The sequence below is a fragment of the Sphingopyxis sp. genome (assembly GCF_019459305.1).
Taxonomy (GTDB): domain Bacteria; phylum Pseudomonadota; class Alphaproteobacteria; order Sphingomonadales; family Sphingomonadaceae; genus Sphingopyxis.
The window spans coordinates 1-57,115 of sequence record NZ_JAIBES010000045.1; the positions used below are offsets into that span (position 1 = coordinate 1).

The window sequence follows — 57,115 nt, forward strand, 5'->3', positions numbered from 1 at the left end:
CGCCCCCCCCCCCCCGCCGCGTTGCTCCATTCTGCCTGAAAGTCTGACATGCTGACGATTGAAAACCTGCACGCCACCGTCGCCGACAAACCGATCCTGAAAGGTCTGTCACTGAGCATCAATGCGGGCGAAATCCATGCGATCATGGGACCTAACGGCGCGGGCAAATCGACCTTGTCCTATGTGCTGGGCGGGCGTCCGGGTTATGAAGTGACCGACGGGTCGGCAATCTTCGACGGCGCCGACCTGCTCGAGATGGAACCGCATGAGCGCGCCGCCGCGGGGCTATTCCTGGGCTTCCAATATCCGGTCGAAATCCCCGGCGTGTCGAATGTGCAGTTCCTGCGCGAAGCCCTGAATGCGCAGCGCCGGGCGCGCGGCGAAGAGCCGCTGTCGGGCGGTGAGTTCCTGAAGGTCGCGCGCGAAAAAGCCGCGCTGCTCAAAATGGACATGGACATGCTCAAACGCCCGGTGAACGTCGGCTTTTCGGGCGGCGAAAAGAAGCGCAACGAAATGGTGCAGATGGGGATCATCGACCCGAAACTCGCGATCCTTGACGAGACGGACTCGGGCCTCGACATCGACGCGCTGCGCACCGTTGGCGACGGGATCAATAGCATCATGCGGCGCCCCGACAAGGCGGTGCTGCTGATCACCCATTATCAGCGCCTGCTCGATTATGTGCAGCCCGATTTTGTCCATGTGTTGGCCGCGGGACGGATTGTGAGATCAGGCGGGCCGGATCTGGCGCGCGAGCTGGAAGCGCATGGTTATGCGGAGATCGCAGCTTGACCACTGCCACCCTCCCCACGCGCCGCGACGAAGCGTGGCGTTACAGCGACATCGACGGGGTCACCGCGGCTTGGCCGCTGCCCGCGCCCGAGAGCATCATCGTGCCTGCTGGCGGCGATTTCCGCCGCGCGATTGTGCAGGATGAAGGCGGTATCCGCCAGATCGATCTGGTGCTCGGCAAGGGCGCATTGGCTTCGCTGCATGTGCTCAACATCGGCGGCGCTTATGGGCGCATCGAACTCGCGGTCACGCTGCATGAAGACGCCGACTTCACCCTCGGCGCGGCGCAGATCGGTGGCGGCGACCAGAATCTCGAGATCATCACCACGGTGACCCACGCCGAGCCGGGCGCGACGTCGCGGCAGGTCGTACGCTCGGTCCTGGGCGGCACCGCGATCGGCACCTATCTCGGCAAGGTCGCGGTCGCACGCGATGCGCAGCAAACCGACAGCGCGCAGGATGTGAAGGCGATGCTGCTCAATCGCAGCGCGACCGCCAATACCAAGCCCGAGCTGGAGATTTACGCCGACGATGTGAAATGCGCGCATGGCTGCGCGATCGGCGAACTGGACGCAATGGCGCTCTATTATCTGCAATCGCGCGGGATTCCGCCGGGCGAGGCGAAAAAGTTGATGTTGCAGGCATTTGTCGCGAGCGTGTTCGATGGCGCCGAGGATGAAGCGCGGTTGCAGGAACTGGCGCTGGCGAAGCTGGGAGAGCTGGTGTGAACACCGTGACCGCCCTCCGTACTTTCCCCGACGTACGGGCTGACTTCCCCGGCCTCAAGCCGGGCTGGCACTATCTCGACACGGCCGCCACCGCGCAAAAGCCACAGGCAGTTATCGACGCCATCGTCAACGCGATGGGCCGCGACTATGCGACCGTCCACCGCGGCGTTTACGCCCGCTCGGCCGATATGACGCTTGCCTATGAAGCGGCCCGGCGGCGGATCGCGGGCTTTATCGGCGCGAGGGAAGATCAGGTCGTATTTGTGCGCGGCGCGACCGAGGCGATCAACCTGGTCGCCTATTCTCACCCCCGGAAGGGCCGCGTGCTGCTCTCGATGCTCGAACATCACAGCAATATCGTGCCGTGGCAGCTGGCCGGCTGGCAGGTCGATGTGTGCCCGCTGACCGCCGATGGCTGTATCGACCTCGATGCCGCCGAGAAGCTGCTGACCCCCGAACACAGGTTGGTCGCCTTCGCGCATGTGTCGAACGTGCTCGGCAGCCCGCTCGACGTCGCACGCGCCGCCGAACTGGCGCACCGCGTTGGCGCCGAATTGCTGATCGACGGCTGTCAGGCGGTGCCGCGGCTGCCCGTCGATGTCGCCGCGCTCGGCTGCGACTATTTTGTTTTTTCGGGCCACAAGCTCTACGGCCCCACTGGCATCGGCGCGCTGTGGAGCGACAAGCTCGATACGATGCCGCCGTGGCAGGGCGGCGGGTCGATGATCGACCGGGTGACCTTCGAACGCACCACCTATGCACCCGCGCCGATGCGATTCGAGGCGGGCACGCCCGCGATTATCGAGGCAATCGGGCTCGCGGCGGCGGTCGATTATGTCGACGCCATCGGCGTCGATGCGATCCACGCGCATGAATGCAAGCTGGTCGGCACGTTGCGCGAAGCACTGGCACGGCGGAACAGCATCACCTTGTTCGGCCCGGAAAACAGCGCCGGTATCGTCAGCTTTTCGATGGCGGGGGTGCATCCGCACGACATCGGCACTATCTTGGATGAAAGCGGGGTCGCGATCCGCGCCGGGCACCATTGCGCCCAGCCGCTGATGGAGCACCTCGGGGTAGCCGCGACCGCGCGCGCGAGTTTTGGTGTGTACAGCAATGATGACGATGTGGCGGCGCTGATCGATGGCCTGTTGCGCGTCGAGAGGATTTTCGGATGAGTGAGGACCGCATGAGTGAGACCGGGATTCGGGTCGAGGAAGTGACGAGCGTCGAGGCACCGCCGAAGGCGCGCGTTGCCGATGTCGAAACCGCGCCCGAAAAGCTGGAGCGCAAGCGGGACTATCTTGAGGGGTTCCTTGCGGCCAAGCCCGCGGCGGTCGATCCGCACGCTGTCGGCGGCGATCTGTATGAGGCCGTCGTCAATGCGCTCAAGGATATTTACGACCCTGAAATCCCGGTGAACATCTATGATCTTGGCCTGATCTACAATGTCGAGATCGACGAGGGCCATGCCGTTGTCACGATGACGCTGACCACCCCGCACTGCCCGGTCGCCGAATCCATGCCCGCCGAGGTCGAGCTGCGTGTTGGTGCAGTGCCCGGCGTCGGCGATGCCGAAGTGAACCTCGTCTGGGATCCGCCATGGTCCCCCGCGAACATGACCGACGAAGCACGGTTAGAGCTGGGAATGTTGTGATGACCGAAACCAAAACCCGCACCCGCCCCGCCGCGGTTACGCTGACCCCCAACGCCGAGGCGCGCGTCGCTGCACTAATGGCGGCAGCACCCGAAGGCGCGGTGGGGGTCAAGCTGTCGACCCCGCGCCGCGGCTGTTCGGGGCTCGCTTACTCGGTCGATTATGTCACCGAAGAGCAGAAGTTCGATGAAAAGATCGAAACGCCCGGCGGCGTCTTGTACATCGATGGTGCCTCGGTCCTCTATTTGATCGGCAGCGTCATGGACTGGGTCGAGGATGACTTCGCCGCCGGCTTCGTGTTTGAAAATCCGAACGCCAAGGGCGCCTGCGGCTGCGGCGAGAGCTTCACTGTTTAATCAGCGGCAGACGGTCCATCCCGCCGTCCGCTCCGCCATGTCGAAATGGAAATGGTCGGCATGGGCCGCGTTGTAGTCGGGTGACAGGACCGTGCTGAACAGGTCGCATGATCCGTCGCGGACTTCGTGCAAGAATTCGCGGCGCACGTCGGCGTCATCCCAGTCGTTAATCAGCGAAATACGCGTCCCATCGGCGAGGACGAACGCCGAAATATCGATCGCATTGGCGGTGGAATGCTGGCTCCGCGTCTGTCCACCGCGGATGCTCCGACAGTTGTAGCTGCCCAGATTTTCGAGCGTGACGACCTTCTGCCCGAAATGTTTCTGCGCCAGCGGTTGAATGACGTCCCGATTCCATAGCGCCATGGCAACGGTGACCGCGCAGCCGGGTGCGGCATTGGCTGGGCGCATCGTCGGCACGAAGCGGTTGCCGGTCAGCACCATACGCTGGCTCGCGCGGCAGGCGCCGGAGCCGACCACGGGACGCCGTTCATACCCGGCGTCCGCACGATCAAGCGCGGCGAAGCATGCGGTGTCGTCGCCGACGAACCCGACCAGCTTGCGCTGCGTCGCCCACCCTTGCGGATGCGCGAGTTCAAAGCGCGCATTCGGCATATGTTCGGGATGGTCACGCACCCATTGCACGCCACGGATAGCGCCGAGCGCGAGCAACACGGCGAGGATAAACCAGATCAGATAGGGACGAGCGCTTTTCACCCCATTCCAATGGGGTGCAGCGCCGCCCTGTGCAAGCTCAGAGCGGCGCGAATGTCACCATCAGGCCGTCCTTCGGACGCGGGATCGGCAGCACCTGCCATTTCGGTTCATAGCCCGGCGCGACCACGATCCGGTGCGTGGTGATGACGTGATGGAAAAAGATCTTCGCCTGCATGTAAGCGAAATGCAGCCCAAGACACATATGCGCGCCGCCGCCGAACGGCACCCACGCATATTTATGCCGCTCGCGCGCGACTTCGGGCGAAAAGCGCATCGGGTCGAACTTTTCGGGCTCGGGCCAATGCTCTTCCATCATGTGGGTGTAGGCGGGGCTGACGCCGACCGACGTCCCGGCGGGAATGCGATAACCGCCATATTCGAAATCCTTGAGCGCGCGGCGCGGGAAGCTCGGCACCGGGGGGACCAGCCGTAGCGCTTCCTTAAATGCCCATTCGGTCATTTCCAGCTCGCCCAGGCTGTTGTGGCCGACGCCCTCGCCCGCCGGCGACACCGCGAGCATTTCTTCGCGCAGCTTGTCCTGCCATTCGGGATGCTTGGCGAGCATCCACACCATCGAGGTGATCGAGCTGGTGATCGTGTCGTGCGCCGCCATCATCAGGAAGTTCATATGATCGACGATCGCCTCGGCGCTCATATAGTCGCCGTTATCGTCGCGAGCACGGCAGATCTGGCTGAAAATATCCTCGCCCGTCCCCTCGCGACGCTCGGGGACCATGCGCCCGAAATATTCGACCAGATAGGCGCGGCCTTTGGCGCCGCGACCCATTGCGGTGAAAGGCATCGGCACGCGGACGACGCCGATCGATGCTTGCACCATGTCGACAAAGGCCTTGTTCACCTTGTCCGCTTCGGGACCAAAGGGAATGCCGAGGAAGCTGGTCGCGGCCAGGTCGAGCGTCAGTTTCTTGATCGCTGCGTAAAATTGGAAGGTCTTGCCGCTCCACGACGCAACGCGATCCTTGACCCCTTCGTTCAGCGATTCGGCATAATGGCGCATCGGTTCGGGCTTGAACGCCACTGACAAAGTCTTGCGATCGGCACGATGCTTCTCAAAATCCATCAGCATCAGCCCGCGCGGGAACAGCAGGTTGAGCACCGGCCCCCAGCCCTGTTCGGACGAGAATATCTTCTCGCGGTCGAACATGACGAGCTCGTTCGCCTCGGGACCATGGAGCGCAACGCTGCGCCCGCCAAAGCTGTTGTTGCGATAGACCCGGCCATATTTGGCGACCATACGCGTGGTGAAGCCGCGATAATCGCTCAGCTGTTCGAGCGTGTTGCCGATGACCGGATAGCCATCCTCGCCGGGAATATGGTCGAGCGCCTGGTCGGGGTTGCGCGGCAGCCAATGCTGCGTTTCGGGGCCAAAACGGGCTTCGGGCCATTTGATCTTGGTCGGCGCGTTCATCGGATCCATCCTCTGCGGTGCTGCTTAGTCGCTATGCGTAACGGACTACTGACACTGATGCAAGTAACGCCTGAGGCCTGCTGGAGCACTATTCACCGCAAATTCAACTCGACTCGCGCAGTTTGGCCGCCAAGATGACTGGTCCGCCCGGACCCGACGAAGGAATGGCTCATGCCGATCAACTACACGCGCCCCCTCTCGCTCGCGCTGGGGGCGATCGCGACAACGACGCTCGGCGGCTGTTACAGCGGCGGCGTCTATGGCGCGAGCTATGCGTCGGGCGGCGACTGCGCCGCACGCTATGGCAACGCTTACTACGATTATGACGGCTACGCCTATGACGATGGCTACGGCTATGATTGTTACGACGCGTCGGATTATGGCGGCGGTTTCGTCAACATCGGGTTCGGCGGAGGCTGGTACGACGATTATTATTATCCCGGCTATGGCACGTGGATGTTCGACCGCTATCGCAACCGCTACCCGCTGCGCGACCAGTATCTGAATTATTGGGGCGGCCGCCGCGCCTGGTGGAAATACCATGGCAGCCGCGGCCATGGTCAGCCGGGGCGGCCCGGTGGCTGGAACCGCGCCGATGGCGACGAGCGTCCGGGCGATGGGCGTCCCGGCAGGCCCGGCGGGTGGAGCCGCGGGGATCGCGACAACGACGGCCCGCGCGGCACGCGGCCGGGTCGCGGGCGCGGCGACGGCGCGACCGGCAAACCGCCCGTCACGACCAATCCCGCACGCCCCGGTCGTCCCGATTGGGGGACCGCTCGCCCTCGCCCGGTTCCGCAAGCCGACGGAAGCGCAGGACGTCCGCGTCCGATCCGCAACATGCCAGCGACCGAACCCGGCGAGGTGTTTTCAACGCCGCGCACCGGCGCCGAAATTAGGCGCACGCCAAGAAGTGAACGGCCCGCCAGGTCGGCCATGCCGGGCCGCGTCCCGCGCGCCGAGCGCCCGGCACCGACCGTCCGTCAGGCACCCACAGTGCAATCAGCGCCTGCTGTGCGTAGCGCGCCAGCACCTGCGCTTCGCCAGGAAAGGGCGGAACGACCGAGCCGCGGCAATCGTGAGAGAAACATTCGCCCGGATTAATAATCGATCGGGAACGAACCTGGTCAGGCGGCGGGACCCTAATCCGCTCCCGCCGGTTCGTCCTTCACGCCTGCCGACACGACCGTCGCGGCGACCAGATCGCCGATGACATTGAGCGTCGTGCGGCACATGTCGAGGAAGCGGTCGACGCCAAGCACCAGCCCGATCCCGGCCGGCGGCACGCCCACCATCGCCAGGATCAACGCGATCACGGGCAGCGATCCCGCTGGGACGCCCGCAGTGCCGATCCCGCCCAGAATACACACCGCCATCACCATGATCTGTTGCTGCAGCGTCAGGTCGATCCCGAAGAATTGCGCGAGGAAGATTACCGTTACGCCCTCGAACATCGCGGTGCCATTCTGGTTCGCCGTTGCGCCGATGGTCAGCACGAAGCGCGCGACGCGGTCTGGCAGGTGCAACCTGTCGCGCGCTACGCGCAGCGCGGTGGGAAGCGTCGCGTTCGACGATGCGGTCGAGAAGGCCATGACAAAGGCCTCCTGCGTTTGCTTGAAAAATTCGATGGGCGACTTCTTGGCCAGCGTCTTGAGCAATATCGGGAACACGACGAACATCTGAATGCCAAGCGCGAGCAGCACGACACCGACGAACGCCGATAGGCGGACGAGCAGATCGACCCCGAATTGCGCCCCCAGGTTGAACATGAAACAGAAGATCGCGATCGGCGCGAGCCGGATGACGAGACCGATCAGCTTCATCGCCACTTCGAACACGCCTTCGATCGCGGCTTTCAGAGCCTGCGTCTGCGGCGTCTGCACCATCATCAGGCCGATGCCGAAGAACAGCGCGAAGAACATGACGGCGATCACGTCATTCTCGGTCATCGCCAGGAAGAAATTATTGGGGACGATCGCCACGATAGCATCTGCGCCTGCCTTGGCCTCGCGGCTAGACTGGATGATACTGCCGGCGCGTTCTGCGCCATCGGCGATCAGCGATTGCGCCAGCGCAGGATCGACGCCCGCGCCCGGTTGCAACAGATTGACAACCAACAGGCTGATCGCAACCGAGATGGATGAGACAATGATGGTGTAAACCAGCGTGCGCAAGCCCACCGTCTTGAGCGCACGCATCTCGCCCATTTCCGCCACCCCGACAATCAGTGCGGAGACCAGGAGCGGGATGACGAGCATGAACAGCAAGCGCAGGAAAATATCCCCGACCTTGCCCAGATAGAAGATGACCTCTACCACCCAAGGCTGCCCGGCAGCGCCATAATGCGCCGCAAGCCCGGCGAGCAGGCCCCCGACAAAGCCGAAGAGCATCCGCCATTGCAGGCGCTTGGCGCGCGCATCCTCGCGCTCCGCAAGGGTGATCGCCGCCGTTTCGGTCATCGCCGGTTTTCGCCTGCTGTCAGTGCATCGATCATTTGGCCGCTAACGCCGGTCACACATCGTCCGCCGAAACCAGTTCCTCGACGTTAAGCTCGCCCGTCATCGACGCCACCGTAACCGCCACCGCCGCATCGCCGGTGACGTTGGTGGTTGTGCGCATCATGTCCATGATCCGGTCGACGCCCGCGACGAAAGCGATCGTTTCGAGCGGAACGCCGACGCTGCCGAACACCAGCGCCATCATGATCAGTCCCGCGCCGGGGATCCCAGCGGCGCCAATCGCGCCCAGCGTCGCGGTAACTGAAATCATGATATAGTCGGCCCAGCTGAGATCGACCCCGAATATCTGCGCGCCGAACAGAGTGGCAAGCCCAAGGTACATGGCGGTGCCGTTCATATTGATTGTCGCGCCCAGCGACACGACAAAGCTCGACACGCTGGGCGACACGCCCAGGTTGCGCTGGGTACAGCGCAGCGTCACCGGCAAGGTCGCGTTCGACGATGCGGTCGAATAGCTGACCGCCATCGCGTCGATCATCCCGCGGTAGAAGCCGACCACCGGCACTTTGGCCAGAAACCGGATCATCGCCGAATACATGACGAGAATGATCAGCAGGCAACCGACGTAATTGAGCGCGACCAGCTTCGCGAGCGATTGCAGCGCGTCGAGCCCGAGCACCCCAGCGACCCACGCCATCAGGGCAAAAACGCCAAATGGCGTCAGCTCCATGACGATCATCGTCACCTTCTGCATGATCACCGCGCCGCTATCGAATATCTTGGCGACCGGCGTTCCCTCTTCCTTGGCCATCAGGATACCGATGCCGATCAGCAAGGCAAACACGATGAGCGGCAGCACCTGCACATCGGCCATCACCTGAACCGGACTTTCGGGAACGATCGACAGGACCATGTCGGTCCAGCTGGTTGCACTGGGTTCGGGAATTGCGCCGCGCTGAATCGCGCTGGTGTCGACCCCGATGCCGGGCTGGACGAAGCTTCCGAGCATCAGCCCCAGCCACACCGCGATCTGTCCGGTAACGACGAACAACAGCATCGCGCGTCCGCCGACCTTACCGAGTTTGCGCAGGTCGCCGATCGCAGCGACCCCCGAAACGAGCGAGAAAAAGATCAGCGGAACCACCAGCATCTTCACCGCCCGGATGAAGAAATCGCCGATCCATTTGATGCTGGCAGCTTCCGGCCCCCACGCAAATCCCGTTATGATTCCAAGGATCAAAGCAGCGATCACGCGCTGCCACAAAGGAATCCGGAACCACCAACCCATAGTCTGCCCTTTCGCGCCCCGCGGTGATCCCGCCGCCGTTGTCTGCGCGCACCCTTCACGATATCGGCGCCGACGTCCAGCCCGCCAACGATGCATTACATCAGGAAGGAAATCGCAACCACTGTCGCGGCGCCGACGCACAAGGTCATCGGAATGCCCGCCTTGAAAAAATCGACGAAACGGTAATTGCCCGCGGCATAGACGAGGGTGTTCGTCTGATATCCGATCGGGGTCGCGAAGCTGGCCGACGCCGCGAACATCACCGCGACCACAAGGGGGTAGGGATCAACACCCAGGTCGCGAGCGACCGCGATCGCCAGCGGCGTGACGAGGATCGCGACCGCGTTGTTGGTGACAATCTCGGTCAGCAGGACCGACACGATATAGGTCGCAAGCACCAGACCCCATGGCGGCACATCGCGCAGGAAGGGGGTCATTTCCGCGACCACCAGCGCGACGCTGCCTGAATTTTCAAGCGCCAGCCCAACTGCCAACATGGCAAAGATCAGCACCAATACATTGCCGTCGATCGAATCCCATGCCTCATCGGCATCGATGCACCGCGTCACAAGGATCAGCCCAACGCCGATGATCGCGGCGACGCCGATATCCATGATGTTAAAGGTCGCCAGCATCACCACACCGATCAGCGCGCCAATCGCGATCGGCGCCTTGCTGCGCCGAAACTCGCGTTCGGTGGTCGAACCCACGCCGTACAGGTGGGGATTGCCATACATCTGCTCGATCTGGTCGGCGGGGCCGGTGACCAGCACGCGGTCGATGGCCTGAACCCGCGCATTGGGCAGATCGGGGCCGGGCGTCTTGCGAAAGCGCGCGATGCCAAGGATGCGGACGCGCAGCGCCGACAGGAAGGGTATCTCGATCAGCCGCCGCCCGATCGCCGGATGGCTGGGAGCAATCATCGCTTCGACGATCGTCTCGTCTTCCTGATCGACATTGTCATGCCCCGCGGTCAAACCGATCGAGACATTTCTATTAGCACGCAGCGACAGCAGCTCGGCGAGTTCGAGCCGCAGCACCAGCCGGTCATCCGCCTCCAGCACTTCGTCGACCAGCCCCGTGCGTCGCAGCGCGGCGCCGCGCTTGAGGCCGACGAGCTTGACGTTGGCTCGTTTGGCGAGCGGAATGTCGCCGACCCGCCGCCCGACCAGATTGCCGTCCTTCAATACCCGAACTTCCGACAGGAAAGCGCGATGATCCTGGCTGAGCGCGATCTGGCTTGGCGATTCATCGGGCAGGAAACGGCGCGCGATAAACAGCATCGCAAACGCCCCCACCACACCCGCCACAAGACCGATGGGGGTGATCGTGAAAATGCCGAAGCGATTGAGCCCGGCGTCCTCGGCAACCGATGCCACCAGCAAGTTGGTCGACGTGCCGATCAGCGTGGTCGTACCGCCAAGGATCGCGACATAGGACAGCGGGATCAGCAGCCGTTTTGCACTCAGTCCGAGCGCCTGCGCCAGTTTGAGCATGATCGGAATCATCACGACGACGACGGGCGTGTTGTTCAGGAACGCCGAGGCGACATAAACGCCCAGAAACATCTCGGCGAGTGCCAGTTTCGGATGCAACTGGGCCCGCGCGATGATGCGGCTGGCGATGGCGTCGAGCGTGCCTGTGCGCAGCAGCGCGCCCGACAGGATGAACATCGCCCCGATTGTCACGGGCGCCGAATTGGAAAAGACCGAGAAGAGATCCTTGCCCGACAAAATGCCGAGGAATAGGAAAGTACAGGTGCCAAGGATCGCGACGACGGTCGCAGGAAACCGCTCCATGACGAAGCCGACGAACATCACGCTCAACACGGCGAGACCGATGACATCCTGATATTCGGCAATGAAGGCCTGAGCGGCCGCAATCATGTGTCAGTCACCCGCATTGCGCGCGGTGAAGCAATTTGTGATCGGCCAGCACAAGCGCCATCATCGCCTCGACGACCGGGGCGCCGCGGATGCCGACGCACGGATCGTGGCGGCCCTTGGTGACGATGTCGGCGGCCTCGCCTGCCTTGTTGATTGTCGGCACCGGCGTCAGGATCGAGCTGGTCGGCTTGAACGCGACGCGGACGACGACCGGCTGGCCGGTCGAAATGCCGCCTGCGATGCCGCCGGCGTTGTTCGACAGGAAATCGGGGCGGTTGCTGCCGTCGGTCGCAGGGCGCATCGGGTCGGCATTTTCCTCGCCGCGCAGCCGCGCCGCTTGAAAACCCGCACCAATTTCGACGCCCTTGACCGCGTTGATGCCCATCATAGCGGCAGCAAGGTCGCTGTCGAGCTTGGCATAGATCGGCGCGCCCCAACCGGCGGGAACGCCGCTGGCGGCGCATTCGATCACCGCGCCGAGCGAGCTGCCCGATTTGCGCGCGGTGTCCATCAGCCCTTCCCAGCGCTGTGCCGCCGCGGGATCGGGACAGAAAAAGGGATTGCGATCAATTTCTTCGAGGTCGAAATTGGCAGGGTCGATAGCATCGCCGCCGATTTCGGCGACCCATGCGTGGATCTGCACCTCGGGGATCACCAGCCGCGCGACGCCGCCCGCGGCCACCCGCGCCGCGGTCTCGCGCGCGCTCGACCGGCCGCCGCCACGATAATCGCGGATGCCATATTTGGCATCATAGCTGTAATCGGCGTGACCAGGGCGATAGGCCTGCGCGATGTCGCCATAATCTTTCGATCGCTGGTCGACATTGTCGATCATCAGGCTGATCGGCGTGCCCGTCGTCTTGCCTTCGAACACCCCCGACAGGACACGGACCTGGTCGGGTTCCTGCCGCTGCGTCGTGTGGCGCGACTGGCCGGGGCGGCGCTTGTCGAGGAAAGGCTGGATATCGGCTTCGGACAGCGACAGCCGCGGCGGGCAGCCATCGACCACGGCGCCGAGCGCGGGGCCATGACTTTCCCCCCAGGTGGTAAAGCGAAGAACGCGTCCGAAGCTGTTGAAACTCATCGCCTATCCCATCCGGCCGAATGCAGGTGCATAGTCTGCCCGCCCGCCTAGCGGCCAAGCCGCGTTCGAGTCCAGCATCATCGCCATGAAATGCGGGTCGGCGAAAGGAGAGGTAAAACGCGCGGCAAGTTCGGGCGAGTAGCCGAAGCGCGGGTAGTAGTTTTCGTGGCCAAGGACAAAACTCATCGCACATCCCTGTTCGCGCAGCGCCGCGAGTCCAGCGCAGATTAGCGCGTAGCCAATACCATAGCCATGCAACGCCGGTGTGACGGCGACGGGCGCGAGCCCTGCCGCCGACAAAGTCTGGCCGTCGGCTTCGACCGCCATCCGACTGAACATCGCATGCCCCGCAACGGAGCCGCCCTGTTCCGCGACTAGCGAAACCAATGTGTCGCCGTCCGCGTCCAACGCCCGCACCAAATCAGCCTCGCCCTGATGACCGAGCTCGGTCGTCGCAAACGCGGCGCGGTGAAGTGCGTCGATAGTGCCGCCATCCGCCGCCGCCGCGGCGCGGATGACGAGCCCCTCAGACAAGCGCGATGTCCGGGGCGTCTTCCTGTTTCATGCCGACGGTGTGGTAGCCTGCATCGACATGGTGCGTCTCGCCGGTCACGCCGCTCGCCAGATCGCTGAGCAGATACAGCGCCGAACCACCAACATCGTCGATGGTGACGTTGCGGCGCAGCGGGGCATTATGCTCGTTCCATTTGAGGATCAGGCGGAAGTCGCCGATGCCCGATGCGGCGAGCGTCTTGATCGGCCCCGCCGAGATCGCGTTCACGCGCACCCCCTGCGGACCGTAATCATTGGCGAGATATTTCACGCTGGTTTCCAGCGCCGACTTGGCGACGCCCATGACGTTATAGTGCGGGATCACCTTTTCGGCACCATAATAGCTCAAGGTAAGCATCGCGCCGCCGCCCTTGCCGGTTTCGGGATCGAGCGGCGGCATCATCGCGACCGCGCGTTTGGCGACCGCGGTAAAGCTGTAGACGCTGATGTTCATCGTCATCAGGAAGTCGTCGAGCGTCACATCGGCGTAATGGCCGCGCAGCGCCTCCTTGTTGGTATAACCGATGGCGTGGACGACAAAGTCGATCGTCGGCCAGCGCGCCGCGAGCGTCGCGAAGGTCGCATCGAGATTGTCCATGTCCGACACGTCGCAATCGATCAGCAGATCGCAGCCGAGTTCGTCGGCCAGCGGCTTCACCCGCTTGAGCATCACATCGCCCTGATAAGAAATCGCCAGTTCGGCGCCATGCGCGCTGAGCGCCTTGGCAATGCCCCAGGCGAGCGACTTGTCGTTGGCGAGCCCCATGATCAGCCCGCGCTTGCCCTGCATCAAACCCGTCATTCTGCGTCTCCGGCCTTTTCCATTATGATATCGTCGACGGGTCCAATAGCGTCGCGGCCCAAATCCTCAACCTCGACGAGCGCGGCGTTGAGTTCGGCGCCCATCACCATACCCAATCCGACGAGATAGAAAAAGAACAGCGCGACCATCACACCCGCGAGGCTGCCGTAGGTTGCGTCATAGCTGAGCAGGCTGGCGAGCAGCGGCGGCAGCGCGAGGGTGACGCCAATCCACCACAGCGTCGTGAACAGCGCGCCCGGCCATTTGGGGAACTTCCGCGTCCGGTACTTGGACGGGGTGAGCGAGTAAAACAGCATGTAGATCGCGACGAACAGGCCCAGGCCCGAGACCCCGCGCGAGATTGCGACGACCCCCCATGACTGATATTGTTCGGGCAGGACGCGCGTCACAAATTGTTCGATGCCGACGATCAGCACCTGCATGCTGAATGACAGCAGCATCAACACGACCGCGCCGGTGATGATGCCGATCGACAGCAGCCGGTAATGAAAGAAACCCTTGCTGAAATGCGTGCCATAGGCGCGGCGCAAAATGTCGCGCACCGTCTCGATCAAACTGCCCACCGTCCACAGCGCAACGAGCGCGCCAAGCCATAGGAAAATGCCTGTTCGCGCGCTCATCACTTCGCGGATCGGCCCCGACAATGCGTTGGCGACGGTCGGCGGCATGGTCGAAAACACCGCCTCGATCGCCGCTTCGCCGCCGACGCTGCCGCCGAGCAGCGAGAAGGCGGCTGCGAGCAGGATGAAGAAGGGGAAAAGCGCGATCAGCGCCAGGTAGGCAAGATTACCGGCGTGGATGAAGCCGTCGGTATAGGTGCCGACGACGACGCGGCGGACAATTTTGAAAGCACGCGTCCCCGGACCCAGCGTTTCGCGCCCGCGATGGATCAGCCCTTGGGCGCGGGCGCGCAGATGGAACCGCTTGGCGCGCTCGGCACGCGCTTCGGGCGAATGCGGCGAATGGCCGCCCGCCAGAAATTCCTGATCGACCTCATTGGCAACCCGCCGTGCCAGTTCGTCGATGGCGGCGGCCTCGGCGGCCGTGCGGCCTTTGGGGGTGGCATCAGCCACGCATCAGACGCCGAGGTCCGCCCGCACCGCGCGCGGATCTGTCCAATCGCCGAGCAAGGCCGACAGCGCAGTATTGTCGGCGGGCAGATCGACCATCAAGCGGACGAGTTGGTCACCGCGATCACCGCTCTTCTGGCTGAAACCCTTTCCTTTCAGCCGCATGACTTTGCCCGACGTCGATCCGGCGGGGATCGACAGCATCACCGGACCATCGACGGTCGGCACCTTGACCTTGGCGCCCTTGACCGCCTCGTCGAGCGTCACCGGCAGGTCGAGCCGGATGTTGGCGCCGTCTCTCTCGAAAAACGGATGGTCCTTCACGGTGATCGTAACGATCCCGTCGCCAGTCCCGCCCGGTCCCGGCTGACCCTTGCCGGCGAGGCGCATCTGGGTGCCGCTTTCAACCCCGGCGGGCAGTTTCAGGTCGATCGTGCCGCCATTGGCGAGCGTGATCCGCTGCGGCGCCCGCGTCGCGGCATCGACGAACGACACCGCCAAGCGATAGGCGACGTTGGCGCCCTTTGGCGGCGGCGCGCTGCGGCCGCCAAAACCGCCAAATCCGCCGCCCGCCGCGGCGCCACCGCCGCGCCCGAACAGGCCTTCGAAAATATCGCCGAAATCGGCGCCTTCGTTGCCGAAGCCGCTGAAGCCGCCCGGCCCGCTACGCTGATCGCCGCGAAATCCGCCCCCGCCGCCATAGCCGAACGGCATCGCCGGATTGCCGTCGCCATCGATCTCGCCGCGGTCGAACTGCGCGCGCTTCGTTTTATCCGAAAGAATGTCGTACGCCCGCGTGACCTCGGAGAATTTCTCCGACGCCTTCGGGTTGTCCTTGTTCTTGTCGGGGTGCAATTCCTTGGCGAGCTTGCGATAGGCGGATTTGATCTCCGCTTCGCTCGCGCCTTTTGCGACGCCAAGGATGGAATAGGGATCTGCCATATTGTTCCTGTAGCCCGATAAGTGATTGGCCGGGAAGGCCCGATTGCGCGTCGATGTGGGAATGTGCCTCTAAGCGGTCAAGTTCCGCCTTTCGTGTGGCCTCGCACCGCAGTATGACCGCGCGCATGACAGATGATCCCTTTACCCTGTTCGACGACTGGTTTGTCGAGGCGCGGGCCAGCGAGCCCAACGATGCCAATGCGATGGCCCTCGCCACAACAACGCCGGACGGGCATCCGTCGCTGCGCATGGTGCTGCTCAAGGGGCATGGTCCTGACGGGTTTGTGTTTTACACCAATCTCGACAGCCGCAAGGGCGGCGAACTGGCGGCCAATCCGTACGTCGCTTTGCTCTTTCACTGGAAATCACTGCGGCGGCAGATCCGCATCGAAGGATCAGTGGCGCCGGTCGACGACGCAACCGCCGACGCCTATTTCGCCACGCGCAGCCGCGACAGCCAGCTCGGTGCATGGGCGAGCGACCAGTCGCGTCCACTCGCCGACCGTGCGACCTTTGAGGCTCGCTTCGCCGACATGCAGGCGCGGTTCGATGGACTGGTTGTCCCGCGGCCGCCGCGCTGGTCGGGTTGGCGGGTGACGCCATCGGCGATCGAATTCTGGCAGGATCGCGCCCACCGGCTGCACGAGCGCACGGTTTATACACGCACTGGCGATGCCTGGTCGAGCGGGATGCTGTACCCATGAGCGCGGCGCGGCGGCTGCCGATCAGCCAGGTCGATGCCTTTGCCGACCGCCCGTTTACCGGCAACCCAGCGGCGGTGATGCCGCTCGAGGAATGGCTGGGCGATGGCGTGCTGCAGGCAATCGCCGCGGAAAACAACCTGGCCGAAACCGCCTTCCTGATCCCCGACGAGAGCGGTGAGGCCGATTATGAGCTGCGCTGGTTCACCCCGACCGTCGAGGTCGCGCTGTGCGGCCATGCTACGCTAGCTTGCGGCCATGTGCTGTTGTCGGCGGCACCATGGCGTCAGGAAATGCGCTTTCGCACGCGCAAGGCGGGCATTTTGCAGGTGGCGCGCATCCATGGAGATGAAGGCGACGAAGAAGGCTATCGCATGGCGTTGCCGTCCTATCCGCCCGCACCCAAAGCGATGCCCGATATCGTCCGCGCGCTTGGCGGCGATCCGGTCGAGACGCAGTGGCACCCCGGCGGTTATGCGATCATCGCCTATCGCGATGCGGCGAGCGTCCGTGCGCTGGCGCCCGATTTCCGCGCACTCAAGGAAGGCGGCGACGTGCTCTATATTGCGACTGCGCCCGGCGACGGCGACCCGTCGGGGGCCGATGTGATCAGCCGCGCCTTTGCTCCCGGCGCCGGGATAGACGAAGATCCGGTCACCGGTTCGGCACACAGCGTGCTGACCCCCTATTGGGCGGCGCGGCTTGGGCGCGATCGGTTTGCGGCCTATCAGGCGAGCGCGCGCGGTGGCCATGTCGGCTGCCGCCTTGACGGCGACATGGTCGAACTGACCGGCCGCTGCGTTACGACGCTGGTTGGGGATTTCCTGCTATAACGCCGCGGTCAGATCGGCGAGATGGCGGCGCAGCGCCGGAAACTGGTCGCCCTTGGTGACCCCCAACCGGACTATCGTCACCCGCTGCGACGGTGACACGATGATATATTGCCCCTGATGGCCGATGCAGGCGAACAGGTCGTTGGGACCGCGGTCGGGCCATAGGGCAGGCTGCGCCCCTGCGGGACGCTTGCGGTTGAGCCAGATATGCCCGCCATAGCCGCCGTCCTTCGCCGACGGGCTGAGCATGAAGTCCATCCAGCTTTCGGGCAGCAGCCGCTGGCCATTCACCACGCCATGGTTGCGCAAAAACTCGCCAAAGCGGGCATAGTCGCGCGCGGTCGCGTGCATGATCGAGCCGCCGATCATCGTGCCGCTGGCGTCGAACTCGGGAGTCAGGCTGCTCATGCCCAGCGGCTCGACGAGTCGGCCCGCGATGAACTCGCGCATCGCGTCGCGCCGCGCGGCCGGGTTTTGCGAAGGGGTCAGCGTGTCGGCGATGATGTCGGACAGGATAACGCTGGTCGCCGAGCTGTAGTTGAAAATTTCGCCGGGCTGCGCTGCCGCGGGCTTGGTCTCGGCAAACCCGGCCATGTCCGCGGCGCCGGGGCCGAATAGCATATCAACGGTATCGCCCCGCCACACAGGATCGCCATTCTCGACATGCTCAAGCCCCGCCGACATATGCAGCAAATTTTTGAGCGTGATCGCGCCGCGCGGATCGCCGCTGCGCTGCCAGGCAGCGACCGGTGCCGGTCCATCGAGCGCCAATTGCCCGTCGGCGACGAGGAAGCCGGTGAGCACCGCGGTGATGCTTTTCGCCATCGACCAGCTGATTAGCTTGGTTTCGGGACCGAAGCCGGCGGCATAGCGTTCATAGATCGGATCACCATCACGCAGGATAAACAGCGCCCGGGTCTGTCCGACATCCTGGGCATTGACGAACAAGGCATCGGCGCGCGCCTTGATAGCGGCGGGCAGCGCGGGCAGCGGTTGCGGGGTGTCGGTCGCGGCCACGCCATCGAGCGACGCGCCGAATTTGGGCGCGGGCGACGCGGGCGCCATATTGCCCTGCCCCGCCGCCTGTACCAGCGACAAGGCGCCGAGCATCGCGAGAGCGGCACTTGCCAGCAGCCGTTTTTTGGTGATCATGGATTGAGTGACTAGCACCAACCCGACCGGTCCTTCAACGGGCGAGACGCCGACCTCGGCAGCTCTGCCCGAAACCCACGCCCCGCCCCAACCGCGCCCGCGCAAAACGCCGAGCAGCTGGGGCGGCTGCCTGCCGTGGCTGGTCGTGCTCGCGGTGCTGCTGACCGGCTTCGCGATCTGGAAATTCCCGTCGTTCAAGGCCCAGGCCGAACTCGGATCGGCCTATGCGGCGCGCGTCGGCTGTTCGTGCCGCTATGTCCAGGCACGCAGCCTGGAGAGCTGCCAAAGCGATTTCGAGCCGGGGATGGAGATGGTGTCGCTGAGCGAAGACCCGGCGACCAAAACCGTGACCGGCAGCGTCCCGCTGCTCGCCTCGCGCAGCGCGCGCTATGCGGGCGCCAGCGGCTGCTTGCTGCGGCCCGAAGACTAAGGCGCGATCCGCCGCGCCGCGAGCGCGACCGCCGCCGGGGCGCCGAACCCCAGCAACTCCCGCTTCCTCGGCCCGGCCGTAGCCGGCGACACGCGCATGACCAGCCCCCCAGGCGGGCGGCGAATACACCGCCCGTCACTTTTTTGGTCAAAGGGAAATTGCAATAATTCAGTCGGTCTCGAGGAAATCGTCCATCGCGGCATTAACCGCGTCCGGCGCCTCCCACGGCACGAAATGGCCGCAATCGGGAACATGCTTGATCCGCACATTGGGGACAAGGTCGGCGATCCCGTCAAGGTTGCACGGCGGCAGCGCGACATCGTCGAGCGCCCAGATGACAAGCGTCGGAATGGTGAGCTTGGGAAACGGCATCGCGGGCGGTTCGGCATAGGGCGCATCCATCGCCGGGACCACCGCGGGCGATCCGCGATACCAGTTGATCATCGCGTGGCACGCATCACGGTCCTCCCAATCTTTCAGCAACCGCGCGATTTCGTCGGGCGGCTGGATGCCTCCGCTGGGAACGCGTCCCGCGAAGGCATGCGCAAGGATGCCGGCGATGCCATGTTCATCGATGATCGCGTCGCTCGCGGGATCGCGAAAGATGCTGATGTACTGGCTCGCTGCGCGCTGCTGTTCATTGGTGAGAAGCAGGCGCTGAAAGATCGCTGGGTGCGGCGCATTGGCGATGACCGCACGTGACACGCGCCCCGACCACGCCGGATGCAGCCCGTTCGGCTGGCCGCCCAACGCCACCCCCCAGGCAATCGCCCCGCCCCAGTCGTGGCCGATAATGGTGAACTCCTCGATACCCAGCGCATCGGCGAGCGCGAAAATATCGGCGATCAACTTGTCGGGGGTGTAGGACGCCGCGTCCTGCGGCTTCGACGACCCGCGATACCCGCGCTGGTCGGGCGCGATGCAGCGAAAGCGTTTCGAAAAATGCGGTAGCTGATAGCGCCAGGTACGATGCGATTCGGGGAAGCCGTGAAGGAAAATCAGCGCGGGCGCATCGCGCGGACCCATGTCGACGACGTCGAGTTCGACGCCGGTCGAAAGCTTCACGCGCTGTTGTTCGAAATCGCCGATCATCGACATCGCTCCCCCGGACCTCTTTGGTTTCTTTTCAAAACCAATCTGGCGGGGATCGGTACGGCTGGCAAGTGGCCTGCATCCCGAGGATGGCTTTCGCTGACCTCAAGAAGGCGCGCATCGCCCGCTTTTGGTTGGCTTTGAGACATTCCCTCCCTCTTAGGGAGGGGTTAGGGGTGGGTGCGAGCGCTAGCGAGGCGAGCAAGAGCGCCGCCTTTAGCGGCTTCTCACCCCGCCCCCTCCCTAAAAGGGAGGGGAGAAGAAATGTCGACTTCCGGTCGTTGGCCGACCTTCACGGATAGCTCACCGTCTTCGGCACCTCGGGAATCGGAATAAACTCCTCGCTATCCCCCGGAACGAGCGAAAATTTGCCATCCTTCCAGTCGTGCTTCGCCTGATTGATGCGATCACGCGACGAGCTCACGAAATTCCACCACACGTGGCGCGGCGTCGCGAAGGCTTCGCCGCCGAGAAGCATTACGCGTGCATCGCTGTCGGCGCGGAGCGTCATCGCCTGCCCGGGTTTCAAAACATAGAGGCTGTAGCGGTCGAGCTTTTCGCCATCGAGGCTCGCGTCACCCAGCGCGACGAGCACTGCGCGCTCGTCGGCCTCGGCCTCGACCGGAATGCTCGACCCGGCGTTCATCAAAATATCAGCGTAGATCGTCGCGGCATGCTGGGTGATCGGCGAGGTCGCGCCCCACAGACTGCCCATGATGATCCGAGCCGACACGCCGCCGTCCTCAATCAGCGGCAAATTGTCCTTCCCGACATGCTCGAATGCCGGATCGATCTCTTCCTTGCCATCGGGCAGCGCAAGCCAGGTTTGCATTCCCGAAATGCCAGAGCCTGTAGCGCGCTCGGCGGCCGGGGTGCGTTCCGAATGGACGATGCCGCTACCCGCGGTCATCAGGTTGCAAGCGCCGGGTCGGATAGTTGCCAGCGTACCCAGGCTATCGCGATGATCGATCGCGCCCTCGAACAAATAGGTGACGGTCGCCAAGTTGATGTGCGGATGCGGGCGCACGTCCATGCCGGTACCGAGGTCGAAATGCGCCGGACCAAACTGGTCGACGAAAATGAAGGGGCCGACCATCGTGCGCGCCTTGTTGGGCAGCGTCCGCCGCACTTCCAAGGCGCCCAGATCGTGGGTCGAGGGGGTGATGATATCCATCGTCAGTCCAGCCTTTCCAGCGTTCGCCGCGTCTTCTCGGTCTCGACATTGCCGGTGTTCAGGGTTGATCCGGGTTCGAGCAACACGACATGGCAATCGCCGCCCAGCGCCTCGGGACAATGTTCGACACCGCACGGCACGATGATGAACTCGCCCGGCTCCACGATCACGTCGCCGGTTCGCAGCCCCATTTTCATCCTTCCGGCGACGACGAGAAATAATTCGTCCTCGATATCATGATGATGCCAGTCAAACTTACCGTCGAGCTTGACTAGCTTTACCTGAAAATTGTTGATGTCGCCCGCGACATGCGGGCTCCAGGCTTCGGGGATTTTTGCAAAGGCTTCGGCGAGATTGACCTTGGCGACCATCATCATTCTCCCGGCGCTGTTGCCTTGATCGCGAGCGCGTGAACGCGCTGCCCCGGTAAATCGCCGAGCGCCTTGTTCACCGTGCGTTGGCGGGCGACGCGATCCATCCCGGAAAAGCCCGCCCATTCGATGGTCAGGCTGAAATGCGATTCGCCCGATCCATCGTCGCCCGCGTGGCCGTGATGGCTGGCACTATCGTTGCTCAGGTTGAAAGTGGCGTCGGGAAAAGCTGCACGAAGCATGCTTTCCATCTCTTGCTGCACGGGGCCATTGCTGCTCATGGGGTTGACCATAACCGCTCCGTCGCCAATTTATAAGACCTCCCCCATCTCTCGAAAGCGGATTTTGCCGACGCCCCCCCGCCCTAACCGTTTCCATGGTCGCGTCCCGCGCGACGAACCCTGCGCCGCGCCCGGATGCCGTGAAGCGGGCGAGTTTCGCGCCCCGATGTCTTGGACACGCTCTCCGGACGGGCCGCCGCAATATCGCTGGCTGTGCCTCGACCATGTCCGCGAATTCAACGCGGGATATAATTTCTTCGAGGGCATGAACCCCGACCAGATCATGGCGGCGCAGTCGCCGACCGCGGGATGGGAGACCGAAAGTCGCAGCTTTCGCCCCGCGGGCAGCGCCGACCTGCCGCCGCGCTGGGCCGATTTCAAGGATCCGATCGATGCGCTGGGCGCGCGTTTTCGCCAGCGGATGGACGAGGCGCGGCGCGGGGCGGCCAATCCGGGGCTGACGCGCGAGGAGCATAGCGCAATGCAATTGCTCGGCCTCGCCGCCGACGCCGACCGCGCCGCGCTGCGGCGACGTTACAGCGAACTCGTCCGCCGCTATCATCCCGACCGTAACGGCGGCGACCGCAGTTTCGAGTCGCGGCTGGGTGAGGTCGTCGCGGCGTATCAATTGCTCCGCAAGACCAAGGCCTTTGCTTGAGGGATAGGTGCGATGAGCAAATTGGATGAGTCCCGCATCGAGGTGGTTCGCCGCCATATGGCACTTGAGATCACCCATGATTGGGACGGCGTGATCGCGACGTTCGATCATCCGCGCTACGAATTGCTCGGCCCCGGTACGGTGTTTGACGGCGAAGCCGCGGTGCGATCCTATTTCGCGGCGTCGCGCGAGCCGTTTCCCGATCAGGCTAACGAGGTGATCGCGATCGCCACCGATCCTGCGACCGACACGGTGCTCGTCGAATTCTGGCTGACCGGTACGCATCTTGGCCAGCTGAAGCTGGGGCTGCGCACGATCGAACCGACCGGCAAGGCGTTTCGCATCCGCATGGCCGCGAGTTTCGAATTTGCTCCCGGAGGCGACAAGATCGTCTGTGAACGCCCCTATTACGACCAGTCGGCGGTGATGAAGGCGCTCGGGCTGCTCTGAAAAGGCGTTGCAAGCTGAAACCGACGCCTATACCGCGCTAGCCGAAGCGCCGGGCACCGGCGACTCTCTCCCGACCGCCTTCGCTGGACCTTTGACATGACCGATATTCCAAACAGCCTTCCCGACCATCACGGTTCGACGCTCCTCGCGGCGCCCGATATCGAGGTCGATGCGCGCGAGCTGTTCGGCATCGACATCGACATGAAGGTTCCGGCGTTCAGCGAGGCCGACGAACGCGTTCCCGACCTTGACCCCGCCTATGTGTTCGACGGCGACACGACGCTCGCGATCCTCGCCGGCTTCAAGTTCAACCGCCGCGTGATGGTCCAGGGCTATCATGGCACCGGCAAGTCGACGCATATCGAACAGGTCGCGGCGCGGCTGAAATGGCCTTGTATCCGTGTCAACCTCGACGCGCATATCAGCCGTATCGACCTCGTCGGCCGCGATGCAATCGTGCTGCGCGACGGTCAGCAGGTTACCGAATTTCGCGAAGGCCTGCTCCCTTGGGCGCTCCAGACGCCGACCGCGCTCGTCTTTGACGAATATGATGCGGGTCGTCCCGACGTGATGTTCGTGATCCAGCGCGTGCTGGAAGCCGAGGGCAAGTTGACCCTGCTCGACCAGAATCGCGTGATCCGCCCAAACCCCTATTTCCGTCTGTTCTCGACCGCCAACACCGTCGGGCTCGGCGATACGAGCGGGCTGTATCATGGCACGCAGCAGATCAATCAGGGCCAGATGGACCGCTGGAACATCGTCGTCACCTTGAACTATCTGCCCGCCGCGACCGAAAGCGCGATCATTCTGGCCAAAGTGCCGAACACCGACAACGCCACGGTTGCCAATATGGTCAAGGTTGCCGATTTGACCCGCCAAGGCTTCATCAACGGCGACATCTCGACGGTCATGAGCCCGCGCACCGTGATCAGCTGGGCGCAGAACGCCGCGATCTTCAACAACCTCGGCTTCGCCTTCCGCCTCAGCTTCCTCAACAAATGCGACGAGGCCGAGCGGATGATTGTCGCCGAATATTATCAGCGCGTGTTCGGCGAGGATTTGCCCGAAGGCGTCATCGGCAAGTGACGATGATGCGCCGCCTGATGGTGGCCGCAACCGCGTTGGCGCTGTCGGGTTGCAGCATCGCTGCCGTCGATTATGGCCCGGTTCGCCACGCCGAATATGTCGCCGATCCGCGCTGTACGGCGCAGCCGGGTGCGGTGGTCGATGGCGACGCCTTGGCGTTGTTCTTTGCCACCACCCGCCTGCCCGACTGCCGCACTGGCGATATCAGCATGCTCCGCCACCGCGGTGACAAGATCCGCTATGGCCGTTTTGCCGTGCCGCGCGAGGTTGAGGTAGGAGGCAAGAAAGAGCTCCGCACGCCGATGGCGTTTCAGGCGTCGGCCGATTGGTGGACGGCATTGCAGGCCGAGACCGATCGGCGGCAGGGCCGCGTCCTGCTTTATGTCCATGGCTATCGCGAGACGTTCGAGACGACATCGAAGGATGCCGCACAGATCGCGCGGATGACCGGCTTTGACGGGCCGGTGATCGAATATAGCTGGCCGTCGCAGGGCGAAGTGCTGAGCTACGCGGTCGATGAGACCAATATGTATCATGACGTCCGCAATTTCCGTGATTTCCTGAAGACGCTCGCCGAGCGGCCGTGGGTCAAGGAAATCGTCGTCGTTTCGCACTCGCTGGGAGCGCGGCTGGTCATTCCGGCCATCGCCTATGTTGATCGCACGTCGAGCAATGCCGACAGCAGCAATATTTCGAACGTCATCCTCGCGTCACCCGACATCGACCGCGAGACATTCGAACGCGACATCGAGGAAGAGGTGCTGTCGGCGCGGCGCGTCGCCAACAACCGGCGGATCACCGTCTATGTCTCGCACGCCGACAAGGCGCTCGCCGCGTCGCGCGCCCTGCACGGCTATCCGCGGCTCGGTTCGCCTTATTGTTTCGATCCGTTCGAGGCGGCCGACCTGAAAGCCAAGGGGCTGCCGGTGCGCTGTTATCCGGTGTCAGTTGCCGGATTGACCGTTGTCGACACCACCGATGTGTCGCGCAGCGCGACCGGGCACAGCAATTTCCTGCGCAGCGCGGTCGCGTGCCGCGATTTCGTCGATGTCGTCGCGGACAAACGGGCGCGACCCGACCGGATCGCGACGCATCTGGCGCATGTGTTCCGGCTGCTCCCCGATCCGGCTGAACCCAAGCCCGACGACGAAGCGATATGCAACCGCGTGCCGGTGGTTGCTGCGCCCTAAAAGCCGCACATGACGGCGAAGTCGGCCAGCCAGATCGCTGGCCCCTCGCCCGTCCACAGCCATAGTCCGCCCGCTGCGACAACCGCGAACAGCCCAAGTGCCACCGCGTCCTGCCGCCGCACCCTCACGCCGGTTGCAGCCGCCTGACCGGCGCGTCGGCGATCGGCAGGTGGACGAGGCCCGCAAACAGCCCAAGCGCGATCGAAATGCCCCACGCAATATTATAGCTGCCGGTGGCGTCAAAGATCAGTCCCGCCATCCACGCGCCGAAAAAGCTGCCGACCTGGTGGCTCAAAAACACGATGCCATAGAGCATCGAGAGGTGGCGGATGCCAAAGATGCGCCCGACGATGCCGCTGGTCAGCGGCACGGTGCCGAGCCACAGAAAGCCCATCGCGCCCGCGAACACCAGCGCGCTGGCATGGGTAAGCGGCAGGAACAGGAACAGCGCGATGACCGCAGCGCGCGCGACATAGAGCCCCGACAGGACATATTTCTGGCGCAGCACATCGCCCGCGCGGCCAAAGATATAGGAGCCAAGGATATTGAAAAGCCCGACCAGCGCCAGCACCTGCGCGCCGATCCCGATCCCCAGCCCCTTGTCGTCGAGATAGGCGGGCAGATGCGTCGCGATGAAAGCGATGTGGAAACCGCACACAAAGAAACCGGCGTTGAGAAGCCAGAAACCATGGTGGGCCCCGGCTTCGCGGAGCGCCTCGCGCGCCGTCTGTTCGGCTTCGGCAGCGACGCCCGGCCCGCCATCGGTGCGACCGGCGACCCCGATCGCCAGCAATCCACATAGCGCGACCAGTCCCGCCATGATCCATAGCGTCTGGTGATAGCCGACTTCGCCGAGCAGCATCGATGCGAGCGGCACGACAAGGAACTGCCCGAGCGACCCGCCCGCGGTAACGATGCCGAACGCGCTGCTGCGCTTTTCGGGGCTGACGACGCGCCCGACCGCGCCGAGCACAACGACAAAAGTCGTCGCCGACTGCGCCATACCGATAAAAATGCCGAAGCTGATATGCAGCCCGATCGCATCGGTCGCAAACGCCGCGCCGATCAAGCCGAGCGCGTAAAGGAGCGCGCCCCCTAGCACGACGCGGCCCGCGCCATGCTTGTCGGCCAGCGCGCCGACGAACGGCTGAACCAGTCCGAAGAGCAGGTTCTGGAGCGCCATCGCGAGGCCGAAGTCGGATCGGCTGATCCCGATATCGACGCTCATCTGCGGCAGGAACAGCCCGAACGACTGGCGGACGCCCATCGCCAGCGTGACGATGAACGCCGCGCAGGCGATGACGATCCAAGGCTTTTTCATTAGGGACAGGGCGGGAGAGCTCATCCCAGCCGGATGCGCCCGCGCCTGAACGGCGTCAAGCGAGCTTAGCTATCTGGTTATCTACTCCCTATTCGTCACCCCGGATCATGTCCGGGGTGACGATCGCAACGAGAAATTTCTGGCTCTCTTCCTTCCTTCGTAAAAGCTAGTTAGAGCCGACTCGAAATGACCACCTCCTCGCCCCTCGACGATTTCAAGGCTGCGCTCTCCAGCGTCGCCCGCGCCGTCACCCGCGATGCCGAGGTTGAGGTAGGCTTTACCGCCGACGCCCCGGCGCAGATCGGCAAGGCGATCAAGGTGCCGACCCCTTCGCGCACCCTGCCCGCCGATCAGGTCGCCGAAGCGCGCGGTTTTGCCGATTCCTATGCGCTGCGCATGAAGCACCACAGCGAGAAGCTGCACGCTGCGGCGCGTCCAGCCGAACCGCTCGCCGCCGCCGCCTTCGACGCGATGGAACGCGCCCGGATCGAGGCTTTGGGCGCGCGCCATATGGACGGCATGCGCGCCAACTTATCGGCTAGTCTGGCGATGCGGATGCGCAGCGATCCGATTTCGCGCGCGCAGGGCCGCGATGACGTCCCGATGTCGAGCGCGCTCGAGCTTATGCTGCGCGAGGCACTGACCGGCGAGGCCGCGCCGCAGGGGACTGAAACCGGCCTGTCATTGGTCCGCGAATGGATCGCCAAGGAAGCCGGCGGCGACCTGACCGCGCTGTCGATGCTGCTCGACGATCAGGCGGCCTTTGCCGAAACCGCCAAGCTCGCACTGCGCCATCTCGACCTGATCCAGAGCGACGAACCACTGGAACAGGGCGGCGAGGATGGCGGCGAGGAGGATGAGAGCGAAGCCGACGAAAGCCAGGAAGAGCAGGACAGCGAAGACGGTGGCGCCGGTGAAAGCCAGGTCGATGCGCGCGCCGAAATGGCCGGCGATCAGGCAGACGACGGCGAAAGCGACCCCGACGCGCAGGAAATGGAAGCCGACGGTGAACCCGAAATGGGCGGCGAAGGCGATGAGGGCATGTTGCCCGTGCGCCCCAACCGCCTGCCCGGCGACATCCCCGATTTCAATTACCTGCGCTTCACCGAAAAGCATGATGAAATCATTCTCGCGACCGAGCTGTGCGATGCCGACGAACTGACCCGGCTGCGCGCCTATCTCGACCAGCAGATGCAGCATCTGCAGGGCGCGGTGACGAAGCTCGCTAACCGTTTGCAGCGCCGGTTGATGGCGCAGCAGAACCGCGCGTGGGATTTCGATCAGGAGGAAGGCCAGCTCGACGCGGCACGGCTCGCGCGCGTGATCGTCTCGCCCGGCCAGTCACTGAGCTACAAGATCGAACGCGATACCGATTTTCGCGACACCGTCGTCACCCTGTTGATCGACAATTCGGGATCGATGCGCGGGCGGCCGATCAGCATCGCCGCAATCAGCGCCGACATCCTCGCGCGCACGCTGGAACGATGCGGCGTGAAGACCGAAATTTTGGGGTTCACCACCCGGACCTGGAAGGGCGGCCAGAGCCGCGAGGACTGGCTCGCCGCCGGACGTCCCGCGCACCCCGGGCGCCTCAACGACCTGCGCCACATCATCTACAAGCCCGCCGACGAACCCTATCGCCGTGCGCGCAAGTCGCTGGGACTGATGATGCGCGAAGGGCTGCTCAAGGAAAATATCGACGGCGAAGCGCTCACATGGGCGCACAGCCGCATCATCGGCCGCCCCGAAGAACGCAAGATTTTGATGGTGATCAGCGACGGTGCGCCGGTCGACGACAGCACCTTGTCGGTGAACCATGGCGCCTATCTCGACCAACATCTGCGCCAGGTGATCGACTGGATCGAGAATCGCTCGCCGGTCGAGCTGTGTGCGATCGGCATCGGCCACGACGTCACGCGCTATTACAGCCGCGCGGTGACGATCATGGATGCCGAACAGCTTGGCGGTACAATGGTCGAACAGCTCGCGGGATTGTTCGATATCGATTGATCTGAAAGCAAAAGGGGGAGCAGCAACGCCGCTCCCCTTGTTTGTTTCTTTAACACCCGGCCTCCACCGGAGGCGTCTATTTCGTCTTCCCGGACCAAGCTGCGGGGTCGAAACCCTCCAGCGTGTCACCCTTGGCACCCGCAGCGATTTCCTCAGCGGTCAGGAACTTGATCGCGACGCCGCCGGCCTTCGTATTGCCCCAGCTGAGTGCGGTGATGTGGCTGTCGCCATATTTGGCGCCGATCACGGCGTCGGCGCCAAGCTTTTCTCCGCGTTCCCATATCTCGTCATAGATCTTCTGCTGCGACGGCTCTTTGCTGAAAATCGTCGCCTTGCGGACGCCCGCGGTCACGACGCCGACGATCTTATAGGGTTGGTCGGTGATGTCGTGCGGAAAGACCGGCACGCCCATCTCTTCGTTGACCACGACGTAGGTCACATCCTTTTTCTTCGCGACCGCCGGTGTCGCCACGGCCATTGCCGTCACGGCGACCGCCGCAAGAAGGTTGATTCGCTTCATGATAGTGCTCCCCCAATGGAGCGGCTTTCATCCGACGCACGGCGGGCCAAGGTCAACCAGATTTTGTCTTGGCAAAGCGCCCCGATCATGGCCTAAAAGTCGCCGGGGTTTCAGGGGGATATCATGACTGCACTTCAGGCGGCGCTTGCCGCGGCTTGGTCCATGGCGGCGTTGCAGGGCGCGCCGGCCGCCCCCCCCGTTCCGGTCGCCGCCGCGGCCGAACCGATGACGGTCGAGCCCGCCGCAGTACGGACCGCGCCGGTCGTTCTGCCGCTGCTTTTGCGGCGCGACACGCCGATCCATTTCATGGTGATCAACGAAGTGACGACCAAGACGCATCGGGCAGGCCATCGTTTCAAATTGCGCGTCGACAAGCCCGTGATCGTCGATGGTGACGTCGTCATCGCGGTGGGTGCCACAGGGTGGGGCGAAGTCACCGCCGCGACGGGCAGCGGCAATATTGGGAAATCGGGCAAGTTGCAGGCGAAGCTTCTCTATGTCGAAAGCCGCGGCCTTCAGATTCCGATTAATGGCACCAACGCCGCCAAGGGGGCCGGCGGTGGCGGCGAGACCGCGCTCGGGATCCTCGCGCTCGGTCCGCTCGGTCTGTTTGCCAAGGGCAACAACGCCAAGATCAAGGCGGGCGAACTGATGACCGGCTTCGTTGAGCAGGACATCGAAATCCCGCGCGCGGTGCCGCCCGGGCTATGACATGGCGTCTCGCCGTCACTATCGGCCTTGCGCTCGCCAACCCGGCGTCGAGCCGGGATGCAAACAACGGCTTGCCGATTTCCGGCGCTTCCGAGTCAAGCATTCTGATCCCGGCGGGCACCATCATCGACCTCGTCACCACCAACACCGTTTCCAGCAAGAAAAGCGTCAAAGGCGATCTTCTCTATTTGAAAGTTGCGTCACCGCTGATCGTCGACGGCATCGTGGCGATACCCGCCGATACCATTGTCGTTGGCCAGTTGAGCCAGGCCGACCAGCGCGGCGCATTCGGTAAGAAGGGCAGGTTAGAAGTCCAGTTTCTCTACGCCGAGCTTCCCGGCGGTACTGTGCGGATCAGCGGCGCACTCGAAGCCAGAGGCAAAGGGGGCGCCGACGATGCAGCAGCCACTGCGGCGGCCTTTCTTCTGCTACCATTTGTTGCCACCGGGCGCAGCGCGGAAATTCCCGCCGGATCGCAAGTATCGGGCCGCCTCGATCGCGACCTTTTCATCGACCGCCACTGACCGTCCGACTCTTCGCCACCCCGCAGGGTGACAACCCCCTCCCCCCTCGTTACAAACCCCATCGGAGCAGCAGGGACTCGCGGCCTGACGACGGGAGCCGCTGCGCCGAAATTCATGCTGTGGGTCGCCAGCATGGCTTGGGGCCGCACCGGGGTGGTGCGTGGCTGAGGGGGCGACTGTACATGAAAAAAGCATCCGATTTGTTCATCGAATGTCTGGAAGAAGAAGGCGTCGAGTATATTTTCGGCGTCCCGGGCGAAGAAAATCTGGACTTTCTCGACAGCTTGTCGCGATCGACGCAGATCAAGCTGATCCTGACACGGCACGAGCAGGGCGCGGGGTTCATGGCCGCGACCTATGGCCGCCATACCGGCAAGACCGGGGTTTGCCTCGCGACGCTCGGCCCCGGCGCTACCAACTTCGTCACCGCGGCCGCCTATGCCCAGCTCGGCGGCATGCCAATGATGATGATCACCGGGCAAAAGCCGATCAAGAAATCGAAACAAGGCCGCTTCCAGATTCTCGACGTCGTCGCGATGATGGGACCGATCACCAAATATACCCACCAGATGGCGGCATCGGACAATATCCCGAGCCGGGTCCGCGAAGCGTTCCGCCTCGCCGAAGAGGAAAAGCCCGGCGCGGTGCATATCGAGCTGCCCGAGGATATCGCCGACGAACATACCGACGCGACGCCGCTGAAACGCAGCCACTCGCGTCGTCCGACCGCGGACGTCAAATCGATCCGCGAGGCGGTGAAGGCGCTCGAAGCCGCGAAGTCACCCGTGCTTGTGATCGGCGCCGGTGCCAACCGCACGATGACCAGCCGCATGCTGCTGCAATTCATCGAAAAGACCGGCATCCCGTTCCTGACGACCCAATTGGGCAAGGGTGTGATCGACGAGCGGCATCCGAAATTTCTGGGCTGCGCCGCGCTCAGTTCGGGCGATTTCGTCCACCGCGCGGTCGAGGCGTCCGACTGCATCGTCAACCTGGGTCATGACGTTATCGAAAAACCGCCCTTTTTCATGCAGCGCGGCGGGCCGACCGTCATCCACGTGTCGTCGAAGACCGCCGAAGTCGATCCGGTCTATTTCCCGAATATCGAGGTCATCGGCGATATCGCGAATGCAGTGTGGCAGATGAAGGAAGACATCGTCCCCAGCGGCAGCTGGAAATTCGACCACATGCTGAAGTTCCGCCAGGGCGAGATCGAACATACCAAGCCGCTGGCCGAAGACGCGCGTTTCCCGATCTTTCCGCCGCATCTGGTCCAGTCGATCCGCGACGCGATGCCCGACGATGGCATCATCTGCCTCGACAATGGCGTGTACAAAATCTGGTTCGCGCGCGGATACACCGCTTATCGCCCGAACACTGTTCTGCTCGACAATGCGCTGGCGACGATGGGCGCCGGCCTGCCCAGCGCGATGATGTCGGCGATGATCTATCCCGATCGGAAGGTCATGGCAGTGTGCGGCGACGGCGGGTTCATGATGAACAGCCAGGAGATGGAAACCGCTGTGCGGTTAGGGCTCAACATGACGGTGCTGATCCTCAACGACAACAGCTATGGCATGATCCGCTGGAAACAGGCGAATATGGGCTTCAAGGATTGGGGCCTGACCTATGGTAACCCCGATTTCGTCAAATATGCCGAAGCCTATGGCGCCCACGGCCACCGCGTGACCAGCGCCGCGCATCTACAGGAACTGCTGGCGCATACTCGCGATACACCAGGGGTGCATCTGATTGACTGTCCGGTCGATTACAGCGAGAACGATCAGATTTTGAACACCGATATCAAGAAGATATCGAAAGAGATGTAATAAAAGGGTCCCTCCCCCCAAGGGGAGGGGGAGAATCCGCATGAAACTCAAAGACGTCTATCCGCTCTATCTCAACAACAAGGCGGTGCAGCCGAACGCCGACCTGGAGGTGACCGACAAATACACTGGCAAGGTCGCGTTCCGCACTGCGTTGGCGACCCCCGATGTGATCGACGAAGCGATCGCGGGTGCGGTGCGCGCCGCCGAGCCGATGGCGCGGCTCGCAAGTTTCGAGAAGCGCGACGTGCTGCTGCACTGCGTGACGCGGTTTCAGGAGCGGTTCGACGAACTCGCCTACGCACTGTGCGTCGAGGCTGGCAAACCGATCGCCGACAGCGAGGGCGAAGTCACCCGCCTGATCGACACCTTCCGCATCGCCGCTGAGGAAGCGACGCGCAATTATGGCGAAGTCCAGCCGCTTGACATTTCGGCGCGCGCGAAGGGCTATATGGGGATGTGGAAGCGCGTGCCGATCGGGCCGTGCAGCTTCATCTCGCCGTTCAACTTCCCGCTGAACCTCGCCGCGCACAAGATCGCCCCCGCGATCGCGATCGGCTGTCCGTTCGTGATGAAGCCCGCCAGCATGACGCCGCTGGGCGCGATCATCATGGGCGAAGTGCTCGCCGAATGCGACATCCTGCCCGAAGGCGCGTTCAGTATCCTGCCCGCGAGTCGCGCGGGAGCCGACCTGTTTACCACCGACGAGCGGTTGAAGTTGCTGTCGTTCACCGGCTCCCCCGGCGTCGGTTGGGATCTCAAGGCGAAGGCAGGAAAGAAAAAGGTCGTGCTTGAGCTGGGCGGCAACGCAGCGGTGGTCGTCGACAAGGATGCCGATCTCGACCATGCGCTCGCGCGGATCATCTTCGGCGGCTATTACCAGTCGGGGCAAAGCTGCATCCATGTACAGCGCGTGATCATCCATGCGGACATATACGACAAGTTCCGCGACATGCTCACCGTGAAGGTCAAAGCCTTGAAATCGGGTGATCCCAAGCACCGCAGCACCTTCATCGGGCCGATGATTTCGGTCAAGGAAGCGCAGCGCCTGAAAGGCTGGATCGACGATGCAGTTGCCGCGGGCGCGACCTTGCTGGCGGGTGGCGGCTGCGACGGCAACATGCTTGAGGCAGCCTTGCTGGAGAATGTCCCGGCGGGTAGCGATGTCGTCGTCGAGGAAGCGTTCGGCCCCGTCGTTGTCCTGTCGAAGTTCGCCAAATGGGAGGACGCGCTGGCCGAGGTCAACGACAGTAAGTTCGGGTTGCAGGCGGGGCTGTTCACCAGCGACCTGCAAAAGGTGCTCGACGCATGGGACCATCTCGATGTCGGCGGCATAGTCGTCAACGACGTGTCGAGCTACCGCGTCGACAATATGCCTTATGGCGGGGTGAAGGACAGCGGACTCGGCCGCGAAGGCGTGCGTTTCGCCATGGAAGATATGAGCGAAATCCGCAATTTGGTGATTCGGCGGACCTGAAAAGCCCTCCCCCTTGATGGGCGAAGTTGAATGGGGGTGGCTGCGCATCCTCGCGCTGTCGCTTCAGAGCGATAGCACACTCCCACCGCTGCGACTAAGCCAGCAAGCTGGCAAGTCTCGCGGCCTCCCCCATCAAGGGGGAGGAAAGGCGGGCTGTCACAAAACCGCCCCCAAATCGTCGCCGAACCGACGCCGCTTTGAATCGCACAGTGTCACAAAACTCCTGTCTAGGCCGTGGGCAGCCAAAAGCTGTTTACGGAGTGTGACATGGCATCGATTTCGACCCTGCCCATCCCCGCGCGTTTTCCCGACCCCTTCGCCACCGACCCGCACGTCCCCGAACGCCTGATCGGCGAGCGGCGGAGCTATCGTGCGGTGTGGGTCAGCGACATCCACCTCGGCACCCGCGGTTGCAACGCCGCGATGCTGATCGACTTTTTCGACCATGTCGATTGCGAGACGCTCTACCTGGTCGGCGACATCATCGACGGCTGGCGCCTCAAGAAACGCCATTTCTGGCCGCCCGAACATAATGACGTCGTCTGGCGGGTGCTCAAGCGCGCCAAGCGCGGCACGCGCGTTGTCTATGTCCCCGGCAACCATGACGAGATGGTCAAGCCGTTCGATGGCTTCGATTTTGGCGAGGTTGAGATCCGGCGCGAGGCGATCCATGAAACCGCTGACGGCCGCAAATTGCTGGTCGTCCACGGCGACGAGTTCGACGCCGTGATGCTTGCGCACCGCTGGCTCGCCTTCGTCGGCGACGCCGCCTACACCGCGCTGATGAAGTGCAATGTGGTCGTGAACCGCATCCGCAGCGCCTTTGGCCTGCCCTATTGGTCGCTGTCGATGGTCGCCAAGCACAAGGTCAAGAACGCGGTCCAGTTTATCGGGCGCTACGAGGAAGTCGTCGCCCACGCCGCGCGCTCGCGCGGGGTGGATGGCGTGGTGTGCGGCCATATCCACAGCGCCGAGATGCGCGAGATCGAGGGCACCGAATATTATAACGACGGCGACTGGGTAGAGGGTTGCACCGCGCTGGTCGAGCATCATGACGGCACGATGGAGATATTGCACTGGGCCGAGGAAGTCGCGGCACGCGCCGTGCCGACGGTCCTCGAACTCCCCGCCCCAGCGCGCGCCGCATGAGGATATTGATCGTCAGCGACGCGTGGGAGCCGCAGGTCAACGGCGTCGTCCGTACCTTGCAGGCAACAATCGCCGAGTTGCGCGCCGCGGGGCATGAGGTCAGCGTCGTCTCGCCCGACCTGTTTCGCTCAATCCCCTGCCCGTCCTACCCCGAAATCCGCCTCGCGTTTGCGGGTTGGCGCAAGGTCGGGCGGCATATCCGCGCCTTTGCGCCGCAGGCAATTCATATCTCAACCGAAGGGCCGCTCGGGCTGGCGGCGCGACGCTGGTGCCTGAAACACGGCTTTCCGTTCACCACCGCCTATCACACTCGCTTTCCCGAATATGTCGCGGCGCGGTTGCCGCTGTCACCCGCGTTCATATGGCGCTTCATCCGCTGGTTCCACCGCCCGGCGCGGCACATCATGGTCGCGACGCGCAGCCTGGCGCGCGAACTCGCCGGTCAGGGGCTCGGCCAGACGATGATGTGGGAGCGCGGGGTCGATCATCAGCAGTTCCACGCCGACCGCGCACCGCATCCCGCCTATTCCGACTTGCCACGCCCGATCCAGCTCTATGTCGGGCGCGTAGCGGTCGAAAAGAATATCGGTGCGTTTCTGGATGTCGACCGCTCCGGCACCAAAGTCGTTGTCGGCGATGGCCCCGCGCTTGCAGCACTCAAGGCGCAGCACCCCGGCGCGCTGTTTCTCGGCAAGCTTGGCGGCGAAACGCTCGCGGCAGCCTATGCGGGCGCCGATGTGTTCGTCTTCCCCAGCCGCACCGACACCTTCGGTCTTGTCGTCATCGAGGCGTTAAGCTGCGGCACCCCGGTCGCCGCCTTTCCCGTTCCCGGTCCCGGCGACATCATCCGCGATGGAGCAGGCGCGCTCGACGAAGATCTGGGCCGCGCGATCGACACCGCACTGGCGTGCGACCGCGGCGATGCCGCGTCGCTGGGCGCGCGCTACAGCTGGGCGAGCTGTACAGCGCAGTTTGTGAGCGCGCTCACCTTCGTTCCCGCTGATCGGACGCCCGCGGGCAAGGTCAAAAATGTCGGTCTTGCGGCCTGATCCCTTCCCCTTGATGGGGGAAGGATATGAAGCCTTGCGCCACAGGCGCTAGGCTGAGTTGGATGCGGGTGACGGTGCGACCTTGCACCGTAGGTTCTGGCCGAGACTGCACCTCCACCGCTGCGACTAAGCCAGCAAGCTGGCAAGTCTCGCTGCCTCCCCCATCGAGGGGGAGGTAGATTTTTCGTCAGAACGTCTTGCGCCACTCCAGTTCGATATAGCGGCCCAGCGGGTCGATGTAGCCGGGCTGATAGTTCAGCGGTACCACACCGTTCGCATCGGTGATCTTGCGTTGCGCGTCGAACAGATTGTCGATCGACAGACGCAGACGCGACCCCTTCAGGAACGGCAAGGTCTCGATCAGTTTCGGCTTCTGGTTCAGATCGACAAAGAAGCGCAGATCAAAAGTTGCCAGATCGCCGAAGTTCAGGTCGCCCGCGGTGCCGCCAGTGACGGTGCTGCCGCTGTCATATTTGGCGCTGAGCCGCACGCCCATGCCCTTGTAGAACACACCACCGTCGAGCTCGAGCAGGTGGCGGTTGCTACCGCCGCCGCTGCCGGTCGCCGAACCGTCGAGCAAATCGAGTTCGGCTACGCCCGGACGGATCAGGATTGTGTCGGTCAGCTTGTAGGTGTGGTACAGCGACACCGACCAGCGCCCGCCCTGCGGACCGCGGCCAAACATCGCGCCGGGGCCGCCGCCGCCGCGACCGCCAGCTCGCGGACCACCGCCGCCGCGCGACCGGTCGGCGCCAGCACCTGGTCCACTACCGGGGCGCGCCGCCTGCTCGGGCTGGCCAAAGCTCTTGCCGAAGTTCAGACCCCAACGGATTTGCGAATTCTCCGTCTCGTCAAAATTAACCGGCCGCTGATCGAGCGCGATCAGGGCGCCATTGGCGTCACGCGTGACGCGATCAGGGAACGCCGCTTCAATCTCGGGCGTCAGCAGCGGCAAGCTGTTCGACGTGTCACTGCTTTTGTTGCGGTTGTAATTGACCGATAGGCGCAGGCCTTCGAGCATCGGCACTTCCCAATTCAGTCCGAGCTTGAGGTCACGGCGCTGTTCGGCAAGCAGGAAAGGATTGCCTCCAGTTGTCGTCGTGATCTCGACCGTTTGACCGGTCGCAAAATCATAATAGGTGACCGCGGGCGTGACCAACGGCGCCGCACCCAGCTGCTGGATACCCGGGGCGGCTTCATCATTGTTGAAGCTCGCGATCAGCGACAGATTGTCGGTGACGCCCCAGTTGAGGTTTGCGCCCCAGTTCTTGAGCGCCTCGAAATCGCTAGGATTGGCGACCTGCCCGCTCAGCGTCAGGGAAACGCGGCCGATGTTGCCGATTTCATATTCGGGATCGAGCAGCGGCACCGTCAGCGACCCGAACACGCTCGGCGTGTCGCGACTCAGCTCGGTGGTGGTGATTGCGCCCGAGCGTTCGGACTGGCTTTCGAAACGCAGCCCCGAATAGCTGCCCGTCATCGACAGGCGGATCGGCCCGGCCCAGCCTTCGGTCATGGTGCCGGACAGGTTCGCGCTGCCGCCAAAGCTTTGTTGGCTGCTGTCGAACCGGTCGCGCGCACCGGTCACCCGATCGGTGAAGGTGCGCTGATCAGCATCACCATAATTGCCCGATAGCGACCAGCGCCAGTCGCCGAGCATACCGTTGACGCTGGCGGTCGTCGCCAGGTTACGGCTGCGGCTGTCGCGTTCGAGTGGGACGTCGCCGCCGGCTACGACGGGGCCGAGGAACGACGAGCTGTCGGTCTGGTCCAGCCGCAGGTTGATGGACGCGTCGGTCACCTTGTTCAGGCTGCGCTGGATCGTCGCATCGATCAGATAGGTGTCGCTTTCGGGCAGCAGGCTGCGCGTCGCGGGGCCGAGGCCGCGCTCACTCTCAGTCAGCATCGTCGACTGTTCCCAGCCCGCATTCACGTTGACCCGGCCATTTTCGCCGATCGCCAGAAAGCTGCCCTCGACCTCGCTCTGGAAGCGCCCGCCCTGGGTCGGAATGCCGCCTTCGGCCTCAACCGCGATCTGGCGGAAATTGGGCTTGAGTACCATGTTGACGACGCGTTCGTCGGCCGAATAACCATATTGCAGCGCGACCTCTTCAGGGAAAATCTCGACCTTGGCGATTGCTTCGGGGGGCAGGTTGCGCACCTCGCCAAAGCCGCCGATACGGCGTCCGTTGATCAGGATGATCGGCCGCCCGCCGCCGCGCCCGCGGCCCGACCGCGTCTGCGGCGCGAGCGCCTCGAGCAGCTCGGACACATTCGAGACGCCGTAGCTAGCGACCGCAGCCTCATCGAGTTCAGCTTCGGCCTTGATGTCGGTTTCGAGCTGCCCGGCGAGGCGCGGCGCGGTGACGACAATTTCGTCGCCGTCGATATCGTCATACTCGTCCTCGGGATCGCTCGACGCACTGGCAGCTGGCGCGGACGGCTGGTCGGCAACCGCGGTCACGGCGGCGCTGACGCGCATCGCGTCGGTTTCGGCCATTGCAGGCCAGGCGAGCGCGGCGCTGGCGGTGAGCAACAGGGCGCGCGCGGAAAGGGAGCGGTCGGCATAGGTCATTGGGGGAGAGCCTTTTGTTTTTCTTGCTTCTTATTGGCGCTGCAGGACTGAACCTTTGCTGACGCGCGTCTTTGTCGGCGGTTCATTTATGTCGCAATTGTCGCAACAATGTGTCGAGGCCATCCGAGTTCCACCATGGGTCATATCCACCGCTGGACAGCATGGCGCGCTGCCCTTATCGGCCAGCCATGCCGACTCCAGACACATCCGCCGCGCCAAAGCTCGATATTGGGGAATCGATCCTCATCATCGATTTCGGCAGCCAGGTAACCCAGCTCATCGCCCGCCGCGTCCGTGAAGCGGGTGTCTATAGCGAGATTGTCCCCTTCACGCAGGCCGCAGCCGCGCTCGAGCGCATGCAGCCCATGGGGATCATCCTTTCCGGTTCGCCCGCCTCGGTCCCCGCCGACGGCAGTCCGCGCGCGCCGCAATCGGTGTTCGACAGCGGACTGCCGGTCCTGGGCATCTGTTATGGGCAGCAGGTGATGAGCCAGCAGCTTGGCGGCCGCGTCGAACCCGGCGGCGCCGATGGCGAGCGCGACGGCGAATTCGGCCGCGCCTTCCTGACCGTCACCGAACCCTGCGTGTTGTTCGACGGGTTGTGGGACGTGGGCGAGCGCCATCAGGTTTGGATGAGCCACGGCGACAAGGTCACCGAATTTGCCCCCGGTTTCCGCATCGTCGCGGTCAGCGACGGCGCACCCTTTGCACTGATCGCCGACGACGAACGCCGCTATTACGGCACGCAATTCCACCCTGAAGTAGTGCATACCCCCGACGGCGCCAAGCTGATCGCCAACTTTGTTCGCCATGTCTGCGGGTGCAGTGGCGACTGGACGATGGCCGAATTTCGCGCAACCAAGATCGCCGAGATCCGCGCGCAGGTCGGCGACAAGCGCGTGCTGTGCGGGCTATCGGGCGGGGTCGACAGCGCGGTCGCCGCGGTGCTGATCCACGAGGCGATCGGCGAACAGCTGACCTGCGTCTTCGTCGATCACGGCCTGCTCCGCATGAACGAGCGCGAACAGGTCGAACGTCTGTTCCGCGACCATTACAACATTCCGCTGGTGGTCGTGGATGCGGAGGAACGCTTTATGGCGGGCCTCGCGGGGGTCACCGACCCCGAGGCGAAGCGCAAGTTCATCGGCGGCGAATTCATCAACGTGTTCGACGAGGAAGCCCAGAAGCTGGGCGGCGCCGACTTCCTCGCCCAAGGCACGCTCTATCCCGATGTCATCGAATCGGTGTCGTTCACCGGTGGGCCGAGCGTCACGATCAAAAGCCACCACAATGTCGGCGGCCTGCCCGCGCGCATGAAAATGGCGCTGGTCGAACCCTTGCGCGAATTGTTCAAGGACGAGGTCCGCCTGCTCGGCAAGGAACTCGGCCTCCCCGACATCTTCGTCGGCCGCCACCCCTTCCCCGGCCCCGGCCTCGCGATCCGTATCCCCGGCGAAGTGTCGAAAGACCGCTGCGATATCCTGCGCAAGGCCGACGCGGTGTATCTCGACGAGATCCGCAACGCGGGACTGTACGACGCGATCTGGCAGGCGTTCGCGGTGCTGCTCCCCGTCAAGACCGTCGGCGTGATGGGCGATGGCCGCACCTATGATTTCGTCTGTGCGCTGCGCGCCGTCACCTCGACCGACGGCATGACCGCCGACATTTATCCCTTCGACGCCGCTTTCCTCAGCCGCTGCGCGACGCGCATCATCAACGAGGTGCAGGGCATCAACCGTGTGGTGTATGACTATACCTCGAAACCGCCTGGGACGATCGAGTGGGAATGAAAAAGACGTGGGCATTTAATGAATTATCTTTGATTTACAGATATTTATTTACCCTAGCGTGTACCATATATTCTCCGTTGTCAACGAACCGTATTTCGCTGAATTCAGACGCCTTCGCAGCAAATGGTTGGTGCATAGCGATACAATTTGGCGGTATTTCTGACGGTATTTTTGGGGCCGATTTTTCATCAAAATGTCGGATCGGGCAGAGCGGTCTCCCCCCGTTTGTCGGTCTCCCCCCGGTTTTATTGACCCCAAGCGTCTGATAAAATGATTTCTTTCGGCAATCGCTGCCGGGAAGTTCCGGTTTCGTGGCATGTTGAATATTGACGGCCATTAGTCGACTTCAGTCAAGCCGCCTTCCGACCCGGATAGGCAGTAGCTGTCGTTCTATTCATTAGAACGATCTGGGCTCAGCCGATCTGGCTTGTCGCACCCAGCATCTGCCATTTAGTAAAATGTTCGACACAAGCACCCGCTCAAGGTCGAACTCGGCGCGGTCATTGACATTTTTCGAGATCGGATAGGTCGTATAGTCGAGTTCCATTGCAAGAAAGGGTTCCATGATCTCGTGGTAGTGCCGCACGTTCCGCGCCAATATCCGCATCACATAATCGACCGCTCCGGACACTGCGTCACACGCGACAATGTTCATGCTCCTGCTCACAATAGCTTCAAACTGCCCGGACTTATGCGGCGTAATATCCTTGATGCTGACCATGACGACGAACTGGCTGAGATTGCCTAGCCGCTCCAGGTCCAGATCGGCGTGATAACCGCGGATGAACCCGGCGGCCTCCAGTCTCTCGATTCGCATGGCGCATGGGGTCGGCGACAATCCGACCGCATCTGCAAGATTGATCTTGCTGGTCCGCCCGTCCGCTCTCAGCGTGGCGAGAATTTCGAGGTCGATCCGGTCGAGCGATGGCGGGCCGCTGTTTCCCATCATCCTTCGCACCCATGGCGCAGCACCATTCCCGAGCGCGCGCCGGTGTGCCGCCCCTTTTCCAGTGTCAGCACGCCGTTCACGATCACCTCGTCGACGCCTGACGCGGGCCGTGTCGGCACCGTCCAGTTCGCATGATCCTGAACCTCCTTTGCGTCGAAGACGATCACGTCGGCGCGCAGCCCCTCGCGTAAGACACCCCGATCCGTAAGCCCCAAGCGCTGTGCGGGCCAGGACGTCATCTTGCGGACAGCATCCTCCAACGACAATATTTTGCGGCTGCGGACATATTCGGCGAGCACGCGCGCGAAGGTACCGTAGGACCGGGGATGCGGCAGCCCCATGCCATCGAGCTCACCCAATGCCTCGGTCGCCGCCGCGTCGCTGCCGATGCTGACCCAAGGCTGCCGGATAACGGCTTCAATATCGCGTTCATCCATAACGAAATAGAGGGCGAAGGCGCGGTTGGGGAACGCGTCGAGCATGATATCCCACGCCGCATCCGCCGGATGCTTGTGCAGCGCGGCGCCGATCTCGACGAAATTCTGGCCATGAAACCGCACGTTGTCGTCATGGTATGAATTAGCCAGGACGATGTTCTGCCAGCCGCCCGCGGCCTCGACCATGCTCGACCATCCCGGTACCGATCCGGCAGCGGCGTCGAGCTTTAGCTGCACCCGCAGCGCGGGGTCGCGAAGCTTCGCGACGCCGGCATCGAACCCTTGGGCAAAGACGTGCCCCGGCACGGTGCCCTCTAACCCCGTGCCCGCGGCGGTGTAGGGGTAGAGATCGGCCGCAATATCAATCCCACGTTCGCGCGCTGCCGCGATGCGCGCGATCGCCTCAGGCATCAACTTGCCCCAGCCGGGGGCATAGGCGGCCTTGAGGTGAAAAATCTCGACCTTTACGCCGCTTTCCTCGCCGATGCGGATGGCCTCGTCGATGCCGTCCAACAGACGCGCGCTTTCGTCGCGCATATGCGTTGCATAAAAGCCGCCGCAACGCGCCGCGACCTTCGCCAGCGCAATCAGGTCTTCGGTTGATTGAAAGGAATCGGGCGGGTACATCAACGCGGTGCTGACCCCGAACACCCCCGCCTTCATTGCCGTATCGACCAGCAGGCGCATCTGCTCGAGTTGGGCGGGCGTTGGCGCGCCCGCAGCGTCGCCGATCACCTGAACGCGCGCCTGCGTCGCGCTGTAATAAGTGCCAAAATTGACTGCGATGCCGCGCGCCGCGAGGTCGTCGAAATATTGCGGTATCTCGCGCGCCGAAACGGGCGTCCCGCCTTCGCCGCCGATGATTGTCGTCACGCCCATGCGCAGCTTATTTTCGGCCGCGCCCTGTTTCAAAAGCACGCTGCCTGACTGATCCATCATGTCGATGAAGCCAGGGGATACATATTTTCCGGTTGCGTCGATGTCCTTTGCGCCCGTCGCAGCAATAGGTCCGATCTTGGCGATCCGGCCATCCTTGATTCCGATATCTGCGTAAACCCACGGGTTGCCGGCACCATCGAGAACGCGGCCACCCTTAATGACTATGTCGAAATCGGGCGCCGGCGCGGCGGCGAACAGCAGGGGGGCGCTGAGCGCGCCGAATAGCGCCTTTGCCCTGCGCGTGCATCGGGCAGTCGAAGGAAGCGCCCTGGACGTCAAGCGGGCCAACCCCAAAGGTCGGGCGGACATGTCGCCTGGCCGCGCGAATAAACGACTGACGGTGTGCGATCACGCGCTAGGAAAATCGGTCCGTCGAGATCGACGATATCGCAAAGCTGCCCGAGCACGAACGCCGGCGCCATGGCCAGGCTCGATCCGACCATATTGCCGACCATCACGCCAAGACCATGCAAACGCGCCGCCTTGGCCATCAAGAGCGCTTCGGTCAGACCTCCGCATTTGTCGAGCTTTATATTGACGACACCAAACCGTCCAACCAAACTGGGGATCTCGTCGAGGGTCAGCACGCTCTCGTCGGCCGCGATTGGCATCGAGCATTTGAGCCCGTCAAGATCGGCCTCGCGGCCCCGGCGCGAGGGTTGTTCGAGCAGCGACACCCTTTCCTCGACCAGCACCTTGATCAACGGAATGAGGTCTCTTCTGGCGAATCCCTGATTGCCGTCGACGCCCAGCCATGCGTCAGGCCGAGCCGCGCGGATCGCGCGAACCCGCTTAACGTCGAGCGGCAGTTCTCCAGTCAGTTTGATCTTTATGTGCGGAACGTCGGCAAAGTCGGTCGCTCTGCGCGCCATGGCTGCCGGATCGTCGGCGCTCAGGGTAAAGGTGGTCGCGAGCGGTTTCGGCGGGGCGAGACCCGCAAGTTGCCAGACCGCCTGCCCCGTCCGCTTGGCCTCCAGATCCCACATCGCGGCATCGACCGCGTTGCGCGCGCCACCCGCTGGCATCGCGCCGCGCAGCATCTCGCGGCTCACCCCACTCCCGATCAGCGCGCGCTGCGCTTCGATCTGTGCCATCATGCGGGCCGGATCTTCGCCCAGATAATAGACGCCCGAAGCTTCGCCGCGGCCGATGTACTCGCCGTCAGTCAAGGTCACCACGACGACGTCCTGATGGTCGAAAACATAGCCCGAAATACGAAAGGGAGCCGCGAAGGGAAAAGTCTCGACGGCAATGTCGAGGGAAATGCCGGACATCAATATGGTCCTTCAAAATTGGTCAGGTTGAATGGGCCAGTTGCCTGCGAGCGGCGTGCGGGCAAACGCATCGGTACGGAGCCCCCCGTACGGAAAAAGTGGTCATCCACGGGGAGAACCCAATATCGACGCGACCGCACTCTCCATCGACGTCCGCATCGGGTCGAAGGCGGGTACGCCAAGCGCTTCGCTGGCGCGGTCGAGCGCCTGCGCACATGCCGCGTCGTCCAGCCGCAACGTATTCAGGCTTACTGCACCCAGCCGCGCCGAGGGATTGGTCACGCGCGCGGCGTCGAGACACGCACCGGCGACTTCGCCGATCGAACGCGTAGGAAAATCGGGGAAGGAGTGGAAATGGTCGCGGCCGGGCTCGTGGCACAGGACCAGGACATCTGGTTGCGAGCCGTGGATCAGGCCGAGAGTGACCCCGGCAAAGGCGGGATGATAGATCGCCCCCTGCCCCTCGATCACGTCCCAATGATTTTCCGGCGCATCGGGCGAAAGCATTTCAGCAGCGCCCGCGATGAAGTCGGAAACGACTGCATCCATCGGAATGCCCGAACCCGCGATGATAATGCCCGTTTGCCCCGTTGGCCGGAAATCGACGTCAGCACCGGCGCTTCGCAGCGCCGCCGTCAGCGCGAGCGCCGTGTATTTTTTGCCGAGCGCGCAATCGGTACCAACGGTGAGCAAGCGCCTGCCCGTCCGCTTTCGGCCCGTGGCGACGGGAATATCCCGCAGCGGCACGCGAACATCGACAAGGCGCGCGCCCGATGTTCGCGCGGTTTCGGCAAGGTGCGGAACCTCGGCGAGCAATGTGTGCATGCCGCTCACAATGTCGAGCCCTGCCTGCGCGGCGGCAAGCAACGCCGAATGCCAAGTTGCAGGAATCTGGCCGCCGATCGGTGCGACGCCGATCACGAGCGACCCAGCCCCCTGCATCGCAGCCGCTTCGGGCGCAAGATCGGGCAGACCCAGATCAACTGCATTCTCGCTGAGGCGAAACTGACCGATACAGGCGTCGCGCGACCAGTCGCGAATACCGAAGGCGGTTTTGGCTTGGAGATTTTTGGTAATGTCCCCGACGAACAGGAGATAGGGTTTGCGCAGCTCGATCATATCGCCCTCAACAAGAAAGTTTGGAATTGAGCGTCCACGAAGCCCGGCTTGGCACACGCTCTTGCCGCACCGCAGCTAGAATAAACCGCACAGGAATTGCGGCTGAATTGGACGGTCACAACAGCAGCTTCCTCTTGTCGCCCGCCTTTCGTGCGATACTGAAAGGTCCACCGAGGCAGGCTGGCGGTGGAGCGCGACGACGCGTCATATTTTTTTGGCGACGAGCGCTGTTATCGAAACATCGTAGAGCGCCCGTACCGTCCGCGAGACCGGAAATACGATGGTGTCGAGCCCGATCGAGAGCAGCGGCTCCATAACTTCGCGGCAATGATCGGCATCGGTCGCATAGACGCGCATCACAAAATCGACCGAGCCGAATACGGCGTCGCACTCGATTATCTGGGCAATCCCCGCGACAAGCTCCTCGAACTGCCGTGCGCGTTCGGGCGTCCATTGCTGGATGCTCACGACGACGGTGAATTGGGAGAGATTGCCGATCCGCTCGAGGTCGATATCCGCGTGATAGCCTTTGATGAACCCAGCCGCCTCCAGCTTCGCGATGCGCGTGGAGCAGGGCGTCACCGACAGGCCGACGACGTCCGATAACTCAGCCTTTGTCATCCGCCCGTTGCGTTCGAGCGCTGCCATGATCTTGAGGTCGAGCCTGTCGACCGCGCGCGTCCGTGACATGATCGTGTCAGGTGAACCGGTCATGCGCGGGCCGCACGGCGCTAGCCGCCAAAGCTTGCCGCATAAACGCGCATCCAATTCTCGCCCATCACCTTGTCGATCTCGTCCTTGCGCCAGCCACGGCGTACCATCTCGGCGCGAACGGCAGGAAGCTTCGAAATATCTTCAAAGCCGTTCGCATATTGGATCGGATCCTGAACATAGGTCATTTCGGCCGGAAAGGCGAAGGACTCGTCGGGGTAGATCGATGAGGTCGAACCGACCGTAAAGTCGCCGCCGATGCCGATATGATCGACGCCGACAAGCCTTTTCAGATAGTCGAGTTCGTCGACATAGCGCTGGACATTGGCGCGCTTCAGCGGTTGCTGGCGCTTCCCGACATCCTTGCCGCTCCAGCTCATGAACGGGTCGATCGCGCTGACGCCGAACAGGCCGCCAGTCTTGGCGATCCCCTCGATGACCCGGTCGGAGGTGTTGCGCGGATTGGGGTTGAGCGCCGCGACGTTTGAATGGGTACAGACAATCGGGCGCTCAGCCATCGCGATCACGTCGAGGCTCGATTGTTCGCCCATATGCCCGCCAACATCGACCAAAATGCCAAGGTTCTGCATCTCGCCAACGACCGCGCGGCCAGCCTTCGTCAAACCAACCTTCGGGTCAAGGCAGCCGCCGGCAAAGGCATTGGTGAGGTTATAGACAAGGCCGACCACCCGCAGTCCGGTTTCGTAGAACAGCCGCATCGTGGTCCTGGGCGGTTTCGACCACCAATCGCTTTCGCCCTTCATCGCGAACAGGTCGGCTTCCTGCCAGCCGATGGTGAGCGAAATCTTGCCTTCCTGCTTCAGGCGCCGAATATCGGCGGCGCTTTTCGCAATGCCCACATCGTTCGAATGATCATCGACGAACTCGAGCAGCGCCGACATCTGAAGCAGTGTCGGCAACATGCTGACGCTCCAGCTGTCGACCCCGCCCTTGCGCAGCAGCGCCAGATATTCGGCGGTCGGTGCCGACGGGCTGCACCCGTCCACAACGACCGGCGTGGTGACGGGAGGTGTCGTAGCGGGCGGCGCGCCCGTTGCGGCAGACGATGTCGCCCCCGGGCCCGCTGCAGCCGCAAATACGCTGCCGCCAGCAAGTTTCATCAGGCCGCGACGGTTCATGTCAGTCGTCATCAATCAATCTCCACCAAGCCCAAGACTATTTCAGCGTCTGCGCGAACGGTACAGGCGGCTCCTGCCCTTTCAAATGACGCAGAAAATATCCCGCCAGCCGCTGCGCGACATAAGGATGATAGCCGACATCGTGCGCGGCGTTGGGAACCAGCACCAGATCGAATTCCTTGCCCGCCTTGATCAGCGCGTCCGAAAGCGCGACGGTCTGGTTGAACGGCACATTCTGATCGATGTCGCCCGCTACGAGCATCAGCTTGCCCTTCAGACGGTCCGCGAGATGCAGATTGTCGACCCGCGCATAAGCGTCGCCATCGGCGCCCTTCTCTCCCGGCACACCGAAGAAGCGTTCCACCGAAATCGATGAAATCATCGTGCGATAATCGTGCGGCCCGGCAATCGAGACCGCGGCCTTGTAGAATTCCGGGAAGAGAAACATCGCCCGCGCCGACGCATAACCGCCAAACGAAATGCCGGTAATCCCCACCCGATCAAGATCCATATAGGGACGGCTGCTTGCGGCGGCGCGGATCCCTGCGACATGATCGCCAAGCGCGATCGAGTCCTCGTCCTGCATCGGTGCCATGTGGAAATCGCGCGACCGCCGGGGCGTCCCGCGCCCGTCCTGAACGACGATGACAAAACCCAGTTCGGCCAGCGCCTGCATATAGGCCGCCCGCGCGCCCAGCGCGTCGGTAAACCCTTGCGGCGCGAACGACACCTGCGGCCCGGCATAGATTTGCTCGATCACCGGATAGCGCTTGGCCGCGACGAAATTCGTCGGTTTTATGAGGACGCCGTAGATGTCGTGCTTGCCGTCCGCGCTTTTCGCCACGATCCGTTCGGGCGGTGTCCAGCCGGTCGCCAGCAATGCGCTCACATCGGCATCAACGATCTTGGCGATCAACGTCCCGTCGGCTCCACGAACAACCGTTGTTGGCGGTCTCGCAATCGTCGAATGCGTATCGACGAAATAGCGGCCGCTGGGCGAGAACCGTTCGACCGGTGTATCCCAATGCCCGTTAAGACCGCGCGCCGGGAAGTTCGTATAGGAATGATCGGCGTCTTCGGGCGTCAGTAGCGTCGGATTGCCGCCGTCGAGGGCGACGCGGTAGAGATGCCGGTAATAGGGATTGCGCCCCGCCTCTTTCCCGCCTGCCGTGAAATAGACGAATCCCGCCGCTTCATCGACGCGGACGATGTCGAACACCGCCCACTCGCCTGTCGTCACGGCATTCTTCAACGCCCCTGTTGGGGCGTCGTAACGATATAGATGGCCCCAGCCGCTGCGCTGCGACCACCACAGGATTTCGTCGCGCGCCGCCAGCAGGCGCACGTTGGGGACGTGATAGTCGAAGGGGTTGAGATTGAGAAACTGATCGGCGCGCTCTTCGAGCACCGTGCGGCTGGTCCCGTTGTCCAAATCGATCGCGACAAGCCCGAGCGCGCGCGAATCGCGGGTCGAGGTCGCAAGGTACAGCTCGCTATCCGCAATGTCCCAGCCGGGTTCGCCGACGATCGCCCAATAGGGCGCATAATCGTTGAAACCGAGCGCACCGCCATCAACCGGCACAACACCGCCGTCCTCCAGGTCGATCAGCACCAGAGCATAAGGGATTTCCGGCGCGTCGGCGGGGGTCGGCATCGCGATCTGGTGCGCGATCGGGCGCGGTGAGTCGGGTGCGAGATATTCGACCACATATGGCGCAGTCTTCACGCCGCGACGGTCGGTACGGATGGCCAGCACATACCGCCCGTCAGGCGACCAGGTCGCACCGGCATAGGTCGGCTTGGCCTGACCGCGCCGTTCCTCGACATAGGTCGTCTTGAATGCGGTATATTGATAGGGGAATTGTGCGGTGCCATCGGTGGTTAGCGGACGCTCGGCCCCTGTCGCCATATCGCGAAGCCACAAATTGCTGTCGCGCGTGAGCAGGGCGCTCTTTCCGTCCGGCGAAACGACAATGGCGGGATCGGAGGCAGGATCGGATCGCCCCTTACAGCTCGTGCCTGCACGGTTGCATTCGAACAATCTGCCCCCGCTGGTGAAGGAAACGCCCCGCATGTCCTGCGAATAGGTGATCGACGCGAACGGCAGCTGCTTGGGTGAGACCTCTTGGTCCAATTCCCGCGAAAGCGTCGCCGCCATCGCCTGATGATCGAACGACGGCTCGGCATCGCCCGTCGCCGCGTCCACGGTCACAAAGCGGAAACCGCCATCGAATTCGTGCCTATACCAGAAACGATCGCCGCCCGCGATCCAGTTGGGAACCGGGGCGGCGTTGCGCACGAGTTTGCGCACGTTGGCCGGATAGAAGAGTGAGGCTCGTTCGACGTCGGCGCGCGTCAGCGCTGCATCCTGTTCGGTTGCGCCGACCGGCACCACGGTCGCCCATGTTGTACCCAGAACCAACAATATTGTGACCAATGCTCGCCGAATATAGGTCTCGATCATCGAAATTCCTGGGCTTGGAGGTGGTGGCGGCGATCCGTTTGAAGAACGAACCGCCGCCACTTGGGACATCATTAATAACGAACCGTCAATGTGAGGCCGGTTGTCCGCGGGCGGTTGATGAACGCCGAGGAGAGCGGTCCGTCGAGCACACCGTTGACCAACCGTGCCGAACTGGTCGGAATGGTCGTTGCCTGCAATTCCAGATCGTTCAGGACATTGGTCATGTAGGCGGTAAGCGACCACCACTCCCGTTCCAACCCAACGCGCAGATTGAGCATTTCCATGCTGCCCAATTTGCCGGTCGCGAAGTTCTGCGGAAAGGTTTCGCGCTCACCGATATACTGAAACGCAATCTGCCCGGTGAGTTCGAGGTCGTCGCTGTCCAGCGGGTAGCGAAGGTCCGCACCGGTGGAGAAGGACAGGCTCGGGACGTTGGGCGGACGGTTGCCCTTGGCGAGATCCTGATAGTCGGCAGGCGCGCCAGCAACGGCAAACACCGACATCCCCTTGGTATATTCGGCCTCGGTCAGATTCCCGCTGAAGAACAGCGACACATTGCTGCTGGCCTTGTAAACGCTTTCGACTTCCAACCCATAGATGCGCAGCTGCGGCCCATTGGCGGTCAGTGCGCCGGGATTGCTGATCCCGATCTGCGGATTGTCGAAATCCGAATAGAAGCCCGCAATATTGAATGTCAGGTCGCCGTCCATCCAGCGCGACTTGACCCCGATTTCACCCGTGACGATGTCATCCGACCCATAGGTTAGCGCGTCCTCAAACTCGGGCGAGCCGACAGGGCCGAAGCCGAGCGCCGAGAACGGGCTGTTCAGCCCGCCGTTGCGCACGCCGCGCGCCAGCGTGCCGTACAGCATCACGTCGCGAGTGATGTCATATTCGAACGCCACGCGCGGCAGAAAAGTGTTGAGCTTGAAATCGAAACTCGTCCCCGGACCGCCCGGGGCGGTCAGCGCCTCGACGTCGTTCGGCACCGGGAAATAGATCGGCGCAAAAATGTCGCTGGGGTCGGTGAAGATCGGTGAGAAGATGCCGATGACAAAGGATTCGACCAGCGTCGATTTCACCTTTTCGTTGACGTAGCGGGCGCCGGCAAAAAGCCGCAGCCGGTCCGAAACATCGTAGCTCAGCTCCACGAAACCAGAGAACTGGCGCGTATCGACGCGCGTCGTGCTGCGCTCGATCTCGGTCGATCCCGTATCGGTGATATTGGCATAGCCATCACCGGTGACCAGCGCGGTCGAGGTCGCCTTCGTGTCCTGGAAAAACGCCCCCGCGACAACATTCAGCGGCGAATCATAGTCCGATACAAAGCGGAACTCCTGCGACACGCTTCGCTCGTTACCACGGGTTTGCGCGATTGCGGTCAGGTCCGACGACAAAAGGTTGCTTGCGGTGTTGAACGGCGGGAATGCGTTAAAGAAGCCCTCGAACCCGTAGGTGTAGGCCGAGCTGAACGTCTCCGCTTCGCGCCGACGCTTATAAAGGCCGGTGATTGACTCGATCGTGATCGGCCCCGAATTGTACGAAATCTTGCCGCTGTAGAGTTCGAAGTCATCCTGGTTCAGACCGTCGATCAGGCTCAACGAAGGCGCGATGAGGTCTTCGGTGCCGACGCTGGCGCCGATTGTTGTCGGTTCGATAAAATTTAGCTCGCCGATATCGTCGCGTCCCACATGCGCCGCGAGACGCAGGGTCAGATTTTCCGTCGGGCGCGCCACGATGATCGCGCGGCCACCGAACGATTCAAAATCGTTCATATTGTTTTTGTTGAGGCCGAGGTTGTCGATGTAGCCATCGTCCTTGCGATAGAACCCAACGATCCGAATGCCCAGTTTTTCAGGTACAAGGATCAGGCTCGTGGCATTTTCAACGCGATAATTGACGCCGCCGTTGTTGGTCGAGCTGACGCCGCCACTCGACGTTCCGTCAAAGGTTTTGCCGCTGTCGAGATCGGGGTCGGCGGAGAAATAGCGGATCACGCCGCCCATCGCGCCTTCGCCGAAATAGGTGGGCTGCGGGCCGCGCAGGACTTCCACTCGGTCGAAGTCGAAAAAGTTGAAGTCGCGCTGCGACGCCGATGACGACGCCACCGAAATATCATCGACAAGGATCGAGACGAGCGGCTGCAGCGCGTTTCCCGAAACCTGCGTGCTATTGGTCACGCCACGAATGTTAATTTCATTCGTGTTGGGGCCGCGATCGAGCAATTCGACGCCCGCCACGCGGTTCGCCAGATCTTCGAAATCGACAATGCCCGAGCGCTGAAGCTCGGCGCCATCGAGCGCGGCAATGCTGCCGCCGATATCCTGGATCGACTCCTCGCGAAAGCGCGCCGTGACGACGATTTCATCCGCATTGCTCGCCTCGACGCCCGGTTCTTGTGCCGAAGCGCCTGCGCTGAACATGAGCGTCGACGCGCTCGCAACCAATGTTGCCGTTATCCCCCTCAGTGACACATAACCCTCCTCTAACTGGACTGGATCAAATATTATTCTTTTGTAACAATGCGATGGTTCCAAATGCAGCGGCTAGCGCTGTGCGGAACAAGGCGATGCGAATGACGACGACCGGGGCGCGAATACCTGCAAGACAATCGGCAAAGCATGCCCCGAAAACTTCCTCCTGAACCCGTGCGTATCCGAGCGAATTGTCGAGGAGATCAAAGTGCGGGCGGACAGCCCGCCTCTTTCGAATCCCCTCAAACCCGAACCCATACCGTTGTACAATACATCGATGTATTGTCAATAAACTGTCACGGTCTTTTTCGCATTTTTGGTGGTTTTTCGCGCGCGTTTCCATCGGACGCTGCCCGCATCCGCGGCCAAAGACCGCGCCGGATTGCGCGCAGCGAATCCGGACGGCGAAAGGGCAGACAAGAAAATCAGGCCGACTGATGAGCGAGAAGCTGTCGGCTCAAAGCCGGTGCAACAAACAGCATGATAACAAAAGCGGCAAAGGCGAACGCCGCGTGCAGCGCGAAGAAGCCGACATGACTGATCGACTCCCACAATGTGGCAAAGCTGCCAACCAGAAGATTGCCCAGAAACACGGACAGGAAGACCGCACCCATCATCGTCGAATTGACCTGCGTCGGGGCGGCGCGCGAGAATAGGGCGAGCAGCGTCGGCCAATAGAAGGTGAAGCCCAACGCATTAAAGGCGTAGAGCAGGACCGGCCAGATCGCTCCCACAACCTCGCCGCGGTCGGCCCAGCCGGCGGGCAGGATCATCATCAAATTTGCTCCGGCAATGATCAGGTAGCCAATCGTGATTTTGGTCATTTCACCCGTTGCGCCGCCACTCCGTGCCTGCCAGCGCCACAGCGCGATCAAGGTCGGCACCGCGAGAATGCAGAACAGGCCGTCGAGCGCGTTGAATGACGCCGTGGGAACCGTCCACCCAAACAGCTGGCGATCGACCGAAGCGTCGATAAACAACAAGCCAGCGTTCATTTCCTGGAAATAGGCGGCGCAAGGCAGGATGCTGATCGCGGCGAGGAACAACAGCGCCGCGATATTCCGCCAATCGCTGGCGGACAGCGCTCGCGCTTCAGATGAACCGCGCTGCCGCTTGCGATCGGGCGGCAGATGTTTCCAGCCGCCGAGATAGGTAGCCAGCGCGATGAGCATCAGCGCGCCCGCCGTTCCGAAGCCAACATGCCAGCCGTGAACCTGCGCTAGAATGCCGCACAGCAGCGGGCCAAGCAGCGCACCCACATTGATCGCAGCGGAGAAGATCGCAAAGGCGCGCGTCCGCCGTTCGCCGTCCTCGGGCCGATAGAGCTGGCCGACCTGCACGGAGATATTGCCCTTCAGGCACCCCGTTCCCGCGATGAGCAGCGACAGCGCGATCAGAAAGCTCGCTTCATACGCCATCAGAACATGGCCGGCCGTCATCAGCAATGCGCCGAGCACCACCGTGCGGCGCTGTCCGAGCAGACGGTCCGCCAGCAACCCTCCGAAAATCGGCGTGAAATAGACCAGCCCGGTATAGAGACTGAACATCTGGCTGGCGAAAGCCTGGTTCGATAGCGGTCCGGTCAGTGTCTCAATCGCCGATCGGACGCCAGCAAAACCAAGGACACTGTCCGCCACGCCCGGGGCCAACAAATGCTGGATCATATAGAGCAGCAGCAGTGCCGACATGCCGTAGAAGGAAAAGCGCTCCCAAGCCTCGGTGAAAGCCAGATAGGCCAGTCCCTTGGGATGACCCCAAAAGCCTTGGTCGACGGGGTCGCCCGCCGCGAGCGGGAGAACTGACGCGACGGCCACCCTTTTAGACATCCATCCGAACGGGCGGCGCCTGTTCAGCGAAGCGGTCGGTCGCCCGGATCAGCTGATCGAGAATGCCGGGTTCCGAATAGGCGTGACCGGCGCCGTCGATGAGATGAAAGTCGGCCTCGGGCCAGGCCTTGTGCAGCGCAAAAGCGTATTTGGCCGGACATGGCAGGTCGTAGCGTCCGTGGACGATCACGCCCGGAATTCCGCGCAGCTGATGCGCGTCGCGCAACAATTGCCCGTCTTCCAGCCAAGCTTCATGCGTGAAAAAGTGATTCTCCAGCCGCGCAAACGCCAGCGCATAGCGGTCATCACGCCACAGCTCCGCGAGCGCGGCATCGGGGAGTAATGTCGATGTCTCGCACTCCCATCGCGTCCAGGCCTTCGCCGCTTCGACCTGCACAATCGGGTCGGTGCCGGTCAGCCGACGACGATAGGCTGCGACAATATCGCCGCGCTCCGCTTCCGGAATCGGAGCCTGAAGCATCGCCCATTTGTCCGGAAAAACCTCTGAAACGCCGAGCCGGTAGAACCAGTCGATCTCCGCTCGCGTCACGGTGAAAATGCCGCGCAGGATCAGTTCGCTGACGCGCTGCGGATACATTTCGGCATAGGCGAGGCCGAGCGTCGATCCCCACGATCCGCCAAATACCAGCCATTTTTCGACGCCGAAGAGTTGGCGTAATCGCTCGATGTCGGCGACGAGATGCCAGGTCGTATTGGCGTCGATGCTGGCGTGTGGGGTCGACTGGCCGCAACCACGCTGATCGAACAGCAGGACGTCATAGCGGCGCGGGTCGAACAGACGGCGATGCGATGGCGCGATACCGCCGCCCGGGCCGCCATGCAGGAACACCGCTGGCTTGCCGCCGGGGGTGCCCACGCGCTCATAATAGACATGGTGACCATCGCCGACGTCGAGCAGGCCGGTCTCATAAGGCTCGACCGGCGGGTATAAAGTGCGCAACTCGGTCATATCCACCAGCCCTCAACACGAAACTCGGAACCAATATGCGAGCAGGCCACGGTCGGCGCCTCCCCGCTGTCCTATCTGAATCTTACAATACAGATGTGTATTTTGTATCGATGTTATGTTTGGGACTGTCAAGGCCAAGATGTTGATGCGCAGCGCCGATCGGCCCCCACGCACGCATCGCCGGTGATTGGGAACGATAGATCGCCTCGGACGAAGAAATCCAGCGAATGGAAAGGGCCGGTGCCGAACTTCGACTCAATCGCGCCCGGTCAGAACCCTTACATAGCTGCGGACGAGCGCCTGCCGCTGCTCGTGCGATTCCTGGAGCCCGGTCGCATAATATCCGACTTGGTGGAAATAGACGATGCGGGCCCGGATCATCGAATCATCTTCGTCATACCCACCTTCGACAAACACCTTACGAATGGCCTCGATGCGGATCGCGTCGACCTCCTGCACTACGGCTTCGACGTCCGCGGCCAAATTGGCCCATGCGCGCACCGCCCGGTCATAGGCCGGACTGAAGCCCTGCTCTGAAATATAAAGATTGGCCAGTCGCGACAGCCGTTCGTTCACGGTCCCCGGCGTAGCGAGCACGTCGAGCATGGGCTGCGTGTTGGACGAGCGCCAGTCTTCGAGCAGCTTGTCGAGAAGTTCGGTGTGGTTCTTGAACCGCCAGTAGAATCCACCCCGCGTGACCCCGGCGATTTTGGCGAGCCGGTCGATCTTGACACCGACGATACCCTCATCGATGAGCGTCTGCCGCGCCGTATCGACCCATTCCTGCGTCGAGGGCGTATGCTCGGGCGGCGGCGTTCGACGCCAGGTGCGCCCTGTCTTCCCCGTCCCCGCGCCGGTTTTTGCCGGTGTCGATTTTTTCTCGGTCATAGTGCCTCATTGCCGGATAAATATGGGTGCGGTCAATCATTTGCCCGCCTACCGAAATTGCCGTCGATGGCTTGTTGCGAGGGGCTGGACATGTCAATACATAGATGTATTCCTAGCGCAGCCAGCGCAAGGCACGGCTACGCCAGCGCGCGGTCTGAAGGGAAAAGATGATGGCACGCAGGTCGGATAGCCTTGCATTGATCGCAGCAGTCGTGATCGGCAATGGCATCGCGCACATCGGCACTTCGACGATGCCGTTCCAGGTCGGCGCGCTTATGGACATGGGCCTGAATGGGCGTGAAGCCGGGCTTTTCGGATTCTTCCAGATCGGCGCCCTCGCCCTGTCGATGATCCTGCTCGCCCCGTTCATTCATCGCGCCCGGTCAGTGACCGTTGCGATGGCAGGCGCGGTTTTGACGATCGGCGCGCATGTGCTGATGTACATGGTACCGGGATCCTTCACGCTGCTGCTGCTGTTCGCTGCGCTGGCCGGAACCGGCTATGGCCTGGTCTTCGCAGCGACGATTACCGGCGGTTCGACCGCGGCCAATCCCGACCGCGTCTATGCCATCGGCAATGGCGGCGCGGTCGCCTATGTCGTTGCCCTGATGTTCATCATGCCGATGGCAAGCATTTATCTCGGTACAATGGGCGCCTTTCTTGCCGTTGCGATCGCGATCCTTGTCACCATGCCGGTGATGCTCGCATTCAAGGCGCGCGCCAGCCTGCCCACGATGGATGCTGGAAGCCTGCTTCGTCAGCCGGCGGTCCTGGCGCTCATGCTGATGTGGGCAGGATATTCGCTGGGGACAGGCGCGCTGTGGAGTTTTGCCGAACGGATCGCCAAGGGGTTGGCGATTGCGCCCGAAACGACCGCGACGATCCTGTCGCTGAGCGCGCTTTGCGGCATATTGGGAACTGGCGTTGCAGCATGGTTTGGCGGCCGGTCGCCGCGCATCCTGTCGATGGTGATCGGGCTGGTTGGCACCGGCATATCCTGCCTGATGCTCGGCTTTGCGACGGGGACGGTGATGTTCGCGCTCGGCGTCCTTACCTACTGGATCTTTTACATGTACCAATATTCGGTGTTTCTGGGAGTCGCCGCGTCGATCGATCCCTCGGGCCGCACCGGGACATTGGGCGGGGGCTGCGAGCGTTTTGCGTTCGCGATCGGTGCCCCGATCGGCGGCATCGTCACGGACCTTGGTTCCTATTCGATGCTTGGTATTCTCGGCTTTCTCAGCTGCGTTCTCACCATTCCTTTATGCATGCCGCTTGTCGCGCGGCGCCTGGCCGTCACGCCCCCTGCCCCCGCCTGATCGCAAATTCTGCGATCAGGCCATTGCATAAATACAGTAATGTATTTATGCTCTCCGCAAAGGTTGTAACAAACGGGGGAGCAGCACCGGTGACACGATATTCAGCGTGGTCGCTCGTGCGCGCCGGTTTTGCAGGTCAGCGAACATGGGATCCCGCTTGGCGGGACGCAGCACCCCGCAAACGCTATCAAGCGATCATCATCGGCGGCGGCGGACACGGGCTGGCGACAGCCTATTATCTCGCCAGAACACATGGCATCCGCGACATTGCGGTGCTGGAGCGTGGGTGGATCGGCGGCGGCAATACGGGCCGGAACACGACCGTCATCCGCTCAAACTATTTCTATCCCGAAAGCTCACGCTTCTATGATTTTTCGCTGACGCTCTACGAAGGGCTGTCGCGCGAGCTCAATTACAACATCATGTTTTCGCAGCGCGGGATGTGGAGCTTTGCGC

General features: G+C 62.8%; 54 protein-coding genes (1 of these 54 cut by a window edge). 23 read left to right on the forward strand and 31 right to left on the reverse strand.

Annotation, left to right across the window (positions count from 1 at the left end):
• Positions 1-48 precede the first annotated feature (48 nt).
• The 5 genes from sufC to K0M74_RS04725 are packed head-to-tail and all read left to right on the forward strand — an operon-like array spanning position 49 to position 3,533.
• Positions 49-792, forward strand: coding sequence for a Fe-S cluster assembly ATPase SufC (sufC, locus tag K0M74_RS04705; protein WP_293968599.1), 744 nt, complete (start codon positions 49-51; stop codon positions 790-792).
• Complete coding sequence (locus tag K0M74_RS04710) at positions 789-1,520, forward strand: SufD family Fe-S cluster assembly protein (RefSeq protein WP_293968601.1); 732 nt, start codon at positions 789-791, stop codon at positions 1,518-1,520. The genes sufC and K0M74_RS04710 overlap by 4 nt, the downstream gene beginning before the upstream one ends.
• 5 nt (positions 1,521-1,525) lie before the next feature.
• Complete coding sequence (locus K0M74_RS04715; RefSeq protein ID WP_293968732.1) at positions 1,526-2,698, forward strand: cysteine desulfurase; 1,173 nt, start codon at positions 1,526-1,528, stop codon at positions 2,696-2,698.
• The gene (locus K0M74_RS04720; RefSeq protein ID WP_293968603.1) at positions 2,695-3,177 is read left to right on the forward strand and encodes an SUF system Fe-S cluster assembly protein; all 483 of its coding nucleotides are present in this window, start codon (positions 2,695-2,697) and stop codon (positions 3,175-3,177) included. The genes K0M74_RS04715 and K0M74_RS04720 overlap by 4 nt, the downstream gene beginning before the upstream one ends.
• The gene (locus K0M74_RS04725; protein ID WP_293968605.1) at positions 3,177-3,533 is read left to right on the forward strand and encodes an iron-sulfur cluster assembly accessory protein; all 357 of its coding nucleotides are present in this window, start codon (positions 3,177-3,179) and stop codon (positions 3,531-3,533) included. The genes K0M74_RS04720 and K0M74_RS04725 overlap by 1 nt, the downstream gene beginning before the upstream one ends.
• Here K0M74_RS04725 and K0M74_RS04730 read toward each other — a convergent pair whose 3' ends face one another.
• Both K0M74_RS04730 and K0M74_RS04735 read right to left on the reverse strand, forming a co-directional pair.
• Complete coding sequence (locus K0M74_RS04730) at positions 3,534-4,250, reverse strand: extensin family protein (protein ID WP_293968607.1); 717 nt, start codon at positions 4,248-4,250, stop codon at positions 3,534-3,536. It abuts the gene before it with no gap.
• Between the two features lie 37 nt (positions 4,251-4,287).
• Positions 4,288-5,679, reverse strand: a complete 1,392-nt coding sequence (locus K0M74_RS04735; protein WP_293968609.1) for a cytochrome P450 — start codon at positions 5,677-5,679, stop codon at positions 4,288-4,290.
• Between the two features lie 171 nt (positions 5,680-5,850).
• On the opposite strand from K0M74_RS04735, the gene K0M74_RS04740 reads away from it, so the two are divergent.
• Positions 5,851-6,780 (forward strand): hypothetical protein, encoded by a 930-nt coding sequence (locus K0M74_RS04740; RefSeq protein ID WP_293968611.1) that lies wholly within the window; start codon positions 5,851-5,853, stop codon positions 6,778-6,780.
• A 38-nt stretch (positions 6,781-6,818) separates the two neighbouring features.
• Here the strand turns inward: K0M74_RS04740 and K0M74_RS04745 are convergent, their stop codons facing one another.
• The 8 genes from K0M74_RS04745 to K0M74_RS04780 form a co-directional block, all read right to left on the reverse strand.
• Positions 6,819-8,135 (reverse strand): dicarboxylate/amino acid:cation symporter, encoded by a 1,317-nt coding sequence (locus tag K0M74_RS04745; RefSeq protein WP_293968613.1) that lies wholly within the window; start codon positions 8,133-8,135, stop codon positions 6,819-6,821.
• Between the two features lie 52 nt (positions 8,136-8,187).
• Entirely contained in the window at positions 8,188-9,423 is a 1,236-nt protein-coding gene (locus K0M74_RS04750; RefSeq protein ID WP_088441132.1) for a dicarboxylate/amino acid:cation symporter, read from the reverse strand.
• Between the two features lie 95 nt (positions 9,424-9,518).
• A complete protein-coding gene (locus K0M74_RS04755) occupies positions 9,519-11,309 on the reverse strand; it encodes an SLC13 family permease (protein WP_293968618.1) in 1,791 nt (596 codons plus the stop codon).
• A 7-nt stretch (positions 11,310-11,316) separates the two neighbouring features.
• On the reverse strand, positions 11,317-12,393 hold the full coding sequence (gene aroC, locus K0M74_RS04760) for a chorismate synthase (RefSeq protein WP_293968620.1): 1,077 nt from the start codon (positions 12,391-12,393) through the stop codon (positions 11,317-11,319).
• 3 nt (positions 12,394-12,396) lie between these two features.
• A complete protein-coding gene (locus tag K0M74_RS04765) occupies positions 12,397-12,927 on the reverse strand; it encodes a GNAT family N-acetyltransferase (RefSeq protein WP_293968622.1) in 531 nt (176 codons plus the stop codon).
• On the reverse strand, positions 12,920-13,747 hold the full coding sequence (fabI, locus tag K0M74_RS04770) for an enoyl-ACP reductase FabI (RefSeq protein ID WP_293968624.1): 828 nt from the start codon (positions 13,745-13,747) through the stop codon (positions 12,920-12,922). The genes K0M74_RS04765 and fabI overlap by 8 nt, the downstream gene beginning before the upstream one ends.
• The gene (locus K0M74_RS04775; protein WP_293968626.1) at positions 13,744-14,841 is read right to left on the reverse strand and encodes a YihY/virulence factor BrkB family protein; all 1,098 of its coding nucleotides are present in this window, start codon (positions 14,839-14,841) and stop codon (positions 13,744-13,746) included. The genes fabI and K0M74_RS04775 overlap by 4 nt, the downstream gene beginning before the upstream one ends.
• Before the next feature lie 3 nt (positions 14,842-14,844).
• The gene (locus tag K0M74_RS04780) at positions 14,845-15,780 is read right to left on the reverse strand and encodes a DnaJ C-terminal domain-containing protein (RefSeq protein WP_293968628.1); all 936 of its coding nucleotides are present in this window, start codon (positions 15,778-15,780) and stop codon (positions 14,845-14,847) included.
• A 125-nt stretch (positions 15,781-15,905) separates the two neighbouring features.
• Here K0M74_RS04780 and pdxH point away from each other — a divergent pair, with 125 nt between their 5' ends.
• Together pdxH and K0M74_RS04790 are read left to right on the forward strand one after the other, a co-directional pair.
• Positions 15,906-16,484: a pyridoxamine 5'-phosphate oxidase gene (gene pdxH / locus K0M74_RS04785; protein ID WP_293968630.1), complete on the forward strand. Its 579-nt coding sequence runs from the start codon at positions 15,906-15,908 to the stop codon at positions 16,482-16,484.
• Positions 16,481-17,314 (forward strand): PhzF family phenazine biosynthesis protein, encoded by an 834-nt coding sequence (locus K0M74_RS04790; protein WP_293968632.1) that lies wholly within the window; start codon positions 16,481-16,483, stop codon positions 17,312-17,314. Before pdxH ends, K0M74_RS04790 begins: the two co-directional genes overlap by 4 nt.
• On the opposite strand, the gene K0M74_RS04795 is transcribed toward K0M74_RS04790, so the two are convergent.
• The gene (locus K0M74_RS04795) at positions 17,309-18,466 is read right to left on the reverse strand and encodes a serine hydrolase (protein ID WP_293968634.1); all 1,158 of its coding nucleotides are present in this window, start codon (positions 18,464-18,466) and stop codon (positions 17,309-17,311) included. The two genes, K0M74_RS04790 and K0M74_RS04795, sit on opposite strands and share 6 nt — an antisense overlap.
• A gap of 7 nt (positions 18,467-18,473) precedes the next feature.
• Here K0M74_RS04795 and K0M74_RS04800 point away from each other — a divergent pair, with 7 nt between their 5' ends.
• On the forward strand, positions 18,474-18,896 hold the full coding sequence (locus K0M74_RS04800; RefSeq protein ID WP_293968636.1) for a hypothetical protein: 423 nt from the start codon (positions 18,474-18,476) through the stop codon (positions 18,894-18,896).
• Between the two features lie 168 nt (positions 18,897-19,064).
• Here the strand turns inward: K0M74_RS04800 and K0M74_RS04805 are convergent, their stop codons facing one another.
• From K0M74_RS04805 to K0M74_RS04820, 4 genes are all read right to left on the reverse strand, one after another.
• Positions 19,065-19,988: an alpha/beta hydrolase gene (locus K0M74_RS04805; protein ID WP_293968734.1), complete on the reverse strand. Its 924-nt coding sequence runs from the start codon at positions 19,986-19,988 to the stop codon at positions 19,065-19,067.
• 292 nt (positions 19,989-20,280) lie between these two features.
• Positions 20,281-21,162 (reverse strand): pirin family protein, encoded by an 882-nt coding sequence (locus K0M74_RS04810; protein WP_293968638.1) that lies wholly within the window; start codon positions 21,160-21,162, stop codon positions 20,281-20,283.
• Between the two features lie 2 nt (positions 21,163-21,164).
• Positions 21,165-21,539 carry a cupin domain-containing protein gene (locus tag K0M74_RS04815; protein ID WP_293968640.1) on the reverse strand — a complete coding sequence of 125 codons (375 nt, stop codon included), beginning with the start codon at positions 21,537-21,539 and terminating at the stop codon, positions 21,165-21,167.
• A complete protein-coding gene (locus K0M74_RS04820) occupies positions 21,536-21,784 on the reverse strand; it encodes a BolA family transcriptional regulator (RefSeq protein WP_293968736.1) in 249 nt (82 codons plus the stop codon). The genes K0M74_RS04815 and K0M74_RS04820 overlap by 4 nt, the downstream gene beginning before the upstream one ends.
• A 196-nt stretch (positions 21,785-21,980) precedes the next feature.
• Between K0M74_RS04820 and K0M74_RS04825 the strand changes: the two genes are divergently transcribed.
• The 4 genes from K0M74_RS04825 (at position 21,981) to K0M74_RS04840 (ending at position 25,198) form a co-directional block, all read left to right on the forward strand.
• The gene (locus K0M74_RS04825) at positions 21,981-22,472 is read left to right on the forward strand and encodes a DnaJ domain-containing protein (RefSeq protein ID WP_293968642.1); all 492 of its coding nucleotides are present in this window, start codon (positions 21,981-21,983) and stop codon (positions 22,470-22,472) included.
• A gap of 12 nt (positions 22,473-22,484) precedes the next feature.
• Positions 22,485-22,922 (forward strand): ester cyclase, encoded by a 438-nt coding sequence (locus K0M74_RS04830; RefSeq protein WP_293968644.1) that lies wholly within the window; start codon positions 22,485-22,487, stop codon positions 22,920-22,922.
• Between the two features lie 96 nt (positions 22,923-23,018).
• Entirely contained in the window at positions 23,019-24,008 is a 990-nt protein-coding gene (cobS, locus tag K0M74_RS04835; protein ID WP_293968646.1) for a cobaltochelatase subunit CobS, read from the forward strand.
• A 2-nt stretch (positions 24,009-24,010) separates the two neighbouring features.
• Complete coding sequence (locus tag K0M74_RS04840) at positions 24,011-25,198, forward strand: alpha/beta hydrolase (RefSeq protein WP_293968648.1); 1,188 nt, start codon at positions 24,011-24,013, stop codon at positions 25,196-25,198.
• On the opposite strand, the gene K0M74_RS04845 is transcribed toward K0M74_RS04840, so the two are convergent.
• Both K0M74_RS04845 and K0M74_RS04850 read right to left on the reverse strand, forming a co-directional pair.
• Positions 25,195-25,326 (reverse strand): hypothetical protein, encoded by a 132-nt coding sequence (locus K0M74_RS04845; protein ID WP_293968650.1) that lies wholly within the window; start codon positions 25,324-25,326, stop codon positions 25,195-25,197. The genes K0M74_RS04840 and K0M74_RS04845 overlap by 4 nt on opposite strands.
• Complete coding sequence (locus tag K0M74_RS04850) at positions 25,323-26,543, reverse strand: MFS transporter (RefSeq protein WP_293968652.1); 1,221 nt, start codon at positions 26,541-26,543, stop codon at positions 25,323-25,325. Before K0M74_RS04850 ends, K0M74_RS04845 begins: the two co-directional genes overlap by 4 nt.
• Positions 26,544-26,705: 162 nt before the next feature.
• Here K0M74_RS04850 and cobT point away from each other — a divergent pair, with 162 nt between their 5' ends.
• Positions 26,706-28,529, forward strand: a complete 1,824-nt coding sequence (cobT, locus tag K0M74_RS04855; protein ID WP_293968654.1) for a cobaltochelatase subunit CobT — start codon at positions 26,706-26,708, stop codon at positions 28,527-28,529.
• 76 nt (positions 28,530-28,605) lie between these two features.
• Here the strand turns inward: cobT and K0M74_RS04860 are convergent, their stop codons facing one another.
• Positions 28,606-29,049 carry a hypothetical protein gene (locus tag K0M74_RS04860; protein WP_293968656.1) on the reverse strand — a complete coding sequence of 148 codons (444 nt, stop codon included), beginning with the start codon at positions 29,047-29,049 and terminating at the stop codon, positions 28,606-28,608.
• A 123-nt stretch (positions 29,050-29,172) separates the two neighbouring features.
• Here K0M74_RS04860 and K0M74_RS04865 point away from each other — a divergent pair, with 123 nt between their 5' ends.
• The 6 genes from K0M74_RS04865 (at position 29,173) to K0M74_RS04890 (ending at position 35,785) form a co-directional block, all read left to right on the forward strand.
• On the forward strand, positions 29,173-29,760 hold the full coding sequence (locus tag K0M74_RS04865; protein WP_293968658.1) for a hypothetical protein: 588 nt from the start codon (positions 29,173-29,175) through the stop codon (positions 29,758-29,760).
• Positions 29,757-30,284, forward strand: a complete 528-nt coding sequence (locus K0M74_RS04870) for a hypothetical protein (RefSeq protein WP_293968660.1) — start codon at positions 29,757-29,759, stop codon at positions 30,282-30,284. The genes K0M74_RS04865 and K0M74_RS04870 overlap by 4 nt, the downstream gene beginning before the upstream one ends.
• A gap of 182 nt (positions 30,285-30,466) precedes the next feature.
• Positions 30,467-32,113: an acetolactate synthase large subunit gene (locus tag K0M74_RS04875; protein WP_088441150.1), complete on the forward strand. Its 1,647-nt coding sequence runs from the start codon at positions 30,467-30,469 to the stop codon at positions 32,111-32,113.
• Between the two features lie 40 nt (positions 32,114-32,153).
• The gene (locus K0M74_RS04880; protein ID WP_293968664.1) at positions 32,154-33,587 is read left to right on the forward strand and encodes an aldehyde dehydrogenase family protein; all 1,434 of its coding nucleotides are present in this window, start codon (positions 32,154-32,156) and stop codon (positions 33,585-33,587) included.
• Between the two features lie 267 nt (positions 33,588-33,854).
• On the forward strand, positions 33,855-34,736 hold the full coding sequence (locus K0M74_RS04885) for a UDP-2,3-diacylglucosamine diphosphatase (RefSeq protein WP_293968666.1): 882 nt from the start codon (positions 33,855-33,857) through the stop codon (positions 34,734-34,736).
• Entirely contained in the window at positions 34,733-35,785 is a 1,053-nt protein-coding gene (locus tag K0M74_RS04890) for a glycosyltransferase family 1 protein (protein WP_293968668.1), read from the forward strand. The genes K0M74_RS04885 and K0M74_RS04890 overlap by 4 nt, the downstream gene beginning before the upstream one ends.
• A gap of 187 nt (positions 35,786-35,972) precedes the next feature.
• Here the strand turns inward: K0M74_RS04890 and K0M74_RS04895 are convergent, their stop codons facing one another.
• A complete protein-coding gene (locus K0M74_RS04895; protein WP_293968670.1) occupies positions 35,973-38,360 on the reverse strand; it encodes an ABC transporter ATP-binding protein in 2,388 nt (795 codons plus the stop codon).
• A gap of 188 nt (positions 38,361-38,548) precedes the next feature.
• Between K0M74_RS04895 and guaA the strand changes: the two genes are divergently transcribed.
• Positions 38,549-40,150, forward strand: a complete 1,602-nt coding sequence (gene guaA / locus K0M74_RS04900; RefSeq protein ID WP_293968672.1) for a glutamine-hydrolyzing GMP synthase — start codon at positions 38,549-38,551, stop codon at positions 40,148-40,150.
• Positions 40,151-40,547: 397 nt separating this feature from the next.
• Here the strand turns inward: guaA and K0M74_RS04905 are convergent, their stop codons facing one another.
• From K0M74_RS04905 to K0M74_RS04960, 12 genes are all read right to left on the reverse strand, one after another.
• Complete coding sequence (locus tag K0M74_RS04905) at positions 40,548-41,099, reverse strand: Lrp/AsnC family transcriptional regulator (protein ID WP_293968674.1); 552 nt, start codon at positions 41,097-41,099, stop codon at positions 40,548-40,550.
• On the reverse strand, positions 41,096-42,763 hold the full coding sequence (locus K0M74_RS04910; RefSeq protein ID WP_293968676.1) for an amidohydrolase family protein: 1,668 nt from the start codon (positions 42,761-42,763) through the stop codon (positions 41,096-41,098). The genes K0M74_RS04905 and K0M74_RS04910 overlap by 4 nt, the downstream gene beginning before the upstream one ends.
• On the reverse strand, positions 42,751-43,749 hold the full coding sequence (locus K0M74_RS04915; protein WP_293968678.1) for a dipeptide epimerase: 999 nt from the start codon (positions 43,747-43,749) through the stop codon (positions 42,751-42,753). Before K0M74_RS04915 ends, K0M74_RS04910 begins: the two co-directional genes overlap by 13 nt.
• Before the next feature lie 102 nt (positions 43,750-43,851).
• Positions 43,852-44,868: a DUF1611 domain-containing protein gene (locus tag K0M74_RS04920; RefSeq protein ID WP_293968680.1), complete on the reverse strand. Its 1,017-nt coding sequence runs from the start codon at positions 44,866-44,868 to the stop codon at positions 43,852-43,854.
• 204 nt (positions 44,869-45,072) lie between these two features.
• Positions 45,073-45,582 (reverse strand): Lrp/AsnC family transcriptional regulator, encoded by a 510-nt coding sequence (locus K0M74_RS04925; RefSeq protein ID WP_293968682.1) that lies wholly within the window; start codon positions 45,580-45,582, stop codon positions 45,073-45,075.
• A 17-nt stretch (positions 45,583-45,599) separates the two neighbouring features.
• Positions 45,600-46,730: a membrane dipeptidase gene (locus K0M74_RS04930; RefSeq protein ID WP_293968684.1), complete on the reverse strand. Its 1,131-nt coding sequence runs from the start codon at positions 46,728-46,730 to the stop codon at positions 45,600-45,602.
• Positions 46,731-46,755: 25 nt separating this feature from the next.
• Positions 46,756-49,182, reverse strand: a complete 2,427-nt coding sequence (locus K0M74_RS04935; RefSeq protein ID WP_293968686.1) for a DPP IV N-terminal domain-containing protein — start codon at positions 49,180-49,182, stop codon at positions 46,756-46,758.
• A gap of 71 nt (positions 49,183-49,253) precedes the next feature.
• The gene (locus K0M74_RS04940; protein WP_293968688.1) at positions 49,254-51,605 is read right to left on the reverse strand and encodes a TonB-dependent receptor; all 2,352 of its coding nucleotides are present in this window, start codon (positions 51,603-51,605) and stop codon (positions 49,254-49,256) included.
• A 76-nt stretch (positions 51,606-51,681) separates the two neighbouring features.
• Positions 51,682-51,999, reverse strand: coding sequence for a hypothetical protein (locus tag K0M74_RS04945; protein ID WP_293968690.1), 318 nt, complete (start codon positions 51,997-51,999; stop codon positions 51,682-51,684).
• A gap of 82 nt (positions 52,000-52,081) precedes the next feature.
• Positions 52,082-53,470, reverse strand: a complete 1,389-nt coding sequence (locus K0M74_RS04950; RefSeq protein WP_293968692.1) for a peptide MFS transporter — start codon at positions 53,468-53,470, stop codon at positions 52,082-52,084.
• Between the two features lie 4 nt (positions 53,471-53,474).
• Positions 53,475-54,452, reverse strand: coding sequence for a prolyl aminopeptidase (gene pip, locus K0M74_RS04955; protein ID WP_293968694.1), 978 nt, complete (start codon positions 54,450-54,452; stop codon positions 53,475-53,477).
• A gap of 255 nt (positions 54,453-54,707) precedes the next feature.
• A complete protein-coding gene (locus tag K0M74_RS04960) occupies positions 54,708-55,340 on the reverse strand; it encodes a TetR/AcrR family transcriptional regulator (RefSeq protein ID WP_293968696.1) in 633 nt (210 codons plus the stop codon).
• A gap of 170 nt (positions 55,341-55,510) precedes the next feature.
• Between K0M74_RS04960 and K0M74_RS04965 the strand changes: the two genes are divergently transcribed.
• Together K0M74_RS04965 and K0M74_RS04970 are read left to right on the forward strand one after the other, a co-directional pair.
• Positions 55,511-56,659, forward strand: a complete 1,149-nt coding sequence (locus K0M74_RS04965) for an MFS transporter (RefSeq protein ID WP_293968698.1) — start codon at positions 55,511-55,513, stop codon at positions 56,657-56,659.
• Between the two features lie 89 nt (positions 56,660-56,748).
• Positions 56,749-57,115, forward strand: the 5' end (the start) of a protein-coding gene (locus tag K0M74_RS04970; protein ID WP_293968700.1) for a sarcosine oxidase subunit beta family protein. It continues 878 nt past the right edge of the window; the window shows 367 of its 1,245 coding nt (coding positions 1-367); the start codon lies at positions 56,749-56,751; its stop codon lies off the right edge, out of view.

Excerpts from the sequence above, each read along its gene's own strand:
- K0M74_RS04925 (WP_293968682.1), bottom strand. The coding sequence starts at position 45,582 with ATGACCGGTTCACCTGACACGATCATGTCACGGACGCGCGCGGTCGAC.
- K0M74_RS04920 (WP_293968680.1), bottom strand. The coding sequence starts at position 44,868 with ATGATCGAGCTGCGCAAACCCTATCTCCTGTTCGTCGGGGACATTACC.
- aroC (WP_293968620.1), bottom strand. The coding sequence starts at position 12,393 with ATGAGTTTCAACAGCTTCGGACGCGTTCTTCGCTTTACCACCTGGGGG.
- K0M74_RS04745 (WP_293968613.1), bottom strand. The coding sequence starts at position 8,135 with ATGACCGAAACGGCGGCGATCACCCTTGCGGAGCGCGAGGATGCGCGC.
- K0M74_RS04905 (WP_293968674.1), bottom strand. The coding sequence starts at position 41,099 with ATGATGGGAAACAGCGGCCCGCCATCGCTCGACCGGATCGACCTCGAA.
- pip (WP_293968694.1), bottom strand. The coding sequence starts at position 54,452 with ATGACCGAGTTGCGCACTTTATACCCGCCGGTCGAGCCTTATGAGACC.
- K0M74_RS04755 (WP_293968618.1), bottom strand. The coding sequence starts at position 11,309 with ATGATTGCGGCCGCTCAGGCCTTCATTGCCGAATATCAGGATGTCATC.
- sufC (WP_293968599.1), top strand. The coding sequence starts at position 49 with ATGCTGACGATTGAAAACCTGCACGCCACCGTCGCCGACAAACCGATC.
- K0M74_RS04895 (WP_293968670.1), bottom strand. The coding sequence starts at position 38,360 with ATGACCTATGCCGACCGCTCCCTTTCCGCGCGCGCCCTGTTGCTCACC.
- K0M74_RS04795 (WP_293968634.1), bottom strand. The coding sequence starts at position 18,466 with ATGATCACCAAAAAACGGCTGCTGGCAAGTGCCGCTCTCGCGATGCTC.
- K0M74_RS04740 (WP_293968611.1), top strand. The coding sequence starts at position 5,851 with ATGCCGATCAACTACACGCGCCCCCTCTCGCTCGCGCTGGGGGCGATC.
- fabI (WP_293968624.1), bottom strand. The coding sequence starts at position 13,747 with ATGACGGGTTTGATGCAGGGCAAGCGCGGGCTGATCATGGGGCTCGCC.
- K0M74_RS04815 (WP_293968640.1), bottom strand. The coding sequence starts at position 21,539 with ATGATGATGGTCGCCAAGGTCAATCTCGCCGAAGCCTTTGCAAAAATC.
- K0M74_RS04810 (WP_293968638.1), bottom strand. The coding sequence starts at position 21,162 with ATGGATATCATCACCCCCTCGACCCACGATCTGGGCGCCTTGGAAGTG.
- K0M74_RS04870 (WP_293968660.1), top strand. The coding sequence starts at position 29,757 with ATGACATGGCGTCTCGCCGTCACTATCGGCCTTGCGCTCGCCAACCCG.
- K0M74_RS04780 (WP_293968628.1), bottom strand. The coding sequence starts at position 15,780 with ATGGCAGATCCCTATTCCATCCTTGGCGTCGCAAAAGGCGCGAGCGAA.
- guaA (WP_293968672.1), top strand. The coding sequence starts at position 38,549 with ATGCCGACTCCAGACACATCCGCCGCGCCAAAGCTCGATATTGGGGAA.
- K0M74_RS04960 (WP_293968696.1), bottom strand. The coding sequence starts at position 55,340 with ATGACCGAGAAAAAATCGACACCGGCAAAAACCGGCGCGGGGACGGGG.
- K0M74_RS04720 (WP_293968603.1), top strand. The coding sequence starts at position 2,695 with ATGAGTGAGGACCGCATGAGTGAGACCGGGATTCGGGTCGAGGAAGTG.
- K0M74_RS04945 (WP_293968690.1), bottom strand. The coding sequence starts at position 51,999 with ATGGAAACGCGCGCGAAAAACCACCAAAAATGCGAAAAAGACCGTGAC.
- K0M74_RS04875 (WP_088441150.1), top strand. The coding sequence starts at position 30,467 with ATGAAAAAAGCATCCGATTTGTTCATCGAATGTCTGGAAGAAGAAGGC.
- K0M74_RS04830 (WP_293968644.1), top strand. The coding sequence starts at position 22,485 with ATGAGCAAATTGGATGAGTCCCGCATCGAGGTGGTTCGCCGCCATATG.
- K0M74_RS04825 (WP_293968642.1), top strand. The coding sequence starts at position 21,981 with ATGTCTTGGACACGCTCTCCGGACGGGCCGCCGCAATATCGCTGGCTG.
- K0M74_RS04885 (WP_293968666.1), top strand. The coding sequence starts at position 33,855 with ATGGCATCGATTTCGACCCTGCCCATCCCCGCGCGTTTTCCCGACCCC.
- K0M74_RS04850 (WP_293968652.1), bottom strand. The coding sequence starts at position 26,543 with ATGAGCTCTCCCGCCCTGTCCCTAATGAAAAAGCCTTGGATCGTCATC.
- K0M74_RS04965 (WP_293968698.1), top strand. The coding sequence starts at position 55,511 with ATGGCACGCAGGTCGGATAGCCTTGCATTGATCGCAGCAGTCGTGATC.
- K0M74_RS04735 (WP_293968609.1), bottom strand. The coding sequence starts at position 5,679 with ATGAACGCGCCGACCAAGATCAAATGGCCCGAAGCCCGTTTTGGCCCC.
- K0M74_RS04940 (WP_293968688.1), bottom strand. The coding sequence starts at position 51,605 with ATGTTCAGCGCAGGCGCTTCGGCACAAGAACCGGGCGTCGAGGCGAGC.
- K0M74_RS04880 (WP_293968664.1), top strand. The coding sequence starts at position 32,154 with ATGAAACTCAAAGACGTCTATCCGCTCTATCTCAACAACAAGGCGGTG.
- cobS (WP_293968646.1), top strand. The coding sequence starts at position 23,019 with ATGACCGATATTCCAAACAGCCTTCCCGACCATCACGGTTCGACGCTC.
- K0M74_RS04860 (WP_293968656.1), bottom strand. The coding sequence starts at position 29,049 with ATGAAGCGAATCAACCTTCTTGCGGCGGTCGCCGTGACGGCAATGGCC.
- K0M74_RS04930 (WP_293968684.1), bottom strand. The coding sequence starts at position 46,730 with ATGACGACTGACATGAACCGTCGCGGCCTGATGAAACTTGCTGGCGGC.
- K0M74_RS04915 (WP_293968678.1), bottom strand. The coding sequence starts at position 43,749 with ATGTCCGGCATTTCCCTCGACATTGCCGTCGAGACTTTTCCCTTCGCG.
- K0M74_RS04890 (WP_293968668.1), top strand. The coding sequence starts at position 34,733 with ATGAGGATATTGATCGTCAGCGACGCGTGGGAGCCGCAGGTCAACGGC.
- cobT (WP_293968654.1), top strand. The coding sequence starts at position 26,706 with ATGACCACCTCCTCGCCCCTCGACGATTTCAAGGCTGCGCTCTCCAGC.
- K0M74_RS04750 (WP_088441132.1), bottom strand. The coding sequence starts at position 9,423 with ATGGGTTGGTGGTTCCGGATTCCTTTGTGGCAGCGCGTGATCGCTGCT.
- pdxH (WP_293968630.1), top strand. The coding sequence starts at position 15,906 with ATGACAGATGATCCCTTTACCCTGTTCGACGACTGGTTTGTCGAGGCG.
- K0M74_RS04725 (WP_293968605.1), top strand. The coding sequence starts at position 3,177 with ATGACCGAAACCAAAACCCGCACCCGCCCCGCCGCGGTTACGCTGACC.
- K0M74_RS04790 (WP_293968632.1), top strand. The coding sequence starts at position 16,481 with ATGAGCGCGGCGCGGCGGCTGCCGATCAGCCAGGTCGATGCCTTTGCC.
- K0M74_RS04865 (WP_293968658.1), top strand. The coding sequence starts at position 29,173 with ATGACTGCACTTCAGGCGGCGCTTGCCGCGGCTTGGTCCATGGCGGCG.
- K0M74_RS04840 (WP_293968648.1), top strand. The coding sequence starts at position 24,011 with ATGATGCGCCGCCTGATGGTGGCCGCAACCGCGTTGGCGCTGTCGGGT.
- K0M74_RS04820 (WP_293968736.1), bottom strand. The coding sequence starts at position 21,784 with ATGGAAAGCATGCTTCGTGCAGCTTTTCCCGACGCCACTTTCAACCTG.
- K0M74_RS04805 (WP_293968734.1), bottom strand. The coding sequence starts at position 19,988 with ATGATCGGCGATTTCGAACAACAGCGCGTGAAGCTTTCGACCGGCGTC.
- K0M74_RS04935 (WP_293968686.1), bottom strand. The coding sequence starts at position 49,182 with ATGATCGAGACCTATATTCGGCGAGCATTGGTCACAATATTGTTGGTT.